Origin of the sequence: Curtobacterium sp. MCPF17_018 (assembly GCF_003234135.1) — a bacterium.
Classification (GTDB): Bacteria; Actinomycetota; Actinomycetes; order Actinomycetales; family Microbacteriaceae; genus Curtobacterium; species Curtobacterium flaccumfaciens.
Map to the genome: position 1 here is coordinate 1 of NZ_QKSJ01000003.1, position 57,671 is coordinate 57,671.

General features: G+C 70.0%; 45 protein-coding genes and 1 tRNA gene (1 of these 46 running past the window's edge). 11 read left to right on the forward strand and 35 right to left on the reverse strand.

Translation table 11 applies throughout. The features are described 5' to 3' along the window. Positions 1 to 28: 28 nt before the first annotated feature. Positions 29 to 1,627: an ABC-F family ATP-binding cassette domain-containing protein gene (locus DEJ27_RS04480; protein ID WP_027465675.1), complete on the reverse strand. Its 1,599-nt coding sequence runs from the start codon at positions 1,625 to 1,627 to the stop codon at positions 29 to 31. A 115-nt stretch (positions 1,628 to 1,742) separates the two neighbouring features. Between DEJ27_RS04480 and DEJ27_RS04485 the strand changes: the two genes are divergently transcribed. After that, positions 1,743 to 2,342 carry a biotin transporter BioY gene (locus DEJ27_RS04485; protein ID WP_110862761.1) on the forward strand — a complete coding sequence of 200 codons (600 nt, stop codon included), beginning with the start codon at positions 1,743 to 1,745 and terminating at the stop codon, positions 2,340 to 2,342. A gap of 320 nt (positions 2,343 to 2,662) precedes the next feature. Here the strand turns inward: DEJ27_RS04485 and DEJ27_RS04490 are convergent, their stop codons facing one another. Genes DEJ27_RS04490 through sufB form a run of 5 tightly spaced genes read right to left on the reverse strand, consistent with a single transcriptional unit; the run spans position 2,663 to position 6,870 of the window. Then, on the reverse strand, positions 2,663 to 2,992 hold the full coding sequence (locus DEJ27_RS04490) for a metal-sulfur cluster assembly factor (protein WP_017887270.1): 330 nt from the start codon (positions 2,990 to 2,992) through the stop codon (positions 2,663 to 2,665). Beyond that, the gene (sufC, locus tag DEJ27_RS04495; RefSeq protein ID WP_110862760.1) at positions 2,992 to 3,765 is read right to left on the reverse strand and encodes a Fe-S cluster assembly ATPase SufC; all 774 of its coding nucleotides are present in this window, start codon (positions 3,763 to 3,765) and stop codon (positions 2,992 to 2,994) included. The genes DEJ27_RS04490 and sufC overlap by 1 nt, the downstream gene beginning before the upstream one ends. A gap of 58 nt (positions 3,766 to 3,823) precedes the next feature. After that, on the reverse strand, positions 3,824 to 4,150 hold the full coding sequence (locus DEJ27_RS04500) for a non-heme iron oxygenase ferredoxin subunit (protein WP_017887268.1): 327 nt from the start codon (positions 4,148 to 4,150) through the stop codon (positions 3,824 to 3,826). Beyond that, complete coding sequence (gene sufD, locus DEJ27_RS04505; protein WP_258370292.1) at positions 4,150 to 5,451, reverse strand: Fe-S cluster assembly protein SufD; 1,302 nt, start codon at positions 5,449 to 5,451, stop codon at positions 4,150 to 4,152. Before sufD ends, DEJ27_RS04500 begins: the two co-directional genes overlap by 1 nt. Further along, a complete protein-coding gene (gene sufB, locus DEJ27_RS04510; RefSeq protein ID WP_027465678.1) occupies positions 5,452 to 6,870 on the reverse strand; it encodes a Fe-S cluster assembly protein SufB in 1,419 nt (472 codons plus the stop codon). A 251-nt stretch (positions 6,871 to 7,121) separates the two neighbouring features. Between sufB and DEJ27_RS04515 the strand changes: the two genes are divergently transcribed. Beyond that, a complete protein-coding gene (locus tag DEJ27_RS04515; protein ID WP_051596734.1) occupies positions 7,122 to 8,096 on the forward strand; it encodes a heme A synthase in 975 nt (324 codons plus the stop codon). A 429-nt stretch (positions 8,097 to 8,525) separates the two neighbouring features. Here DEJ27_RS04515 and DEJ27_RS04520 read toward each other — a convergent pair whose 3' ends face one another. After that, positions 8,526 to 9,452 carry a heme o synthase gene (locus tag DEJ27_RS04520; RefSeq protein WP_110862759.1) on the reverse strand — a complete coding sequence of 309 codons (927 nt, stop codon included), beginning with the start codon at positions 9,450 to 9,452 and terminating at the stop codon, positions 8,526 to 8,528. Positions 9,453 to 9,875: 423 nt separating this feature from the next. Between DEJ27_RS04520 and tkt the strand changes: the two genes are divergently transcribed. The 6 genes from tkt to pgl all read left to right on the forward strand — a co-directional run bounded on the left by tkt (position 9,876) and on the right by pgl (position 18,191). After that, the gene (gene tkt / locus DEJ27_RS04525) at positions 9,876 to 11,969 is read left to right on the forward strand and encodes a transketolase (RefSeq protein WP_110862758.1); all 2,094 of its coding nucleotides are present in this window, start codon (positions 9,876 to 9,878) and stop codon (positions 11,967 to 11,969) included. A 139-nt stretch (positions 11,970 to 12,108) separates the two neighbouring features. After that, complete coding sequence (gene tal, locus DEJ27_RS04530) at positions 12,109 to 13,221, forward strand: transaldolase (protein WP_110862757.1); 1,113 nt, start codon at positions 12,109 to 12,111, stop codon at positions 13,219 to 13,221. Continuing rightward, positions 13,221 to 14,819 (forward strand): glucose-6-phosphate isomerase, encoded by a 1,599-nt coding sequence (locus DEJ27_RS04535; protein WP_111090410.1) that lies wholly within the window; start codon positions 13,221 to 13,223, stop codon positions 14,817 to 14,819. Before tal ends, DEJ27_RS04535 begins: the two co-directional genes overlap by 1 nt. Positions 14,820 to 14,841: 22 nt before the next feature. After that, positions 14,842 to 16,380 carry a glucose-6-phosphate dehydrogenase gene (zwf, locus tag DEJ27_RS04540; protein ID WP_027465683.1) on the forward strand — a complete coding sequence of 513 codons (1,539 nt, stop codon included), beginning with the start codon at positions 14,842 to 14,844 and terminating at the stop codon, positions 16,378 to 16,380. Then, on the forward strand, positions 16,377 to 17,321 hold the full coding sequence (locus DEJ27_RS04545; RefSeq protein ID WP_110862755.1) for a glucose-6-phosphate dehydrogenase assembly protein OpcA: 945 nt from the start codon (positions 16,377 to 16,379) through the stop codon (positions 17,319 to 17,321). The genes zwf and DEJ27_RS04545 overlap by 4 nt, the downstream gene beginning before the upstream one ends. A 99-nt stretch (positions 17,322 to 17,420) precedes the next feature. Then, positions 17,421 to 18,191 carry a 6-phosphogluconolactonase gene (gene pgl / locus DEJ27_RS04550; protein WP_111090411.1) on the forward strand — a complete coding sequence of 257 codons (771 nt, stop codon included), beginning with the start codon at positions 17,421 to 17,423 and terminating at the stop codon, positions 18,189 to 18,191. Between the two features lie 835 nt (positions 18,192 to 19,026). Here the strand turns inward: pgl and DEJ27_RS04555 are convergent. The 11 genes from DEJ27_RS04555 to uvrB all read right to left on the reverse strand — a co-directional run bounded on the left by DEJ27_RS04555 (position 19,027) and on the right by uvrB (position 33,236). Next, positions 19,027 to 19,395 carry an RNA polymerase-binding protein RbpA gene (locus DEJ27_RS04555; protein WP_110862753.1) on the reverse strand — a complete coding sequence of 123 codons (369 nt, stop codon included), beginning with the start codon at positions 19,393 to 19,395 and terminating at the stop codon, positions 19,027 to 19,029. A gap of 3 nt (positions 19,396 to 19,398) precedes the next feature. Next, entirely contained in the window at positions 19,399 to 19,650 is a 252-nt protein-coding gene (gene secG, locus DEJ27_RS04560; protein ID WP_017887256.1) for a preprotein translocase subunit SecG, read from the reverse strand. Positions 19,651 to 19,761: 111 nt separating this feature from the next. Continuing rightward, positions 19,762 to 20,541 carry a triose-phosphate isomerase gene (tpiA, locus tag DEJ27_RS04565; protein WP_111090412.1) on the reverse strand — a complete coding sequence of 260 codons (780 nt, stop codon included), beginning with the start codon at positions 20,539 to 20,541 and terminating at the stop codon, positions 19,762 to 19,764. A gap of 40 nt (positions 20,542 to 20,581) precedes the next feature. Further along, positions 20,582 to 21,799, reverse strand: a complete 1,218-nt coding sequence (locus DEJ27_RS04570; protein WP_071244734.1) for a phosphoglycerate kinase — start codon at positions 21,797 to 21,799, stop codon at positions 20,582 to 20,584. A 3-nt stretch (positions 21,800 to 21,802) separates the two neighbouring features. Continuing rightward, the gene (gene gap / locus DEJ27_RS04575) at positions 21,803 to 22,807 is read right to left on the reverse strand and encodes a type I glyceraldehyde-3-phosphate dehydrogenase (RefSeq protein WP_027465689.1); all 1,005 of its coding nucleotides are present in this window, start codon (positions 22,805 to 22,807) and stop codon (positions 21,803 to 21,805) included. Between the two features lie 269 nt (positions 22,808 to 23,076). After that, a complete protein-coding gene (whiA, locus tag DEJ27_RS04580; RefSeq protein WP_027465690.1) occupies positions 23,077 to 24,057 on the reverse strand; it encodes a DNA-binding protein WhiA in 981 nt (326 codons plus the stop codon). A gap of 75 nt (positions 24,058 to 24,132) precedes the next feature. Next, positions 24,133 to 25,032 (reverse strand): RNase adapter RapZ, encoded by a 900-nt coding sequence (gene rapZ / locus DEJ27_RS04585; protein WP_027465691.1) that lies wholly within the window; start codon positions 25,030 to 25,032, stop codon positions 24,133 to 24,135. A gap of 103 nt (positions 25,033 to 25,135) precedes the next feature. Then, a complete protein-coding gene (gene uvrC / locus DEJ27_RS04590; protein ID WP_110862750.1) occupies positions 25,136 to 27,166 on the reverse strand; it encodes an excinuclease ABC subunit UvrC in 2,031 nt (676 codons plus the stop codon). Then, positions 27,167 to 30,208, reverse strand: a complete 3,042-nt coding sequence (gene uvrA, locus DEJ27_RS04595) for an excinuclease ABC subunit UvrA (RefSeq protein ID WP_258370025.1) — start codon at positions 30,206 to 30,208, stop codon at positions 27,167 to 27,169. 48 nt (positions 30,209 to 30,256) lie between these two features. Beyond that, positions 30,257 to 31,174 (reverse strand): SDR family NAD(P)-dependent oxidoreductase, encoded by a 918-nt coding sequence (locus DEJ27_RS04600; RefSeq protein ID WP_110862749.1) that lies wholly within the window; start codon positions 31,172 to 31,174, stop codon positions 30,257 to 30,259. Beyond that, positions 31,164 to 33,236, reverse strand: coding sequence for an excinuclease ABC subunit UvrB (gene uvrB / locus DEJ27_RS04605; protein WP_110862762.1), 2,073 nt, complete (start codon positions 33,234 to 33,236; stop codon positions 31,164 to 31,166). Before uvrB ends, DEJ27_RS04600 begins: the two co-directional genes overlap by 11 nt. A 170-nt stretch (positions 33,237 to 33,406) precedes the next feature. On the opposite strand from uvrB, the gene DEJ27_RS04610 reads away from it, so the two are divergent. After that, the gene (locus tag DEJ27_RS04610; RefSeq protein WP_110862748.1) at positions 33,407 to 34,735 is read left to right on the forward strand and encodes an MFS transporter; all 1,329 of its coding nucleotides are present in this window, start codon (positions 33,407 to 33,409) and stop codon (positions 34,733 to 34,735) included. Positions 34,736 to 34,940: 205 nt separating this feature from the next. On the opposite strand, the gene DEJ27_RS04615 is transcribed toward DEJ27_RS04610, so the two are convergent. From DEJ27_RS04615 to polA, 7 genes are all read right to left on the reverse strand, one after another. Further along, positions 34,941 to 36,185: an acyltransferase gene (locus tag DEJ27_RS04615; RefSeq protein ID WP_181430088.1), complete on the reverse strand. Its 1,245-nt coding sequence runs from the start codon at positions 36,183 to 36,185 to the stop codon at positions 34,941 to 34,943. A 47-nt stretch (positions 36,186 to 36,232) separates the two neighbouring features. Then, on the reverse strand, positions 36,233 to 37,729 hold the full coding sequence (locus DEJ27_RS04620) for a class I adenylate-forming enzyme family protein (protein ID WP_111090414.1): 1,497 nt from the start codon (positions 37,727 to 37,729) through the stop codon (positions 36,233 to 36,235). A 22-nt stretch (positions 37,730 to 37,751) separates the two neighbouring features. After that, entirely contained in the window at positions 37,752 to 38,795 is a 1,044-nt protein-coding gene (locus tag DEJ27_RS04625; RefSeq protein WP_110862745.1) for a hypothetical protein, read from the reverse strand. Continuing rightward, the gene (gene coaE, locus DEJ27_RS04630; RefSeq protein WP_110862744.1) at positions 38,792 to 39,394 is read right to left on the reverse strand and encodes a dephospho-CoA kinase; all 603 of its coding nucleotides are present in this window, start codon (positions 39,392 to 39,394) and stop codon (positions 38,792 to 38,794) included. Before coaE ends, DEJ27_RS04625 begins: the two co-directional genes overlap by 4 nt. Before the next feature lie 92 nt (positions 39,395 to 39,486). Further along, positions 39,487 to 40,962, reverse strand: a complete 1,476-nt coding sequence (gene rpsA / locus DEJ27_RS04635) for a 30S ribosomal protein S1 (RefSeq protein ID WP_027465699.1) — start codon at positions 40,960 to 40,962, stop codon at positions 39,487 to 39,489. A 158-nt stretch (positions 40,963 to 41,120) separates the two neighbouring features. Further along, positions 41,121 to 42,800, reverse strand: a complete 1,680-nt coding sequence (locus DEJ27_RS04640; protein WP_110862743.1) for a DUF885 domain-containing protein — start codon at positions 42,798 to 42,800, stop codon at positions 41,121 to 41,123. Between the two features lie 49 nt (positions 42,801 to 42,849). Beyond that, a complete protein-coding gene (gene polA, locus DEJ27_RS04645; RefSeq protein WP_110862742.1) occupies positions 42,850 to 45,519 on the reverse strand; it encodes a DNA polymerase I in 2,670 nt (889 codons plus the stop codon). Between the two features lie 101 nt (positions 45,520 to 45,620). Between polA and DEJ27_RS04650 the strand changes: the two genes are divergently transcribed. Next, positions 45,621 to 45,989, forward strand: coding sequence for a PaaI family thioesterase (locus tag DEJ27_RS04650; RefSeq protein WP_051596794.1), 369 nt, complete (start codon positions 45,621 to 45,623; stop codon positions 45,987 to 45,989). 16 nt (positions 45,990 to 46,005) lie between these two features. Here DEJ27_RS04650 and DEJ27_RS04655 read toward each other — a convergent pair whose 3' ends face one another. The 6 genes from DEJ27_RS04655 to DEJ27_RS04680 form a co-directional block, all read right to left on the reverse strand. Then, a complete protein-coding gene (locus tag DEJ27_RS04655) occupies positions 46,006 to 46,476 on the reverse strand; it encodes a GNAT family N-acetyltransferase (RefSeq protein WP_110862741.1) in 471 nt (156 codons plus the stop codon). Between the two features lie 108 nt (positions 46,477 to 46,584). Beyond that, entirely contained in the window at positions 46,585 to 47,190 is a 606-nt protein-coding gene (locus tag DEJ27_RS04660; protein WP_017887240.1) for an ANTAR domain-containing response regulator, read from the reverse strand. A gap of 429 nt (positions 47,191 to 47,619) precedes the next feature. Then, positions 47,620 to 47,704 (reverse strand) — tRNA-Leu (locus DEJ27_RS04665). A gap of 55 nt (positions 47,705 to 47,759) precedes the next feature. Beyond that, entirely contained in the window at positions 47,760 to 48,929 is a 1,170-nt protein-coding gene (locus DEJ27_RS04670; RefSeq protein WP_146244649.1) for a helix-turn-helix domain-containing protein, read from the reverse strand. Positions 48,930 to 48,981: 52 nt separating this feature from the next. Then, positions 48,982 to 49,380: a DUF779 domain-containing protein gene (locus DEJ27_RS04675; RefSeq protein WP_111090416.1), complete on the reverse strand. Its 399-nt coding sequence runs from the start codon at positions 49,378 to 49,380 to the stop codon at positions 48,982 to 48,984. After that, positions 49,380 to 50,921 carry an aldehyde dehydrogenase family protein gene (locus DEJ27_RS04680; protein ID WP_111090417.1) on the reverse strand — a complete coding sequence of 514 codons (1,542 nt, stop codon included), beginning with the start codon at positions 50,919 to 50,921 and terminating at the stop codon, positions 49,380 to 49,382. Before DEJ27_RS04680 ends, DEJ27_RS04675 begins: the two co-directional genes overlap by 1 nt. Positions 50,922 to 51,072: 151 nt before the next feature. Here DEJ27_RS04680 and DEJ27_RS04685 point away from each other — a divergent pair, with 151 nt between their 5' ends. Then, entirely contained in the window at positions 51,073 to 51,612 is a 540-nt protein-coding gene (locus DEJ27_RS04685) for an HdeD family acid-resistance protein (protein WP_181419974.1), read from the forward strand. Between the two features lie 52 nt (positions 51,613 to 51,664). On the opposite strand, the gene DEJ27_RS04690 is transcribed toward DEJ27_RS04685, so the two are convergent. The 4 genes from DEJ27_RS04690 to gltB form a co-directional block, all read right to left on the reverse strand. Then, the gene (locus DEJ27_RS04690; RefSeq protein WP_111090419.1) at positions 51,665 to 52,759 is read right to left on the reverse strand and encodes a VIT1/CCC1 transporter family protein; all 1,095 of its coding nucleotides are present in this window, start codon (positions 52,757 to 52,759) and stop codon (positions 51,665 to 51,667) included. Between the two features lie 130 nt (positions 52,760 to 52,889). Further along, the gene (gene pyk, locus DEJ27_RS04695; protein WP_017887208.1) at positions 52,890 to 54,335 is read right to left on the reverse strand and encodes a pyruvate kinase; all 1,446 of its coding nucleotides are present in this window, start codon (positions 54,333 to 54,335) and stop codon (positions 52,890 to 52,892) included. Positions 54,336 to 54,475: 140 nt separating this feature from the next. Beyond that, complete coding sequence (locus DEJ27_RS04700) at positions 54,476 to 55,933, reverse strand: glutamate synthase subunit beta (RefSeq protein ID WP_110858958.1); 1,458 nt, start codon at positions 55,931 to 55,933, stop codon at positions 54,476 to 54,478. Further along, positions 55,926 to 57,671: the 3' end of a glutamate synthase large subunit gene (gltB, locus tag DEJ27_RS04705; protein ID WP_375231891.1), read on the reverse strand. It continues 2,859 nt past the right edge of the window; the window shows 1,746 of its 4,605 coding nt (coding positions 2,860-4,605); its start codon lies beyond the right edge, outside the window; its stop codon occupies positions 55,926 to 55,928. The genes DEJ27_RS04700 and gltB overlap by 8 nt, the downstream gene beginning before the upstream one ends.

Consider the following 57,671-nt stretch of genomic DNA (forward strand, 5'->3'; position numbering starts at 1 on the left):
CGCCCGCCCGGCCGCCCCGCCGACCCGGCTACGCGAGCTCGATGAGCTCCGCGTAGTCCTTGTTCCAATGGTCCTCGGTGCCGTCCGGCAGCAGCAGCACGCGCTCGGGGTTGAGCGCCTCGACCGCGCCGGCGTCGTGGGACACCAGGACGACCGCGCCCTCGAAGCCGGCGAGGGCGTTGAGGATCTCCTCGCGCGAAGCCGGGTCCAGGTTGTTCGTCGGCTCGTCGAGCAGCAGGACGTTCGCGCCGGAGACCACGATCATCGCGAGCGACAGACGCGTCTTCTCACCACCGGACAGGACTCCGGCCTTCTTGTAGCCGTCGTCGCCGGTGAACAGGAACGACCCGAGCACCCGACGGGCCTCGGTCTCGTTGAGGTCGGTCGACGCCGACACCATGTTCTCGATCACCGTGCGGTTGATGTCGATGTTCTCGTGTTCCTGCGCGTAGTAGCCGATGCGCAGACCGTGGCCGGGCTGGATCTCGCCCGTGTCGGGCTGGTCGGCTCCCGCCAGGATGCGCAGCAGCGTCGTCTTGCCCGCACCGTTGAAGCCGAGGATGACCACGCGCGAACCACGGTCGATCGCCAGGTCGACACCCGCGAAGATCTCGAGCGACCCGTAGGACTTCGACAGCCCCTCGGCCATCAACGGGGTGCGGCCGCACGGGGCCGGGGTGGGGAAGCGGATCTTCGCGACCCGGTCGGCGACGCGCTCGTCCTCGAGGCCGGCGAGCAACTTGTCGGCACGCGCGACCATCTGGTGGGCGGCTGCTGCCTTCGAGGCCTTGGCGCCGAAGCGGGCGGCCTGGTCCTTGAGCGTGGCGGCCTTCTTCTCGGCGCCCGCGCGCTCCTTGCGGCGGCGCTCCTCGTCGGCGACGCGCTGCCGCTGGTACAGCTTCCAACCCATGTTGTAGATGTCGATGGTCTGCCGGTTGGCGTCGAGGTAGAAGACGCGGTTCACGACCTCGTCGACGAGCTCGACGTCGTGGGAGATGATGATGACGCCACCGGGGTAGGTCTTCAGGTGCTCGCGGAGCCACACGACCGAGTCGGCGTCGAGGTGGTTGGTCGGCTCGTCGAGGATCATCGTCTCGGCGTCCGAGAACAGGATCCGGGCGAGCTCGATGCGCCGGCGCTGACCACCGGAGAGCGTCTTGAGCTGCTGGTCGAGGATGCGGTCCGGCAGCTTGAGGTTCGACGCGATCGAGGCAGCCTCGGCCTCGGCCGCGTAGCCACCGAGCGCGTTGAACTGGTCGTCGAGGCGGCTGTAGCGGCGCATCGCCTTCTCGGCCACCGCCGCGTCGTCACTCGCCATGTCGAGGGTCGCGAGCCGGATGCCCTCCACGAGCTCACCGAGCCCACGGGCATCGAGGATGCGCTTCCGCGCGGTCTCCTCCGGGTCGCCCGAGCGGGGGTCCTGCGGCAGGTAGCCGATCTCGCCACCGCGCTCGATCTTGCCGCCGGTGGGCTGCGTCTCGCCCGCGAGGGCCTTGGTCATCGTCGTCTTCCCCGCGCCGTTGCGGCCGACGAGTCCGATCTTGTCGCCCTTCTCGACACGGAAGGACACGTCCTCCATGAGGAGACGAGCTCCGACGCGGATCTCGAGTTCGTGCACGGCAAGCACAGTGGACGTCCAATCAGTTGGTGGGTTTGCACAACGGTGTGTGCGTGAGGTGCACCGCTACGCTGACGGGACCGATGGTTCCGAACGGAACCAGCAGTCCATTCTAGGAGAATCCATGACGAACGCCACCGGGTTCGCTCCCCGCGCAGTCCTCGCCGACCGTCTGCGCACGCACGGTCTGGCCACCGACGCCGCCCTCGTCGCCGGCGGAGCCCTGTTCACCGCCGCGATGGCGCAGCTCCAGGTCCCGATGTGGCCGGTCCCGATCACCGGGCAGACACTCGCCGTCGTGCTCGTCGGCGCGACGCTCGGCGCACGTCGCGGCATGCTCTCGCTGCTCGTCTACGCCGTCGCCGGACTCGCGGGTGCGCCGTTCTTCGCCGACATGCAGGGCGGCCTGCAGGCCCTCGCCCTGCCGAGCTTCGGGTACGTCATCGGCTTCATCCCGGCCGCCGGGCTCGTCGGGTGGCTCGCGCGCCGCAACTGGGACCGCCACGTCGGGCGTGCCGCGGTGGCGATGCTGCTCGCGAGTGCCATCCCGTTCGTGACCGGCCTGCCGTACCTGGCCGTGGCGCTCGGGCAGCTCGGCGCCCCGAACGACGTCAAGTCGGTGCTCGCCGCCGGCCTGTACCCGTTCGTCGTCGGTGGCATCGCCAAGGCCCTCATCGCCGCCGGCATCCTGCCGCTCGCGTGGAAGGCCGTCGGCCGCCGCTGACGCCTGGCACGAGAACGGCCCCGCACCGATCGGTGCGGGGCCGTTCTGCGTCCGGTGCGGTGACGGACTGTCGGTCGGTCACGACTCCCCGCCAACTGGACGCCGAGTGGTCGGTCGGTCACGACTCCCCGCCAACTGGACGCCGAGTGGTCGCGTTCTGTCGCCTGGCGCGCGGTCAGCCGACAGAACGCGACCACCCGGCGAACGTGAGCGGGTGGTCTCGACCGCTCGGCGGCGCGCCCCGCGCGTGGCGCGCGCACAGACGGACGGGAGGCGCGGTGCCAGCTGGCACCGCGCCTCCCGTCCGTGGTGGGTCGCGACTAGATCGCGAACCCGAGGGCGCGCATCATCTCGCGTCCGTCGTCGGTGATCCGTTCCGGACCCCACGGCGGCATCCAGACCCAGTTGATCCGGAAGGCGTCCACGATGCCGTCGAGGGCGTTCGCGGTGTCACCCTCGATGACGTCGGTCAGGGGGCAGCCGGCGCTGGTGAGCGTCATGCTGATGACGAGCGCGTTGGCGTCGTCGTCCCAGGCGAGGTCGTAGATCAGGCCGAGGTCGACGATGTTCACGCCGAGCTCCGGGTCCTGGACCTCCTTCAGGCCCTCGACGACCTCGTCGAACTTGTCGGGAGCGAGTGCGGCGATCATCAGGCCTGCGCCTCGGCGGCAGCGGCCTGCACGTAGCGGTCGTAGCCCTCGTTCTCGAGGCGGTCGGCGAGCTCGGGGCCGCCCTGCTCCGCGACCTTGCCGGCGACGAACACGTGCACGAAGTCCGGCTTGATGTAGCGGAGGATGCGCGTGTAGTGCGTGATGAGCAGCACACCGAGGCCGGTCGCGGCCTTGGCGCGGTTGACGCCCTCGGAGACGATCTTCAGCGCGTCGACGTCGAGGCCGGAGTCGGTCTCGTCGAGGACGGCGAACTTCGGCTTGAGGAGCTCGAGCTGCATGATCTCGTGGCGCTTCTTCTCGCCGCCGGAGAAGCCCTCGTTGACGTTGCGCTCGGCGAACGACGAGTCCATCTTCAGGTCGGCCATCGACTGGCGGAGTTCCTTGATCCAGCCACGCAGCGCCGGAGCCTCACCGTCGATCGCCGTCTTGGCGGTGCGGAGGAAGTTCGACACCGTGACGCCGGGGATCTCGACCGGGTACTGCATCGCCAGGAACATGCCGGCACGGGCGCGCTCGTCGACGCTCATCGCGAGGACGTCCTGACCGTCGAGGGTGATCGTGCCACCGACGACGTTGTACCGGGGGTGCCCGGCGATCGTGTACGCCAGCGTGGACTTGCCGGAGCCGTTCGGCCCCATGATCGCGTGGATCTCGCCCTCGTTGATGGTGAGGTCGACACCCTTCAGGATCTCCTTGGTGCCCTGATCGGTGTCGATCGAGACCTTGAGGTCACGGATTTCCAGAGTGGACATTGCGTTCCTTCGGTTGCAGCTGTGGTGCGGCGTCAGCCGCGGGAAGTGGTGGGGGTGCTCAGTCGACCGGGACGACGTCCTGCACGTCGACGTAGACGTCGCCGTCGCGGACCTCGACCCGGAAGACCGGGACGGGCTCGTAGGCCGGGAAGTTCTGCGGCTTGCCGGTGGTCAGCGAGAAGCGGGACCCGTGGGCCCAGCACTCCAGCGAGTCTCCCTCGACGAAGCCCTCGGCCAGCGAGATGTCGCCGTGCGTGCAGGTGTCGCCGATGGCGTGGACCGTGCCGGACGAGTCCTTCACGATCGCGACCGCCGTGCCGCCGACGACCACGCGCATCGGGCTGTCCACCGCGATGTCGGCTTCGGCGCAGACCTTCTCGGCCATCAGGCGCTGGCCTCCGTGGCGCCGGCCTCGGCCGGTGCGGCGATGGCTTCGGCCGGTGCGGCGATGACCGAACGGCCCTCGGCCAGCTCCTGCTCGACCGCGGCGATGAGGCGTTCCTCGAGCTCGGGCGCACCGATCTTCTGGATGACCTCGACCAGGAAGCCGAGCACGACGAGGCGCCGGGCCTCTTCTTCCGGGACGCCGCGGGACTGCAGGTAGAACAGCTGCTCGTCGTCGAAGCGACCGGTCGCACTCGCGTGCCCGGCGCCCTCGATGTTGCCCGTCTCGATCTCGAGGTTCGGGATGCTGTCGGCACGGGTGCCGTCGGTCAGCACGAGGTTGCGGTTCTGCTCGTACGAGTCGGTGCCGTCGCCGGCGCGGCCGATCAGGACGTCACCGATCCAGACGGTGTGCGCGCCCTGGCCCTGCAGCGCCCCCTTGTAGTTGACCCGACCGCGCGTGTTGGGCGCGTCGTGGTTCACGTAGACCTGCTGCTCGATGTACTGGCCGGCGTCGGCGAAGTACACGCCGTACATCTCCGTGTCGGCGCCCTGCGCACCGAGGTGCGTCGACGGGTTGACCCGGATGACGTCGCCGCCGAGCGAGACCACGACGTGCTTGAGGAACGCGTCGCGACCGACCTCGGCGAAGTGCGTCGCGACGTGCACGGCGTCGTCGTCCCAGTCCTGCAGGCTGACGACGGTCAGTCGCGCGTTCTGCTGCGCGACGATCTCGACGTTCTCGCTGAGCAGGGCGCTGCTGCGGTTGTCGAGCACGACGATGCCCTGCGCGTTCGGCTCGGCCGTGATGACCGTGTGTGCGGCGCGGGGCTGCGACCCGAAGTCGGAGCGGGTCACCGTGATGAACTCGTGTGCCTCGGTGGCCTTGATCGTGATCGCCAGCACGGCGTCACGCGCGGTCCAGGCGGCGGCCGAGGCGCGGTCCTCGGGCAGCCCGGCGGAACCGACCCGCGGGTCGTCGCTCCGACCCCACTCGACGTCGGCACCCTCGGACTGGCGGGCGAGGTACGGGTAGGCGGATCCGTCGAGTCCGCCGTCCAGCAGCGGCTGGAGCTTGGCGAGCGGCGCGAACTTCCAGTTGACCTCTCGGCCGGTGACCTTCGGGAACGCCTCGACGTCGCCGGACTGGAACCGCTCGGAGCGGGTCTGGACCGGCACCTTCTTGTCGGGGGCGTCCCAGCCGCCGTCGGAGTGGGCTCCGGCGCCGTGCTGGGTGCCGCCCTGCGCTGCGGCAGCGGGCTCGATCGGCTGGTCGATGTGGGGAGGGGTGGTGCTGGACATCTAGCCGACGGATCCTTCCATGCTCATCTCGATGAGCTTGTTGAGTTCGAGTGCGTACTCCATCGGGAGCTCGCGGGCGATCGGCTCGATGAAGCCACGGACGATCATCGCCATCGCCTCGTCCTCGGCCATGCCGCGGGACATGAGGTAGAAGAGCTGCTCCTCGCTGACACGCGAGACCGTGGCCTCGTGTCCCAGCTGCACGTCGTCGACACGGATGTCGATCGCCGGGTAGGTGTCGCTCCGGCTGATCGTGTCGACCAGCAGGGCGTCGCAGCGCACGGTGTTGGCGGCGTGGTGCGCGGCCGGGTCGACCCGGACCTCACCGCGGTAGCCCGCACGACCGCCACCACGGGCGATCGACTTCGAGACGATCGACGACGTCGTGTACGGCGCCATGTGGATCATCTTCGCGCCGGCGTCCTGGTGCTGACCGGGGCCCGCGAAGGCGACGGAGAGCGTCTCGCCCTTGGCGTGCTCGCCGGCGAGGTAGATCGACGGGTACTTCATCGTGACCTTGGACCCGATGTTGCCGTCGATCCACTCCATCGTCGCGCCCTCGTGTGCGATCGCACGCTTGGTGACGAGGTTGTAGACGTTGTTCGACCAGTTCTGGATCGTCGTGTACCGAACGCGGGCGTTCTTCTTCACGATGATCTCGACGACGGCCGAGTGCAGCGAGTCGGACTTGTAGATCGGGGCGGTGCAGCCCTCGATGTAGTGGACGTACGAGTCCTCGTCCGCGATGATCAGCGTCCGCTCGAACTGACCCATGTTCTCGGTGTTGATCCGGAAGTAGGCCTGCAGCGGGATCTCGACGTGGACGCCCTTGGGGACGTAGACGAACGAGCCACCGGACCAGACGGCCGTGTTCAGCGCGGCGAACTTGTTGTCGCCGGCCGGGATCACGGTGCCGAAGTACTCCTCGAACAGCTCGGGGTGCTCACGGAGCGCCGTGTCGGTGTCCATGAAGATGACGCCCTGCTGCTCCAGGTCCTCGCGGATCTGGTGGTAGACGACCTCGGACTCGTACTGCGCGGCGACGCCGGCGACGAGGCGCTGGCGCTCGGCCTCGGGGATGCCGAGCTTCTCGTAGGTCGCACGGATGTCCTCGGGGAGGTCTTCCCACGACTGCGCCTGCTTCTCCGTGGAACGCACGAAGTACTTGATGTTGTCGAAGTCGATGCCCGTCAGGTCGGCACCCCACGTCGGCATCGGCTTGCGGCCGAAGAGCGACAGCCCCTTGAGGCGGTTCTTCAGCATCCACTCGGGCTCGTTCTTGAGGTTCGAGATGTCGGTGACGACCTCTTCCGAGATCCCACGACGGGCGGAGGACCCTGCCGAGTCGGAGTCGGACCAGCCGAACTCGTATTGGCCGAGCCCTTCGAGCTCGGGACGGTCGATGAGCACGTCGGACATGGTCTCCTCGTTTCCTTCTCGCGGGACAGCGTTACAGGTGTGAACCCGTGGCGTCTGGACGCCATTCCACCGCGGACCGCTGACATGCGGACCCGGTGCTGCTCCCTCGCAACGACAATGGTTCCACGCAGTCCGTGGAGTGATCGGCGATCTCGGCCCATTCGGAGCCGGCGCCTGCCTAGACTTGACTGCTGCTGAACCCTCGAATCCTACAGGTTCACTGCACGGAACAACAGGAAGGCACCACCCTCGTGACACGCGTCGGATCCCCCGTCGAGCAGGATCTCCGGACCGGACGGTGGTGGTCGCTCCCCCGCGTGGTGGACCGTCGCGTCGTCGCACTGGCCTGGGCGTCCTTCGTGGTCGAGGTCGTGCTGATCGGCACCGGGGGCCTGGTGCGCCTCACCGCCTCGGGCCTCGGATGCCCCACCTGGCCCAAGTGCACGGCGGATTCGCTGGTCTCCACGCCGGAGATGGGCATCCATGGCATCATCGAGTTCGGCAACCGCCTGCTCACCTTCGTGCTCGTGATCGTGGCCGTCGCGATGTTCCTCGCGGTCGTCCGGATGCTCCGCACGCGCCCCGAACTGTTCTGGCTGGCGTTCGCTCAGGGCGTCGCGATCCCGGTGCAGGCCGTCATCGGCGGCATGAGCGTCTGGACGAACCTGAACCCCTTCGTGGTCGGGCTGCACTTCGTCGTCTCCGCCGCCCTCACCTCGGTGACCGCTGCGCTGGTCTACCGGACGACGCACGGCCCGCGGACCGCACAGCGCCTCGTCCCCGGCTGGTACACGGGTGTCGTCCGCGGCACCGTCGCCGCCGTCGTCGTGACCGTGCTCGTCGGCATCCTCACCACCGGCAGCGGCCCGCACGCCGGAGCCGACGCCGCGGTCGACGGTGGGCGTCTGCACCGCACCGGGTTCGACCCCGCGGTCATGGAGCACGTGCACGCCTGGCCCGCGTACGCCCTCTTCGCGCTGACCCTGGTGCTCGTCATCGGAGCCGTCCGCCTGGGTCGTCCGAGCAAGTGGCCCCTGCTGCTGCTCGTCGTCGAGTTCTTGCAGATCGCCGTCGGCCTCACGCAGGCGCGCACGGGTCTGCCCGTCGGGCTCGTCGGCACGCACATGGTGCTCGCCGGACTGCTCGTCGGTGCGGTGACCGCCGTGGTGCTGTCGACGCGGGCCTCGGCCGGTAGAGACGCCGTCCGGGAACCCATCGACGCCTGACGCCCGGGCGCGTCGCGCGCTCGGCACCCGTTCTCCGACACCCCACGAGTCGTTCGACTCGTGGGGTGTCGCGTTGACGGTGGGCATGGCCAATGGGCGCACCACGCGCGGTCCGCAGCTGCGCGCGTCCGCCCCGCGGCCGACGCCGGCAGCGCCGGCATGGAGGCCCGCGGCGGGCCCGCACCGTGCCTCCAGGCCGCCCGTGCCCAGCACAGAGCGCCGGCGTCGTCCGGAGACACCGCGGAGCGCGCGAGACGCCGCCGGATTCGGCGGCGTCTCGGCGGATGGGTGGGCGTCGTGCCGACACGACGGCGTCGTACGAACAGGACCGCATCGCGTCGACACGACGGCGTCAGCCGCACACGACGGCGTCAGCCGGACACGACGGCGTCCTGCGGACCGAGCGCGCGCGGGCGCCCGCTCGACCGCCTAGAAGGTGAAGACCTGCGGCAGCAGCGGGTCGATGCCCACGGCGATGAAGAGCAGCGTCAGGTACGTGATCGAGCTGTGGAAGACGCGCATCGGCTGCACGTGCTCGACGTGCTGGATCGCCCGCGAGTACAGGCGGTGCGACTCGAGGACGAACCAGACACCGCCGGCCAGCGCGACGACCGTGTAGAGCGGCCCCATGTGCCCGACCGGGATGAGCAGGAGCGAGCAGACGAGCGTCGCCCAGGCGTACAGCACGACCTGCAGGCCGACGACGGTTCGGCCGCGAACCACGGCGAGCATCGGCACGTCGGCCGCGTCGTAGTCGTCGCGGTACTTCATCGACAGCGGCCAGTAGTGCGGCGGCGTCCAGAGGAAGATCACCATGAACAGGATGACCGGGGTCCAGGTCAGCGACCCGGTGACGCCCGCCCAGCCGATGAGCACCGGCATGCAGCCGGCCGAGCCGCCCCAGACGATGTTCTGCGGGGTGCGGCGCTTGAGCCACAGCGTGTAGACGAACACGTAGATGAGGATCGCGATGACGCTCAGCGCCGCGGCGAGCCAGTTCACCAGGAACCCGAGCACCGCGGTCGACAGGATGCCGAGCACCCACGAGAACACGAGCGCTTCGCGGTCGGACAGCTCACCGGTGACGAGCGGGCGGGTGCTGGTCCGCTTCATCAGCCGGTCGATGTCGCGGTCGATGTAGCAGTTGAACGCCGACGCCGAACCGGCCGACATCGCTCCGCCGAGCATCGTCCAGAAGACGAGCCACAGGTCGGGGACGCCGCGTTCGGCGAGGAACATCGTCGGCGCCGTGGTGACGAGCAGCAGCTCCATCACGCGCGGCTTCGTCAACGAGACGTACGCACGGACCTTGCGGGACAGCGGCGATCGGGGTCGATCGGTGTCGGGCCGGGTCACGGTGGCAGTCGGCAAGAGAACCTCAGTCTGTTCGCATCAGCTCGCACACTCGGTGGACGACTGCGACGGCGTCCGGGCATGCGCTGACCCGGAATGTCCACGGGTCCCGACCAGTTTACGTGATCGAAGCGCCGCGACGGTGCCCCGCTCCGACATCCCGGCGTGATTCGGAGCGCTCGACACGCCCGGATCGACCGTCGTCGGCCACCCCGGTGTGAACATCGGGGGTCACCTGAACCCCTTCTGAGTACCGGGTCACTATGCTGGACACGCCCTCCCGCAGTGCGCGCCCCGATGACGTCGGCCGCGATGAGCCGGTCGGCCGCCGCTAGACGGCGACACGACTCGGCCCCGGGATGGCCACATGTCCGTGCGATGGCACGAGCCCTCGCACATGTCGCATCAAGAAGGGTCAACATCCAAGTGGCTGAATTCACCTGGGACGCCATCGACCGGAAGGCCGTCGACACGGCCCGCGTTCTCGCCGCCGACTCGGTCGAGGCCGCCGGCAACGGTCACCCCGGCACCGCGATGAGCCTCGCTCCGCTCGCCCACCTGCTCTTCCAGAAGGTGATGCGTCGCGACCCGAGCGACTCCACCTGGATCGGCCGCGACCGCTTCATCCTCTCCGCCGGTCACGCCTCGATCCTGCAGTACGTGCAGTTCTACCTGCACGGCTACGGGCTCGAGATCGAGGACCTGCAGCACCTGCGCAAGTGGGGCTCGAAGACCCCGGGTCACCCGGAGTACGGCCACACCGACGGCGTCGAGATCACCACGGGCCCGCTCGGCCAGGGCCTCGCGTCCTCGGTCGGCTTCGCCTACGCCCAGCGCTTCGAGCGCGGCCTGTTCGACCCGGAGACCCCGGCCGGCCAGTCGCCGTTCGACCACTACACCTACGTGATCGCCGGCGACGGCGACATGCAGGAAGGCGTGACGAACGAGTCCGGCTCGCTCGCCGGCCGTCAGCAGCTCGGCAACCTCATCGCGTTCTACGACTCGAACCAGATCTCGATCGAGGACAACACCGACATCGCGTTCTCCGAGAGCGTCGCCGACCGCTACGAGGCGCTCGGCTGGCACGTCCAGGTCGTCGACTGGAAGAAGACCGGCGAGTACTCCGAGGACGTCGAGGAGCTCCACGCCGCGATCGAGGCCGCCAAGCAGGTCACCGACAAGCCGTCGCTCATCGTCCTCAAGACGATCATCGGCTGGCCGTCGCCGACCAAGCAGAACTCGGGCAAGATCCACGGTTCGGCGCTCGGCGCCGACGAGATCAAGGGCCTCAAGGAGGTCCTCGGCTTCGACACCGACAAGACCTTCGAGGTCGCCCCCGAGGTCCTCGAGTACACCCGCGGCGCCGTCGCCAAGGGCCAGGCCGAGCACGCCGAGTGGCAGAAGACCTTCGACGCGTGGGCCGCGGCCAATGCCGACAAGAAGGCGCTGTTCGACCGTGTCCAGTCGAAGGAGCTCCCGGAGGGCCTCGAGGCAGCGCTCCCGGTGTTCCCGACCGACAAGGCCGTCTCGACCCGTGCCGCCTCCGGCAAGGTCATCAACGCCATCGCGCCGCTGATGCCCGAGTTCTGGGGCGGTTCGGCCGACCTCGCCGAGTCGAACCTCACCACGATCGAGGGCGCCAAGTCCTTCGGTCCGGCCGAGGCCTCGACCTCGACGTGGAGCACCGACCCGTACGGCCGCGTGCTGCACTTCGGCATCCGCGAGCACGCGATGGGCTCGATCCTCAACGGCATCGTCCTGCACGGGAACACCCGCCCCTTCGGTGGCACGTTCCTCATCTTCAGCGACTACATGCGTCCGGCTGTCCGTCTCGCCGCGCTCATGCAGGCGCCGGCGATCTACGTCTGGACCCACGATTCCATCGCCCTCGGCGAGGACGGCCCGACGCACCAGCCGATCGAGCAGGTCTCGTCGCTCCGCGCGATCCCCGGTCTCGACGTCGTCCGCCCGGCCGACGCCAACGAGGTCGCGTACGCGTGGCTCGAGATGCTCAAGCACACCGACCGCCCGGCCGGCATCGCGCTGAGCCGTCAGAACCTCCCCGTGTTCGAGCGTGGCGAGGGTGACGCCTCCGGTGAGGTCTTCGCCTCGGCGAAGAACGTCGCCAAGGGTGCGTACATCCTGGCCGAGGCGCCCAACGGCACCCCGGACGTCATCCTCATCGCGACTGGTTCCGAGGTCCAGATCGCGGTCGAGGCACGCGAGCAGCTCAAGGCCGAGGGCATCAACGCCCGCGTCGTGAGCGCCCCGTCGATCGAGTGGTTCCGCGCCCAGTCCGAGAACTACCAGGACCAGGTGCTCCCGAAGAACGTCACCGCTCGCGTGTCGGTCGAGGCCGGCATCGCCATGAGCTGGCGCGACATCGTCGGCGACAAGGGCCGCAGCGTCTCGATCGAGCACTTCGGTGCATCGGCCGACTACCAGACGCTCTTCAAGGAGTTCGGCTTCACGACGGAGCACGTCGTGGCCGCCGCGAAGGAATCGATCGCAGCTTCCTGACCTGCAAGGGCCGGGTCCGGTTTGCCGGATCCGGCCCTTCTTCCGGGAGGCCCGGCTCGGTTCCGCCACGGGCCTCCCGTCCCCGAAACCCCGACTCACGGTCCTCACGGACCCGTCGATGAAAGAAGAAGAGAAACACATGGCTGAGAACACCCCCACCGCCGCCCTCTCCGCGGTCGGCGTGAGCATCTGGCTCGACGACCTCTCCCGCGAGCTCCTCGAGACCGGCAAGCTCACCGAGCTCATCGAGCAGAAGAACGTCGTCGGCGTGACGACCAACCCGACGATCTTCGCGTCGGCCCTCGCCAAGGGCGAGCGCTACGACTCGCAGGTCAAGGAGCTCGCCGCTGCGGGCACCGACGTCACCGACGCGATCTTCGAGATCACCACGCAGGACGTCGCGAACGCCTCCGACGTCTTCAAGCCGATCTACGACGAGACCAAGGGCTTCGACGGCCGCGTTTCGATCGAGGTCGAGCCGGGCCTCGCGCACGACACCGCCAAGACCATCGAGCAGGCCAAGTTCCTGTTCGAGAAGGTCGGCAAGGAGAACGTCCTCATCAAGATCCCGGCGACGCTCGAGGGCCTCGAGGCGATCACCGAGGTCATCGGCGCCGGCATCTCCGTCAACGTCACCCTGATCTTCTCGCTCGAGCGCTACCGCGCCGTCATCGACGCCTACCTCGGTGGGCTCGAGAAGGCCAAGGCCGCCGGCCACGACCTCTCCAAGATCCACTCGGTCGCGTCCTTCTTCGTGTCGCGCGTCGACTCCGAGATCGACAAGCGCCTGGACGCCGTCGGCACCGACGAGGCCAAGGCCCTCAAGTCGAAGGCCGGCATCGCCAACGCGCAGCTCGCCTACCAGGTCTGGACCGAGGCGTTCGCCTCGGAGCGTGCCCTCGGCCTGCTCGAGTCCGGCGCCAACACGCAGCGTCCGCTCTGGGCCTCGACCGGTGTCAAGGACCCGTCGCTCCCCGACACGCTCTACGTGACCGAGCTCGCCGCCCCGAACACCGTCAACACGATGCCGGGCAAGACGCTCGACGCCACGTTCGACCACGCTGAGATCCACGGCGACGCCATCGCCGGCACGTTCGACCAGGCACAGCAGGTCCTCGACCAGCTCGCCGCACAGGGCGTCGACTACGACGAGGTCGTCGCACTGCTCGAGAAGGAGGGCGTGGACAAGTTCAACGTCTCCTGGGGCGAGCTCGTCGACACCGTCAAGAACGCGCTCGAGGGCGCCAAGTAGTGACGGTTTCCATCGCAGCCAGCGGCGACGCCGCGCGGGCCATCGAACAGGTGGTCCCGCGGCTCGTCGCTGACCTGGTGGCCTCGGGCATCACCGCCCAGGACGCCGATCTGTGGGGAACCGCCGCCGAGGCCGAGGCGTCGAAGCGCCTCGGCTGGGTGGAGGCCGTCTCGGTCTCCCGCCCGCTCGTCGCCGAGGTGACCGCGCTGCGCGAGTCGCTCCGTGCCGAAGGGGTCGACCACGTCGTCCTCGCCGGCATGGGCGGCTCGTCCCTCGCACCCGAGGTCATCACGCGCACCGCTGGCGTGCCCCTCACGGTCCTCGACTCGACCGAACCCGCACAGGTCCGCGCAGCCGTGACGACCGACCTCGAGCGCACCGTGCTCGTGGTCTCGTCGAAGTCCGGTTCGACGCTCGAGACCGATTCGCAGCGTCGTGTCTACGAGCAGGCCTTCCGCGACGCCGGAATCGACCCGGCCCGCCGCATCGTCGTCGTCACCGACCCGGGCTCCGCGCTCGAGGCCGCTGCGATCGACGCCGGCTACCGCGTCTTCACCGCCGACCCCACGGTCGGCGGCCGCTACTCCGCGCTCACCGCCTTCGGCCTCGTGCCGTCCGGGCTCGCGGGAGCGGACATCGCCGAACTCCTCGACGAGGCCGACGCGATCTCCGCGCTGCTCTCGGTCGACCTGGACGAGAACCCCGGGCTCGTGCTCGGTGCGGTCCTCGCCGGAACCGAGCCGCTGCGCGACAAGATCGCCATCGTGCCCGACGGCACGCACATCGTCGGTTTCGGCGACTGGGTCGAACAGCTGATCGCGGAGTCGACCGGCAAGGACGGCCGCGGCCTGCTGCCCGTCGTGCTGCACGCGGACTCCCCCGAGGTCACCGCCGGCCTGCCCGACGTCCAGGTCATCCGCCTGGTCGGTTCGCGCGAGGACGAGCGTCACGTGGCCGAGGGCGAGGTCGAGATCACCGGCACGCTCGGCGGCCAGATCCTCGTCTGGGAGTACGCCGTCGCGGTCGCCGGTCGCCTGCTCGGCATCAACCCGTTCGACCAGCCCGACGTCGAGGCCGCCAAGGTCGCGACCCGCGCGCTGCTCGACGACCGCCCCGCTCCGGCGGAGCCGGCGTTCTCCGAGGACGGCATCGCCGTCCGCGCGACGCCCGGACTCGCGGTCGGTGCGACGCTCTCGGAAGCCGTGTCGGGCCTCCTGTCCGCACTCGACCCGACCGGCTACGTGTCGGTGCAGGCGTACGTCGACCGCACCACGAACAGCGGCCTCGAGTCGCTGCGCGACGCGATCGCGGCGCGTACCGGACGCCCCGTCACCTTCGGGTACGGACCTCGGTTCCTGCACTCGACCGGCCAGTACCACAAGGGCGGCCCCGCCACAGGAGTGTTCCTGCAGATCGTGGCCGACGAAGCGGACGACCTGGCGATCCCGGGTCGGCCGTTCACGTTCGGGCAGCTCCTCCGGGCCCAGGCAGCCGGCGACGCGAGTGTCCTCGCCGAGCACGGCCGGCCGGTCCTCACCCTCACGACGTCGGACGTCCACGCCGCCACCGCGGCGATCGCGTCCGCCGTCTCCCACTGACTCGTAAGGAGTTCACCGACTCATGTCACCGGTGGCAATCACCCCGGAGCACAACCCGCTCCGGCTGCCGACGGATCGTCGACTGAACCGGATCGCGGGACCGAGCACGCTCATCATCTTCGGCGTGACGGGCGACCTGTCACGCAAGAAGCTGATGCCCGCGGTCTACGACCTGGCCAACCGGGGGCTCCTGCCCCCGGGGTTCGCGCTCGTCGGGTTCGCTCGTCGCGACTGGGAGGACCAAGACTTCTCCCAGCTCGTCCACGACGCCGTCAAGGAGCACTCCCGCACCCCGTTCGACGAGGACGTCTGGCGTCAGCTCGAACAGGGCATCCGCTTCGTGCAGGGCTCGTTCGACGACCCCGAGGCGTTCCGCGAGCTCAAGCGCACCGTCGACGACCTCGACGCCGAGCGCGGGACGCTGGGCAACCACGCGTTCTACCTGTCGATCCCGCCGAAGATGTTCCCGGTCGTCACCGAGCAGCTGAAGCTGTCCGGGCTGACCGAGAAGCGCGAGGGCTCCTGGAGCCGCGTGGTCGTCGAGAAGCCGTTCGGCTCCGACCTCCGCACGGCACGCGAGCTCAACGCGATCGTCGAGAGCGTCTTCGCGCCCGACGACGTGTTCCGCATCGACCACTACCTCGGCAAGGAGACCGTCCAGAACCTCCTGACGCTCCGGTTCGCGAACCAGATGTACGAACCCATCTGGAACTCGAACTACGTCGACCACGTGCAGATCACGATGGCCGAGGACATCGGCGTCGCCGGGCGTGCCGCGTACTACGACGGCATCGGCGCAGCGCGCGACGTCATCCAGAACCACCTGCTGCAGCTCCTCGCACTCACCGCGATGGAGGAGCCCGTCTCGTTCAAGGCCGCCGACCTGCGTGCCGAGAAGGAGAAGGTGCTCTCCGCCGTACGTCTGCCCGAGGACCTGTCGACCGCCACCGCCCGCGGGCAGTACGACGGCGGCTGGCAGGGCGGCGAGAAGGTGCTCGGCTTCCTCGAGGAGGCCGGGATGAACCCCGAGTCCGGCACCGAGACGTACGCGGCGATCAAGCTCGACATCGCGACGCGCCGCTGGCAGGGCGTCCCGTTCTACCTGCGCGCCGGCAAGCGCCTGGGCCGTCGTGTGACCGAGATCGCGATCGTGTTCAAGCGTGTCCCCGAGGACGTCTACGGCAACACGCAGTCCCCGCTCGGTCAGAACGCGCTCGTCATCCGTGTCCAGCCGGACGAGGGCGTCACGCTCCGCTTCGGTTCGAAGGTCCCCGGCGTCGGCACCCAGGTGCGCGACGTGACGATGGACTTCGGCTACGGCCACGCGTTCACCGAAGCATCCCCCGAGGCGTACGAGCGACTCATCCTCGACGTGCTCCTCGGTGACCCGCCGCTGTTCCCGCGGCACCAGGAGGTCGAGCTGTCCTGGAAGATCCTCGACCCCATCGAGGAGTTCTGGGCCACGCAGGGCCAGCCCGAGCAGTACCGTCCCGGCACGTGGGGCCCGGCATCCGCCGACGCGCTGCTCGCCCGCGATGGTCGGACCTGGAGGCGTCCGTGAAGATCGACATGCCCGACACCACGGTGTCGAAGATCCAGAAGAAGCTCGTCCGCATCCGCGAGGAGGGCGGCGCCGTCGCCCTCGGTCGCGTGCTGACCCTCATCGTCTCGACGGCCCTCGGCCACGAGGAAGAGGCGATCGAGGCGGCGAACGAGGCGTCCCGCGAGCACCCGATGCGCGTGATCATCGTCTCGAAGAACAGCGGTGACACGAAGTCCCCCGGTCGTCTCGACGCGCAGATCCGTGTCGGCAGCGACGCGGGTGCGAGCGAGGTCATCGTCCTGCGCGCGTACGGTGAGACCGCGACCGACGAGGAGAGCCTGGTCACCGGCCTCCTGCTGCCGGACGCACCCGTCGTGGCCTGGTGGCCGCAGACCGCTCCCGAGCAGCCCGCGGCGTCGGCCCTCGGCCGCATCGCGCAGCGACGGATCACCGACGCGGCCGCGCAGAAGGACCCGAACGGCGCGATCGAGGCCCTCGGGGCGTCCTACGTGCCGGGTGACACCGACTTCGCCTGGACCCGTCTGACCCTGTGGCGCAACCAGCTCGCCGCGGCGCTCGACCAGCCGCCGTACGAGCCGATCACCGCGGTGGAGGTCTCCGGAGCGTCCGACAGCCCGTCGACGATCCTGCTCGCCGCCTGGCTGCAGCTGCAGCTCCGGGTGCCGGTGTCCGTCGTCACGTCACCGCGCGCGACGGGGTCCAGCGGCATCCACGGTGTGAAGCTCGTGCGTGAGTCCGGCACCATCGAGCTCGAGCGGTCCCTGGTCGACGTCGCGACGCTGTCGATGCCCGGGCAGCCGACGCACGACCTGTCGCTGCCACGCCGCAACCTGCGCGACTGCCTGGCCGAGGAACTCCGTAGACTCGACCCGGACGTCCTCTTCGGAGACGTCGTCAAGCACGGGGTGCCCCAGCTGCGCGAGACCATCGCCCGCTGATCCACACCCACACGGTCGGGCCGCCTGTCTGGTGCAGGCGGCCCGACCGGACCGAAGGCGGTCGGACGACCGGTCAGCCGCCACGAACACGGGAGTCACGTGACCAACGAACGGCGGGTGCTCGTGCACCCGGACAAGCAGGCCCTCGGCGCTTCGGTCGCCGCACGCTTCATCACCAAGATCATCGACGTGCTCGACGAGCAGGAGCGTGCCGACATCGCGATCAGCGGTGGCTCGGTGTCCTCCCTGGTCCTCGCCGCGATCGGCCAGTCGCCGGCGCGCGAGAGCGTCGACTGGTCGAAGGTGCACGTCTGGTGGGTCGACGAGCGCTGGGTTCCGGCGGACGACGCCGACCGCAACACGACCGGCACGCAGAGCGACTTCTTCGACCACGTCGACATCCCCTCGTCGAACATCCACCCGATGCCGGCGTCGGACGGCGGGCTCGACATCGAGGCCGCTGCGACCCAGTACGAGCGCGAGCTGCAGGACGCCGCACCCGAGGGTGCCGTCGCTCCGCGCTTCGACATCACGCTGCTCGGCGTCGGTCCCGACGGACACACCGCCTCGCTCTTCCCGGAGTTCCCGCAGCTCACCGTCACCGACCGCGCCGTCGTGTCGGTCGACGACTCCCCCAAGCCGCCGCCGCAGCGTCTGACCGTCACCTTCCCGGTGATCAACGCCTCGCAGCGCGTCTGGGTGATCCTCTCCGGTGCCGAGAAGGCCTCGGTCCTCGGGCTGGCCCTCGCCGGTGCGTCGATCGAAGACGTCCCCGTGGGTGGCGTGCAGGGTCGCAAGCGCACGGTCTTCTTCGTGGACCAGGACGCCGCGCGCGACGTCCCCGAGAATCTGATCGCGTCGACGTACTAGACGCGCGTTCCTGACGGACAGGAGGCCCGGAGCCAGCTGGCACCGGGCCTCCTGTCCGTCTGCGGTCGCGCCCATCGCGTGCGTCGAGCGGTCGCGACACCCCGCCGGCGCGGCACCGAGGGGTCTGGAACCGTCGTCTGCGGGCACCGCAGGCGACACAACGCGCCACCACGGCGCACCGCACGCGGCGTGTCCTGACCACTCGGCGAACCGGAGCTCGGCGCGGCACCCGGCACGTCGAGCGGTCGCGACACCCCGCCGGCGCGGCACCGAGAGGTCAGGAACCGTCGTCTGCGGGCGCCGCAGGAGACACAACGCGCCACAACGGCGCACCGCAGGCGGCGTGTCCTGACCACTCGGCGAACCGGCGCTCGGCGCGGCACTCAGCACTCCACCCCGCGCGGCACACCTGTGCCGAGCGGTCGCGACACCCCGCCGGCCCGGCACCGACGGGTCTGGAACCGTCGTCTGCGGCCGCCGCAGGCGACACAACGCGCCACCTCGGCGCACCGCACGCGGCGTGTCCTGACCACTCGGCAAACCGGTTCTCGGCGCGGCACCCAGCACTCCACCCCGCACTCCACCCCGCACTCCACCCCGCGCGGCACACCTGTGCCGAGCGGTCGCGACACCCCGCCGGCACGGCACCGAGGGGTCTGGAACCGTCGTCTGCGGCCGCCGCAGGTGACACAACGCGCCACCTCGGCGCACCGCACGCGGCGTGTCCTGACCACTCGGCGAACCGGCTACCCGCGCGCCGAGCACTGCCGGCAGTCCCCCGGACGCACGAAGGCCCCCGCACCATCGGTGCAAGGGCCTTCGTCAGCGTTGAGCGCTAGCTCTTCTTCGCCGCGGTGCCGCGACGCTCTCGGAGCTGCTGGAGCGCGTCCTCGAGGAGCTGCGCTGCCTCTTCCTCGGTGCGGCGTTCCTTCACGTACGCGAGGTGGGTCTTGTAGGGCTCCGTCTTGGAGACCACGGGAGGGTTCTCCTTGTCGCGCCCGGCCGGCAGACCACTCGACGGCGAGTCCACCGTCTCGGGGATCTCTTCGTCGGGCAGGTTCGCGGCGAAGTACCGCACGACCTCGTTGCCCAGGGCGTCCCAGTACGAGATCGCCACGCGCTCGGCCTGGACCCCGCGGTCCTGTTCGCCCATCGGGCCCGCGCCGACGCGGGACCCTCGGATTGCACTGCCTCCGCTTGCCATGGATCAGACCCCCGCCGTGAACTTGTTGATGAGACCGAGCACGATGATGGAGACGATCCAGACCAGACCGAGGATCACCGTGATGCGGTTGAGGTTGCGCTCGGCCACGCCGGACGCACCGAGGTTGCTCGTGACCCCACCGCCGAACATGTCGGAGAGGCCACCACCGCGGCCCTTGTGCAGCAGGATGAGGAGCGTGAGCAGGAGGCTCGTGATTGCGAGCAGGACCTGCAGCACGACGGAGAGTATCGCCACGACGTACCTTTCGTGTCAGTCAGCCGTACCAGTGTACCGGCCACGCGGAGCACGGACGGTACCTGGACGGGAGTGGTGCGGACGACTGCCCGCGACGACGTCGCCCGTGGACTACAGCCCGACGTGCTGACGGAACCGCGCGATGGCCGCGAACTCCTGCACGTCGAGCGAAGCGCCACCGACGAGCGCGCCGTCGATGTCGGGCTCGCGGAGGAACCCCGCGATGTTGCCCGACTTGACCGAGCCGCCGTAGAGCACCCGGGTGTCGGCAGCAGCCTGGTCGCCCCAGGCTGCGGCGATGCCACGACGGATGGCCGCGCACTCGTCCTGCGCCTGCTCGGCCGTGGCCGCCTGGCCGGAGCCGATGGCCCAGACGGGCTCGTACGCCACGACGATGTCGGCGGGCTTCACCGCGTCGAGCACGACACGGAGCTGCTCGACCGGCACGACGCCGGCGCCGCGCTCTTCGCGCTGCTCGCCGGTCTCGCCGACGCACACCACGGGGACGAGACCGTGCTTCACAGCCGCTGCGGTCTTCGCCGCGACGACCTCGTCGGTCTCACCGTGCAGCGTGCGCCGCTCGGAGTGGCCGACGATGACGTACTGGGCGTCGAGTGCAGCGAGGAACGCGCCGGAGACGTCACCGGTGTAGGCGCCGGAGTCGAACTGCGACAGGTCCTGCGCACCGAAGTGGATGGGCAGCTTGTCGGCCGAGATGAGCGTCTGCACGCTCCGCAGGTCGGTGAACGGCGGGAACACCGCGACCTCGACGTCGTCGAAGTCGTGCCGGGCGTCCTTGAGCGTCCACGCGAGCTTCTGCACGGTGGCGATGGCCTGGAGGTGGTCCAGGTTCATCTTCCAGTTACCCGCGATCAGCGGAACCCGGCTCATGCTGCGCCTCCCGAGAGCACGGAACGGAGTGACATCCGGGTCATGCGGTCCACCCCAGTGCTTCGAGACCGGGCAGCGACTTGCCCTCGAGGAACTCGAGGCTCGCACCGCCGCCGGTCGAGATGTGGCCGAACTGGTCGTCCGAGAAGCCGAGCGAGCGCACGGCGGCAGCGGAGTCGCCACCACCGACGACGCCGAGGCCGTCGACCTCGGTCAGCGCCTGTGCGACGGTCTTCGTGCCGGCGGCGAAGGCCGGGAACTCGAACACGCCCATCGGGCCGTTCCAGAACACGGTCTTCGAACCCGAGACGGCCGAGGCGAACCGCGCTGCGGTCTCAGGGCCGATGTCGAGGCCGATGCCGTCCGTGCCGAACGACGAGGACTCGATGGCGTCGGCCGCCACGGTCTCGTGGTCGGCGTCGGCCGCGAAGCCGGAGGCCACCACGACGTCGGTCGGCAGGTCGATGGTGACACCGAGCTCCTTCGCCCGCGAGAGGTACTCGCGGACGACGTCGAGCTGGTCGGCCTCGAGCAGCGACTTCGCGACCCCGTGGCCCTGGGCCGCGAGGAACGTGAAGAGCATGCCGCCACCGATGCAGAGGGTGTCGACCTTCGGCAGGATGTGGTCGATGACACCGAGCTTGTCGCTGACCTTCGAACCGCCGAGCACCACGGTGTAGGGGCGCTCCGGGTCCTTGGTCAGTCGCTCGAGCACGCGGAGCTCGGTCTCGATCAGCGAACCGGCTGCGCTGGGCAGTGCGGACGCGAGCTCGTAGACCGAGGCCTGCTTGCGGTGCACGACACCGAAGCCGTCGGAGACGAAGGCGTCACCGAGGGCGGCGATGCGGTCCGCGAAGGCACCGCGCGTGGCGGCGTCCTTCGAGGTCTCCTCCGGGTTGAAGCGGAGGTTCTCGAGCAGCAGGACGTCGCCGTCCTCGAGGGCCTCGGCCGCGGCGGTCGCTTCGTCGCCGACGGTCTCGCCGACGAACGTGACCTCTTTGCCGAGCAGCTCCGAGAGCCGCTGGGCCACGGGTGCGAGCGAGAACTCGGGCTTGGGCTCCCCGTCGGGGCGGCCCAGGTGCGAGATCACGATGACGCGTGCGCCGGCGTTGACGAGGGTGTTCAGCGTGGTCAGCGACGCGCGGACGCGGCCGTCGTCCGTGATGGTGCCGTCCTTGAGCGGGACGTTCAGGTCACAACGGACGACGACGCGCTTGCCGGCGAGGTCGCCGAGGTCCTCGAGGGTGCGGAGGGCCATGTGTTACAGACGCTCGCCGACGTACTCGGTGAGGTCGACGAGGCGGTTCGAGTAGCCCCACTCGTTGTCGTACCACGAGGTGATCTTCACGAGGCCGCCGATGACCTTGGTCAGGCCGGAGTCGTAGATCGAGGAGTGCGGGTCCGTGGTGATGTCGGTCGACACCAGCGGGTCCTCGCTGTAGAGCAGGATGCCCTTGAGGGGGCCTTCTGCGGCCTCCTTGTAGGCGGCGTTGATCTCGTCGACGGTGACCTCGGACTTGGTCTCGAGGGTGAGGTCGGTGATCGACCCGGTGGGGACCGGGACACGCAGCGCGAAGCCGTCCAGCTTGCCGGCGAGCTCGGGGAGCACGAGGCCGATGGCCTTCGCCGCACCGGTCGAGGTCGGCACGATGTTCAGCGCGGCGGCACGGGCACGACGGGGGTCCTTGTGCGGGCCGTCCTGCAGGTTCTGGTCGGCGGTGTAGGCGTGCACCGTCGTCATGAGCCCACGCTCGATGCCGAACTTGTCGTGGAACACCTTGGCGAGCGGCGCGAGGCTGTTCGTGGTGCAGGACGCGTTCGAGATGATGTGGTGGTTCGCGGGGTCGTACTGACCCTCGTTCACGCCGAGCACGATGGTGACGTCGTCACCCGAGGCCGGAGCGGAGATGATGACCTTCTTGGCACCGGCGTCGATGTGCTTCTGCGCATCGGCGGCCTTGGTGAAGAAACCGGTCGACTCGATGACGATGTCGACACCCAGCTCGCCCCAGGGGAGGTTGGCGGGGTCGCGCTCGGCGAGGACCTTGATGGCCTTGCCGTCGACGACGATGTTGTCGCCGTCGAGCTCGACGGTCGCGGGGAGCTTGCCCGTGATGGAGTCGAACTTCAGCAGGTTGGCGAGCGACGCGTTGTCGGTGAGGTCGTTCACCGCCACGATCTCGAGGTCGGAGCCCTTCGCGAGGGCGGCCCGGAAGAAGTTACGGCCGATGCGGCCGAAGCCGTTGATACCGATCTTGACGGTCAATGGATCTCCTGGTGAGTGTGGAGCGCCCAGGGGGCGCTGCTTTCGGGAGTCGCGCACCCTGGCGGGCCCGCGTGTGGTGGACGATACGCCCCGTAACGTCGCCGTAACGACCCTAGCAGTCGGACACTGCGTGCCCGAGCGTGATGACGGTCCGTCCGGACGGTCGCCGACCAGGCCGGGAACGGGTCCGAGAACGGGCCGTGAAACGGACGGGAGGCGCGGTGCCAGCTGGCACCGCGCCTCCCGTCCGCAGGGTCGACAGACCCGTGTCAGGCCCCTTCGAGCTCCTCGGGAACGCTCGCTTCGGTGCCCGGGATGCCGAGGTCGGAGGCCCGCTTGTCGGCCATCGCCAGCAGGCGACGGATGCGGCCGGCGATGGCGTCCTTGGTCATGGGCGGGTCCGCGTGCTGGCCGAGCTCGTCGAGCGAGGCGTCGCGGTGCTGCAGGCGCAGTGTGCCGGCGTACTGCAGGTGGTCAGGGACCTCGTCGCCGAGGATCTCGAGCGCACGCTCGACCCGGGCGCAGGCGGCCACGGCGGCCTGCGCGGAACGGCGGAGGTTCGCGTCGTCGAAGTTGACCAGGCGGTTCGCGGTCGCACGGACCTCGCGGCGCTGGCGCATCTCCTCCCAGTCGGCGGTGGTGCGCGCGGCCCCCATGACGGTCAGCATCTGACCGATGGCCTCGCCGTCGCGGATGACGACGCGGTGCACCCCGCGGACCTCGCGGCCCTTGGCGGCGACCCCGAGACGCGACGCGGCACCGACGAGGGCCATCGCGGCCTCGTTGCCGGGGCACGTGACCTCGAGCGCTGCAGCCCGACCCGGGTCGGTCAGGGTGCCGGAGGCGAGGAAGGCGCCGCGCCAGATGGCGGCCAGGTCCTCGCGGTTGCCCGTGGTCAGGCGGTTCGGCAGCCCGCGGACGGGGCGACGACGGGCGTCCATCAAGCCGGTCTGGCGGGCGAGGGTCTCCCCCGCCTCGAGCACGCGGACCAGGTAGCGGGTGCCACGGCGGGCGGACGCGGACGACCCCACCGACGCCTCGCTGCGCACGCCGTAGAGCTCGGCGAGGTCCTTGCGGACCCGGTGCACGATGATCCGGGTGTCGAGCTCGACCTCGACCGCGATGCGGCCCGAGATGACGTGCAGACCACCTGCGAACCGGAGGATCGTGGCCAGTTCGGCGGCGCGGACCGTGTTGCGGTTCACGGCGACCCTGGCCAGTTCGTCCTTGACCTCGGCAGTCAACGGCACAGCATCATTCCTAACGTTCGTTCAGTGGTTCCCGCAGATCCGGCGGCACGGGCGTGGGAGCGGCCGGAGGGACGGTCACTCCCGGCCGAGATCTCGGTTCTTCACACGCACGGCGACGCCTGGCATCCCGCGGAGGAGGTTCGCCAACTCGGCGACGATGGCGACCGAGCGGTGCTTCCCGCCGGTACAGCCGATGGCGATCGTAGCGTGTCTTTTGTTCTCGCGCTGGTACCCCTCGAACACCGGCTCGAGGACGGAGGCGTAGCGATCGACGAACGGACGGGCTCCGGCCTGGGCCAGCACGTAGTCCGAGACCGGCTGGTCGAGCCCGGTGTGGGGCCGCAGTTCCGGCACCCAGTAGGGGTTCGGGAGGAACCGCACGTCGGCCACCATGTCGGCGTCGGCGGGCAGTCCGTACTTGAACCCGAAGCTCATCAGCGTGACCTGGACACCCACGAAGTGCTCGTCGGCGAAGTGCTCGATCACGGTGTTCGCGAGCTGGTGGATGTTGAGGTCGGAGGTGTCGATCACCACGTCGGACGCCTCGCGCAGGCCGGCGAGACGCGCCCGCTCGCGGGCGATGCCGTCGAGCAGGGTGTCCTCGCCCTGGAGCGGATGGGGTCGACGGACCTGCTCGAAGCGCCGGACCAGCACGGCGTCGGTGGCCTCGAGGAACAGCACCCGGACCCGCGCGGACGTGCTCGAGCGGACCTGCTCGACCGCGTGCTCGGGGTCGGTGAAGAACCGCCCGCCACGGACGTCGACCACCGTGGCGATCTTCGGGATCTTCTCCCCCGCGCGGTCGGCCAGCTCGGTCAGCGGGGCCAGCATCTGCGTGGGCAGGTTGTCGACGACGTACCAGCCCAGGTCTTCGAGGGCCTTGCCGACGGTGGACCGCCCGGCCCCGGACATGCCGGTGACGATGAGGATGTCGTGCTGCGACGCGTGGGTGGTCGCGGTGGCGCTGTCGGTCATCTGGGAGTGGGCTCCGTCGTGGCGGCCCGGGCGCGTCGCCCGGGGAGGTCTCGGCTGCCGGATCAGGCTACCGCCCGGTGACGGCCGGGAGGCGCGGGGTTCGTCACGACGGTCGCTGCGGACCGTCGTCGGTCACCTCGGGGACCCGCACCGGGCCTCCGGGATCGGTTCCGGTTCCGGTGTCCGTGATCGCGTCGGCGTCCGGTTCGGGGGCGCTCGACGCGCTCGTGGCGGGTGCGCTCGTCGGCGTCTGGGCCAGCTTCGAGACCACCGCGGCAGCGGTCGCCGGGCCGATCCCGTTCACCTCGCCGATGTCCTCGGCCGTGGCCTCGCGCAGCCGGGCGACCGAGCCGAAGTGCTTCAGCAGGGCGTTGACGCGGCTCGGACCGAGACCGGGGATCTCGGACAGCCGCGACCGGACGTCACGCTTCCGCTTGCTGCGCTGGTGGGTGATCGCGAACCGGTGCGCCTCGTCACGGATGCGCTGGATGAGGAAGAGCGCCTCGGAGTTGCGGGGCAGGATGACCGGGAAGTCGTCGTCGGGCAGCCAGAGCTCCTCGAGCCGCTTCGCGATGCCGACCAGGGCGATGTCGTGCACACCGGCTTCGTCCATCGCGCGCTTCGCTGCCTGCACCTGGGGCTGGCCACCGTCGACGATGAGCAGCTGCGGGCGGTACGCGAACCGCTTCGTCGGCTTCGACCCCTCGACGACCTCGTCGGTCGTGACGTCCGGGACGTCCGGCAGCTCGGCGTCCTCGTCCAGCCGCGCCAGGCGCCGCGAGAGCACCTGGTACATGCTGTCGGTGTCGTCGGTGGTCTCGGCGATCGAGTACCGGCGGTACTGGTCCTTGCGCGGCAGACCGTCCTCGAACACCACCATCGACGCGACGACGTTGGTGCCCTGCAGGTGCGAGATGTCGTAGCACTCCATGCGGAGCGGCGCCTCGGTCATGCCGAGGGCGTCCTGGATGTCGGCCAGTGCCGCGGCCCGCGTCGTGTAGTCGGCCGAACGCTTGGTCTTGTAGAGCATGAGCGCCTGCCCGGCGTTCTGCGCGGCCGTACGCGCGAGACCGGCACGATCGCCGCGCTGTGCCGTGCTGAGCTTCGTACCGCGCCCGTTCCGGCGCTTGCTGAGCCACTCCTGGAGCGCGTCCGCGTCCTCCGGCAGCTCGGGGACGACGACCTCGCGCGGGGGCTCGTCGGTGACGTAGACACCCTGCACGATCTGCTCGACGAGATCGCCCGTGGCGATGTCGAGCTCCTTGTCGACCACCCAGCCGCGGACACCGCGGATGCGACCACCACGGACCGAGAACAGCTGCACGGCCGCGGCGAGCTCGTCCTCCGCGATGCCGAACAGGTCGAGGTCGACCGAGTCGCGGAGCACCACGGCGGACTTCTCGAGCACGGCTTCGAGCGCCTCGACCTGGTCGCGGTACTTCGCGGCCTGCTCGTACTGCATCGCGTCCGCCGAGGCCCCCATGCGCTGCCGGAGCTCGGTGATGACCCGACGGTCGTACGAGTTCATGAAGCGTACGAACTCCTCGACGAGGGCACGGTGCTCCTCGATCGTGACCTTCTGCGAGCAGGGGCCGCCGCACTTGCCGATCTGCCCCGGGAAGCACGGGCGGCCGGTCTGCATCGCCTTCTTGTACGACGAGTCCGAACACGTGCGGATCGGGAACACCTTGATCATCAGGTCGATGGTGTCGTGCACCGCCCAGATCTTCGGGTACGGACCGAAGTACTTCGCACCTTTGATCTTGCGGTTGCGCGTCACCATCACCCGCGGCGCTTCGTCACCCAGGGTGACCGCCATGTACGGGTACGACTTGTCGTCGCGGAACTTGACGTTGAACGGCGGGTCGAACTCCTTGATCCAGGTGTACTCCAGCTGGAGCGCCTCGATCTCGGAGCCGACCGTCGTCCACTCGACACTGCGCGCCGTCAGGACCATGCGCCGGGTGCGCTCGTGCAGCGTCGGCAACGGTGCGAAGTAGTTGCTCAGCCGGGCGCGAAGGTTCTTCGCCTTGCCGACGTAGAGCACCCGACCGGCTTCGTCACGCCAGCGGTAGACGCCCGGGTCGGTCGGGATCTCCCCCGCCTTCGGACGCCACGGGACGGTGTCCGCCACCTACCGAGCACCCGCCTTCTGCTTGCTCGCCTGCTTGGTCGTGCCCTGCTGCTTCTGGGTGGCCTGGCGTGCGCCGACCGCCTGCTGCTTGCCGACCCGGGCGTCCTGCGCGTCGAAGATCTCGCGCAGGAAGACACCGGTGTGGCTCTCCGGCACGGTCGCCACGTGTTCCGGGGTGCCCGTCGCCAGGACCGTGCCACCACCGGAACCGCCCTCGGGTCCCATGTCGATCAGCCAGTCGGCGGACTTGATGACGTCGAGGTTGTGCTCGATCGTGATGACGGTGTTGCCCTTGTCGACCAGGCTCTGCAGCACGAGGAGCAGCTTGCGGACGTCCTCGAAGTGCAGACCGGTGGTCGGCTCGTCGAGCACGTAGACCGTGCGGCCGTTCGAGCGGCGCTGCAACTCGGTGGCGAGCTTGACGCGCTGCGCCTCGCCGCCGGAGAGCGTGGTCGCGCTCTGGCCCAGGCGCACGTAGCCGAGGCCCACGTCGACGAGGGTCGCCATGTACCGGTGGATCGCCGAGATCGGCTCGAAGAACTCGGCCGCCTCACTGATCGGCATGTCGAGGACCTCGGAGATGTTCTTGCCCTTGTAGTGCACCTGGAGCGTCTCGCGGTTGTAGCGCGCACCACCGCAGACCTCGCACGCGACGTAGACGTCGGGCAGGAAGTTCATCTCGATCTTGATCGTGCCGTCGCCCGCGCAGTTCTCGCAGCGGCCGCCCTTGACGTTGAAGCTGAAGCGGCCGGGCTGGTAGCCACGGGTCTTGGCCTCCTGCGTCTCGGCGAACAGCTGACGGATGCGGTCGAACACGCCCGTGTAGGTCGCGGGGTTCGACCGTGGCGTGCGGCCGATCGGTGCCTGGTCGACGTGCACGACCTTGTCGAGCTGGTCGAGGCCCTTCACCCGGGTGTGCTTTCCCGCGATGTGCCGTGCGCCGTTGAGCTGGTTGGCGAGCACCTTGTACAGGATGTCGTTCACCAGCGTCGACTTGCCGGAACCACTCACGCCCGTGACCGCGGTGAACACACCGAGGGGGAAGTCCGCGTCGATCGACTTGAGGTTGTTCGCGCGGGCGCCCTGCACGGTGATGGCGCGCTTCAGGTTGACCTTGCGGCGCTCGGCTGGCACCTCGATCGCTCGTCGGCCGGCGAGGTAGTCACCGGTGATCGACTCACGGTTCTCGATGATGCCCTCGTACGAGCCGGAGTGCACCACGTTGCCGCCGTTCACACCGGCGCCGGGGCCGATGTCGACGACCCAGTCGGCCGTGCGGATCGTGTCCTCGTCGTGCTCGACGACGATGAGCGTGTTGCCGAGGTCCTTGAGCTTGACCAGGGTGTCGATGAGTCGACGGTTGTCGCGCTGGTGCAGGCCGATGCTCGGCTCGTCGAGCACGTACAGCACGCCGGTCAGCCCGGAGCCGATCTGCGTCGCCAAGCGGATGCGCTGCGCCTCGCCGCCGGACAGACCACCGGCACCACGTGCCAGCGTGAGGTAGTTCAGACCGACCTCGAGCAGGAACTCGAGGCGTGCGCGGATCTCGCGAAGGACCGCGGCGGCGATGTGCGCTTCACGGTCGGTCAGCGTCAGCTCGTCCATGAACGCGTACGCGTTGTCGAGCGACATGTCGGTGACGTCCGCGATGCTGCGGTCGTTGACCGTCACCGCGAGCACCTCGGGCTTGAGACGGGTTCCCTCGCACACCGGGCACGGGACCTCGCGCAGGTAGCCCTGGAAGCGCTGCCGCTGCGAGTCCGACTCGGCTTCGGCGAACTTGCGCTCGATGTAGGGCATGACGCCCTCGAACCCGCTCGTGTACCGCATCTCGCGGCCGAACCGGTTGCGCCAGGAGACCGACACCTGGAAGTCCTTGCCGGTCAGGATCGACGCCTGCACCGCGGGGTCGAGCTGGTTCCACGGGGTGTCGAGCGAGAAGCCGAGCTCCTTGCCGAGGCCGCCGAGCAGCTTGTCGAAGTAGGAGTACAGCCCGCTCGTCCCGGTCCAGGGCAGCAGGACGCCGTCGCGCAACGAGGCCTCGGGGTCGCCGAGCACCAGGTCGGGGTCGACCGACATGCGCGTGCCGAGGCCGGAGCACTCGGGGCACGCACCGAACGGCGCGTTGAACGAGAACGTGCGCGGCTCGATCTCGGTGAGCGCGAGCGGGTGGTTGTTCGGGCACGAGAGGTTCTCGGAGTAGGTCCGGACCGCTCCAGGCCCCTCGTGATCCACCAGGTCGATGCCGACGGTGCCGTCGGTCAACCGCAGGGCGGTCTCGAGCGAGTCGGTGAGACGACCGAGGATGTCGTCGCTCGCCACCAGGCGGTCGACGATGACCGAGATGTCGTGCTTGACCTGCTTCTTGAGCTTGGGCGGGTCGCTGAGCTGGATGCGCTCCCCGTCCACGATCGCACGGGCGTAGCCGGACGCCGCGAGTTCTTGGAAGAGGTCGACGAACTCGCCCTTCTTCTTGGAGATGACGGGCGCGAGGACCTGGAACCGGGTGCCGGTCTCGAACTGCATGAGCTGGTCGGCGATCTGCTGCACGGTCTGCTTGCTGATCACCTCGCCACACGTCGGGCAGTGCGGGACGCCGATGCGCGCCCAGAGCAGACGCATGTAGTCGTAGACCTCGGTGATCGTGCCGACCGTCGACCGGGGGTTGCGGTTCGTCGACTTCTGGTCGATCGAGACCGCCGGCGAGAGCCCCTCGATGAAGTCGACGTCGGGACGGTCGACCTGGCCGAGGAACTGGCGCGCATAGGCGGACAGCGACTCGACGTACCGGCGCTGTCCCTCGGCGAAGATCGTGTCGAACGCCAGCGAGGACTTGCCCGACCCGGACAGGCCGGTGAAGACGACGAGCGAGTCGCGCGGGATCTCGAGGTCGACGTCACGGAGGTTGTGCACGCGGGCGCCGCGCACGCTGAGCGTGGAGGTGCTGTGCGGTGCGGTCCCGCCGGGGAGGTGGAGGTCAGCGGGCTCGCCGAAGGCGTTCCGGCCCGACGTCGAGGTACCGGGGTCAGAGGTGATGGTCATCGTCGTCGATTCTACGAAGCGGCACCGACATTCGGCCGGGATGGAGGGTCAGACGAGTGCGTCGAGAGCGAACGCGACACCGGATGCGCGCTCGCTCGCCGCCCAGAGCTGTGCTGCGACCGTACGGTCGTGCGCCCGTGGTTCGGCCGCGACCACCGTGGCCGGACCACGGAGCTGCATCCAGCCTGCCGGGCCCCAGTACTCCCCCGAGCGCACGTCGGCACCGACGGCCGCGTGCACGAGCGGCTGGGCGCCGACGTCCTTGCCCTGGGCGACGATGCGCTGCGCCGGGCGGATCCACTCGGGTTCAGGTCGTGTCGGGCTGACGTCCGGGCGGGCCGGTGACAGTCGGTCGAGCGACAGGCCGGGGTGCGCGACGACGCTCGAGACGGACGACCCCGAGTCGGCCAGTCGTTCGGCGAGCTCGAAGCCGAACAGCATCACCGCGAGCTTGCTCCTGGCGTACTGGCGGTGGCTCGAGTACCGACCGACCCCGAGTGGATCGGTCGTGTCGAGCTGTGCGAACCGGTGGGCGATCGACCCGAGGTGCACGACCCGGCCGGCTCGTCGTTCGAGCAGGGGCAGGACCAGGGCGGTCCACGCGAAGTGTCCCAGGTGGTTCGTGCCGATCTGCAGTTCGGTGCCCTGCGCCGTGCTCCCCGGCGTGGACGCCCCGACGACCCCGGCGTTGTTCACGACCGCGTCGACGCCGTCGGGTTCCAGCGCGGCGAGTTCGTCGGCGGCGGCGTTGACCGAGTCGAGGTCGGCGAGGTCGAGGTGGACGTGGGCGAGCGAGGCTCCGTCGACGTGCCGTCGGATGCTGCGCTCGGCGGCGTCCGCCCGGTCACGGTCGCGCGTGGCCAGCACCACGCGGTGCCCCGCCGCGGCGAGCTGCTCGGCGGCGTGGTACCCGAGCCCGGCACTCGCGCCGGTGACGACGACCGTGCGGGCGCCGTCAGCTGACATGCCCGGCCGACTCCATCTGGCGCAGGGCCTTCTTCAGGTCCTGCACCTCGTCGCGCAGTCGCGCCGCGAGCTCGAACTTCAGCTCGGCCGCAGCCTGCAGCATCTGGTCGTTCAGGTCGGCGATGGTGGCACCGAGCTGCGTCGCGCCCTCGCCCGCGATGCCGCCGCGCTTGAGGTTCGGCGTGGGCGACCGACGGCCGTCGGTGCCGGGGCGACCCTGCAGGAGCGCCTTCGTGTCGTCGTTCTCGCGCTGCAGGACCTCGGTGATGTCCGCGATCTTCTTGCGCAGCGGCTGGGGGTCGATGCCGCGCTCCAGGTTGTAGGCGACCTGCTTCTCACGACGGCGATCGGTCTCCTCGATCGCGGTCTTCATCGAGTCGGTCATCTTGTCGGCGTACATGAGCACCTGGCCCGACACGTTGCGGGCAGCGCGACCGATCGTCTGGATGAGCGACGTCGACGAGCGGAGGAAGCCTTCCTTGTCGGCGTCGAGGATCGCCACGAGCGACACCTCGGGCAGGTCGAGCCCCTCGCGCAGCAGGTTGATGCCGACGAGCACGTCGTAGACACCCTGCCGCAGCTCGGTCAGCAGCTCGACGCGCTTGAGGGTGTCGACGTCGGAGTGCAGGTACCGGACGCGGACTCCGGCGTTCCCGAGGAAGTCGGTGAGTTCCTCGGCCATGCGCTTGGTCAGCGTGGTGACGAGGACGCGCTCGTCCTTCTCGACCCGCTGCTTGATCTCCTCGAGCAGGTCGTCGATCTGGCCGTCGCTCGGCTTGACCACGATTTCGGGGTCGATCAGACCCGTCGGGCGGATGATCTGCTCGACCACGCTGTCCGTGATCCCGAGCTCGTACTTGCCGGGCGTCGCCGACAGGAAGACCTTCTGGCCGACGCGGTCGAGGAACTCCTCCCACTTGAGCGGACGGTTGTCCATCGCGCTCGGCAGACGGAAGCCGTGCTCGACGAGCGTGCGCTTGCGCGAGGCGTCGCCTTCGTACATCGCGCCGATCTGCGGCACGGTGACGTGCGACTCGTCGATGACCAGGAGGAAGTCGTCGGGGAAGTAGTCGATGAGGCAGTGCGGTGCCTCGCCCGGACCACGGCCGTCCATGTGCCGCGAGTAGTTCTCGATGCCGGAGCAGAACCCGATCTGCTCCATCATCTCGATGTCGAACGTGGTGCGCATGCGGAGTCGCTGGGCCTCGAGCAGCTTGCCCTGGCCCTCGAGCTCGGCGAGCCGTTCCGCGAGTTCTTCCTTGATGGAGGCGATCGCGCGGTGCATCACGTCGGTGTCGGCGACGTAGTGCGAAGCCGGGAAGATCGACACGGCAGGCAGGTCGTCGATGACGTTGCCGGTGAGGGGGTGCAGCGACGAGAGCGCCTCGACCTCGTCGCCGAACATCTCGATGCGGATGGCGTGCTCTTCGTACATCGGGATGATCTCGATGGTGTCGCCGCGGACCCGGAACGTGCCGCGTGCGAAGTCGACGTCGTTGCGCTGGTACTGCATCGCGACGAACTTGCGCACCAGCTGGTCGCGGGAGATCGTCTGACCCACGTGGAGTGCGACCGACGCGTTCATGTACTGCTCGGGCGTCCCCAGGCCGTAGATGCAGGAGACCGTCGACACCACGACGCTGTCGCGGCGGCTGAGCAGCGAGTTCGTCGTCGAGTGCCGGAGCCGTTCGACCTCGGCGTTGACCGACGAGTCCTTCTCGATGAAGGTGTCGGTCTGCGGGACGTACGCCTCGGGCTGGTAGTAGTCGTAGTACGAGACGAAGTACTCGACCGCGTTGTTCGGCATCAGGCTGCGGAACTCGTTGGCGAGCTGGGCCGCGAGGGTCTTGTTGTGCGCGAGCACGAGCGTCGGCCGCTGCACCTGCTCGATGAGCCACGCGGTCGTCGCCGACTTGCCGGTACCGGTCGCACCCAGCAGCACGACGTCGGTCTCACCAGCGTTGATCCGTCCGGCGAGTTCCGCGATGGCCGCGGGCTGGTCGCCACTCGGCGAGTACTCGCTGATGACCTCGAACGGACGTACCGCTCGGGTCGGTTCGATCGCAACACCCATGGGGACAACGGTAGTCGGCACCCCTGACATCGAGGACCCCTGCTCGCCCTCGGCGTATTGTCCGCTGCAAGCGGGCTCCAAGTCGACTGATGGCCACCGGGCATACCGTTCGATCCGATCAGCCACCCGACTCCTTCCCACTCCCCCGAAGAGGCCTCATGACCACGGCGACCCCGGCCGCACCGATCAAGGGCACCCCGTTCCGCGGACGCATCCGCGGGCGTGTGCTCGTCCTGCTCTGCTGCATGTACGCGATCTCGTACATCGACCGGACGAACATCTCGACGGCGCTGCCGCACATCACCGAGGAGTTCGGGTTCAACGAGGCGACCGCCGGCCTCATCGTCTCCGCCTTCTCGTTGCCGTACGCCCTGCTGCAGGTGTTCGGCGGCACGATCAGCGAGAAGTTCGGCCCGCGCCGGGCACTCTTCGTCATCACGGTGATCTGGGGCGTCGCGACGCTCTGGACCGGCTTCGCCGTCGGCTTCTGGACCCTGTTCGCTGCTCGTGCGCTGCTCGGCCTGAGCGAGGCCGCCGCGTTCCCGACCGCCACCCAGGCGATGAGCCGCTGGATCCCCCGCGACCGGAACGGCTTCGCCCAGGGCGTGGTCCACTCGGCCGCCCGGCTCGGCAACGCCCTGGCCCCGCTCATCGTCGCGTGGGTGATCGGCGCGACGGGAAGCTGGCGCTGGGCGTTCTTCGCCACCGCGGTGCTGTCCCTGGCGTGGGCCGTCGTCTGGTTCGTCTGGTTCCGCGACAAGCCCGAGTCCGCGAAGGGCATCACGCAGGTCGAGCTCGCCGAGCTCCCGCCGGTCGAGACCCGTGCGACCCGTCCCCCGGTGCCGTGGCGGCAGATGGCGAAGCAGATCCTGCCGGTCACCTTCGTCGACTTCGGGTACGGCTGGACCCTCTGGGTGTTCCTCACGTGGCTCCCGACGTTCCTCAGCTCCACCTACGGCCTGGAGATCGGCGACTTCGCCCTGTTCACCACCCTCATCCTGCTGGCCGGTGTCGTCGGGGACACGGTCGGCGGGATGCTCAGTGACCGCATCATCCACCGCGGCGGGAACACCCGGAACGCCCGCCGGATCATCCTGGTGATCGGACTCGGCGGCTCGCTCCTCTGCCTCATCCCGCTCGTGATCGGGCAGGGCCTGCTCGTCGCGACGATCTCGCTGGCCCTGTCGTTCTTCTTCCTCGAACTCTGCAACGCCAACCTCTGGGCGATCCCGATGGACGTCGCGCCGCAGTGGTCCGGCACGGCCTCGGGCTTCATGAACACCGGGTTCGGCATCGCCGGGGTGGTCTCGCCCATCGTGTTCGGCCTGCTCATCGACGCCTCGGGCTGGCAGGTGCCCTTCGCGCTCTCCTGCGCCCTGCTCGGAGCCGCGGCCGTCGTCGCCTGGTTCATGAAGCCGCAGCGGCTGACCTCCACCGACGGCGTGCTCGAGATCGGCACCCCGAAGGCCGAGCAGCGCCCGGCCTGACGGGCGACGCGCGGAACGTGCGCCGGCCCTGGTGGTCCGCGCGCGACGGCCGGGAGGCACGCGTCGGGCCCGCCCCGCGCCTCCCGGCCGCCCGCCACGCGTCCACCGCCCCGCACGGCTGGTGCGGGGTTCCGGACTCGGTGCGATGGCGCCGCCGTCGCACCACGGACGGGACCTCCCAGAGCTGCGCCGGGCGCGCGGGCGCTCAGCGCGCCGCGCGCCGCCCGACGTCGTCGGTCTCGCCGACGAGGGCGTCGTCCGGCTCCACCGGTTCCGGCGACCGCCGGGGCGCCGCCGCGCCTGCGGAACGACGCGCCCGCGCCGCTCGCGACGCCCGAGAGGACAACGACGGCCGGCCGGTCAGCGGCACGCTGAGCGGCGTCCACCGGAACAGCTCGGTCACCGCGACGGACAGGACCAACACGAGCACGTACGTGACGAGGGTGAGCCACGGCCGTGGCACGGCGGCCTCGAGCCAGCTGTCGCCGAAGAGCAGGATCCAGATGACGAACGGGTGGCTCAGGAAGATGCCGAACGAGCGATCGGACGCGTAGTCGACGAAACGGGCGGCCCGGCTGCCGGGTCGCCGGCGGTCCGCCCACGCGGCGCCGATCGCCAGGAACCCGACGAACACCGCGGTGCTCCAGACCGCCTGGATCGGCTGCAGCGGTGTCCCCGCGGCGTAGAGGGACTGCCCGAGGCCGACCTGCAGCGCCCACACGCCCAGGGTGAGCCCCCCGACACCGGCGAAGGCCCACAGGACCGAACGGCGGTGGAGCCGGATGAACCGCAGGAAGGCGTCCGCGTGGTCGGCGGCGATCGCCCCCGAGACGATGAAGAAGACGTACGAGAAGAAGAACTGCTTCTGGTACCCGTGCATCCACGCGTCGCTCGCCGGGAAGTACTTGTACCCGGCGAACACCACCAGCTGGACCAGGAAAGCCACGACCAGCACGGTCACGTGGTGCCCGCGGGTCCGGCGCACCAGCCAGACGATCACCGGCAGGAGCAGGTACACCTGCATCGTCACGAGCAGGAAGTACAGGTGGTACCACGAGGTGCCGGTGACGATGCCCTCGGCCGCGGTGCGCACCAGGTCCGGGACGTCGCCCCGGCGGGTCGGACTCAGCAGCCACGCCGCCGCGACGTAGAGGAACGACCACGCCAGGTACGGCACGCCCACGAGCAGGAACCGCTTCGGCCAGAACTGCGCCATCGGACGCGGGCGCAACGTGTAGCTGTACACGAGCACGAACGCGGTCAGCGAGAAGAAGACCAGCCGGGTGAAGTGCAGCAGGGCGAGCAGCGCGTTCAGCCCGACGTCGTCGGCGGCGGCGGTGTGGCTCGTGGTGTGCACCCCGATCACACACGCGAACGTGAGGATGCGGAGCACGTCGACCTCGTACAGGTGCCGGGGCTTGCCCGCGGCCGTGCGCGTCGGTGTCTGCACCCCCGGCTCAGCGCCGGTCGACGCCGGCGACACGCGTGATGGTCCGTTCACGAGGGTCGGGCCATGGTCCGGACCTTCGCGCGCTGCACCTTGCCGGTGGGCGCACGCGGCAGGTCGGGCACGACGATGACCTCGACAGGTCGGCGGAACCGCGTCAGGTGCGCCTCGGCCCGGGCCACGAGGTCGGCCACGAGGGCTGCGTGGTCGACAAGTTCGTCGGGCTGCGGGATCACGTAGGCGATCGGGACGGCACCGAGCACGTCGTCGGGGCGGCCGACGACGACCGCCTCGAGCACACGTGGGTCGCCGAGCAGGACGTCCTCGACCTCGGACGGGTAGACCTTCTCGCCACCGCGGTTGATGACGTCGTCGGAGCGCCCGGCCAGGGACACCCAGCCGTCGGCGCTGACGGACCCGACGTCACCGGTGTGGAGCCAGCCGTCGGCGTCGAATCGCTCGGACGCACGGCCCCCGAGGTACCCGCGGACGATCCCCGCACCACGCACCCACAGGGCGCCGATCTCGTCGGCGGGCAGGAGTGAGCCGTCCTCGCCTCGGACCTGCACCTCGGACCCGACCGGCACCCCGACGGTACCCGGCCGGGCCGGTTCGTCCAGCGGGGTCGCCGTGATCTGCGAGGCGCCCTCGGTCATGCCCCAGCTCACGACGAGCGGCACGTCGCCGAGGGCGGCGCGCACGGGATCGGGCAGCGGCGCCGACGCGCTGCGCACGAACCGCAGGCCCGACGGGAACTCGAGCGGCCCGGTCTTCGCCAGCACGGCCAGGACGGCCGGGACGGCGTTCAGCCAGGTGATCCGTCGTTCCGCGAGCAGGTCCCAGAACCCGGTGCGACGGAAGCGCCGGTCGAGCACCAGGGTCGCGCCGGCGACGAGCGTCGCGAGCAGCCCGACCACCTCGGCGTTGACGTGGAACAGCGGCAACGAGTTGAACCCGCGGTCGTCGGGCACGAGCCGGTTGTGCCGCGCGACGGCCCGGGCGACGAACAGCAGCTGCGTCTCGGGCAGCTCGACGCCCTTCGGTGTGCCGGTCGACCCGGAGGTGAACAGCACGACGGAACCCTGACCCGGCGCGTGCGGGCTGTCGGCGGGCAGGTCGCCGTCACGGACGGCGGTCGGGAGGAACGTGGCGGGGTCGATCCCGCTGGCCGGCGCCCCGGGCACGGTCGCGTCCACCGCGCGGTCGGACACGACGATGGACGCACCGCCGATCAGGTCGGCGAGACGGCCGGGCTCGGTGGCCGGCTGCCCGGTGTCGACGGGGATCGCCCTGAGACCTGCGGCGACGGCGCTCAGGTGCACGACCGCGAACGCGAGCGGGTCGCCCACGTCGACCAGGACGGCACCCGACGGGGCGATGCCGATCGCGTCGAAGGTCCGCGACCACGCGGTGACCGCGTCGTCGAGCGCACGGTACGTCAGGACGCGCTCGGAGCGAGCATCCTCGAGGAAGTGGCGCTCGCCCCCGCCGGCCGCACGGGCACGGATGAGCGAGCGCAGGTCGGGTTCATCGCGAACGGGCTGCACGCAAGAAGGCTATTGCCCGACCCTATGAGCGGTCGGAGGGAACAGCGGGATCTGTGGAGAACCGGTGCAGCATCCACTGCCAGAGCGGGAGCATCCGGGGCACGCCGTCACGGGTGAGCGGTGTCGAGTCCTTGATGATCAGGGAGTGCGCCTTGCCGTCGCCGCGGAGGTCGGTGAGGATCGCGTGCGGGTCCGCGCCGGCGACGGGCGGGGTGGTGTCCGTCTCGAACGGCCCGGACACGCCACTCAGCCCGAGGACGTCCCACGAACCGGTGATGCGGGGGCCGAACGCGTCACGGACGTCGTCGATGGCGTACATCCGGTCGACCGGTGTCCGGCCCGGGCGGTCCATCCACGCTGCGTGCGACGGCCCGCGGGACTCGACGGGCGAGGAGAACATCAACGCACCGTGGACGCTGCGGATGTGTGCGATGTACGCCGCCTCTCCGCCGCCCTGCGAGTGCCCGGCCACGACGACGTCGTTCCAGACGATGCGGTCGTCGCCCTGGACGAACCGCCCCCAGCCGCCCTCGGGGTCGTGGTCGTCGAGGTACGCGACGGCGTCACGGAAGCGCGAGACGATGGACCCGGCCGGACTGACCGCGCTGAACTCCGACGGCCGGGTGCCGTCGAAGCGGTTCCGCTGGACCAGGCCGTAGCAGCGCGCGTCCGCCTCGCACGTGCCGGACAGGGTGCGACCGAGGTTCCAGTAGTCGAGGCCGAGCACGTGGTAGCCGTCCGCCAGCGCGGCCCCGAGGAACCGCTGGTACTCGGCCGGACGGGACCGGGTCGCGGGCAGGAACAACAGGAGCGGACCGTCGGCCGACGTGCGCGCGGCGAAGTCGTCACGGTTCGGGGTGAGCCGCTCACCGTTCACCGTTCCGAGCCGGAACCGGTGGAACTCCCCGTGAGGCCCGCGTTCGTCACCCGACGGCCGCTCGTGCACCGCGACCCGGCCGTTGTCCGCCACTCGCTGGGCACCGAGGACGTTCGCGGCGACGAGCGAGCCGGCCCCGATCGCCACGAGGACGATCGCGGCGAGGACCAGCAGCAGACGGTGGCTCATGCCGTGATCCGTGCCCACACCTCGTCAGCGGAGCGGATCGTCTGCTCGAGCGTCCCGGTGGCGTCGACGACGTGGTCGGCGAGGGCGAGACGGTCTGCGTCGCTCGCCTGGGCGGCGACACGACGCTCGGCCTCGTCACGGGGCATCCCGCGGTGCTCGACGAGCCGTTCGATGCGCTGCGCAGCGGGGGCGTCGACCACCACGACCGCGTCGAACCGGAGCGGGCGCGAGCCGCGGGCCTCGGCGAGCAACGGCACGTCGTAGACCACCACGGCGTCGGGGTCGGCGGCCTCGGCGGCGTCGAACGCCTGCTGCGCGAGCCGCCAGACCTCGGGGTGCGTGATGGCTTCGAGGTCCTTCCGCGCCGCGGGGTCCGCGAACACGATCGACCCGAGCGCCGGCCGGTCGAGGGCACCGTCGGCGGCGATCACCGACGGTCCGAACCGCTCGGCGACCTGCGCCAGGCCCGGGCTGCCCGGTGCCACGGCGTCCCGCGCCAGTCGGTCGGCGTCGACGACGACTGCCCCGTGCTCGGTCCAGCGTCGGGAGACGGTCGACTTGCCCGCGGCGATGCCGCCCGTGAGTCCGATGATGTGCACGGCAACAGGGTAACGACCCCGATGCCCGGAAACGCCGGAAGCCCGGCACCCTGTCAGGGGTGCCGGGCTTCCGGTCGGGACGAACCGCTCGATCAGTTGTTGGTCGAGCTGAGCTTCTCGCGGAGTGCAGCGAGCGACGCGTCGTCGGCCAGGGGGCTTGCGCCACCCGTCTCGCCGGCGAACGACGAGGTCGACGACGATGAGGAAGCCGTGGCCGGGAGGTCGAAGCCACCCTGCGCCTCGTCGGCGATGGTCTTCGCGACCTGCGCCTTGTGGGCTTCCCAACGCGCCTGGGCGGCCGCGTACTGGCCCTCCCACTCGGTGCGCTGCGTGTCGTAGCCCTCGAGCCACTCGTTGGTCTCCGGGTCGAAGCCCTCGGGGTACTTGTAGTCACCCTTGTCGTCGTACTCGGTCGGCATGCCGTAGAGCGCCGGGTCGAACTCGTCGCTCTCCGGGTCGACGCCCTCGTTCGCCTGCTTGAGGCTCAGCGAGATGCGGCGACGGTCGAGGTCGATGTCGATGATCTTGACGAAGACCTCGTCGTTGACCGACACGACCTGCTCGGCGAGCTCGACGTGCTTGTTCGAGAGCTCCGAGATGTGCACCAGGCCCTCGATGCCGTCGGCAACGCGGACGAAGGCACCGAACGGGACGAGCTTCGTGACCTTGCCCGGTGCGATCTGACCGATCGCGTGGGTGCGGGCGAAGACCTGCCACGGGTCCTCCTGCGTCGCCTTGAGCGAGAGCGACACGCGCTCGCGGTCCAGGTCGACCTCGAGGATCTCGACGGTGACTTCCTGACCGACCTCGACGACCTCGCTGGCGTGCTCGATGTGCTTCCAGCTGAGCTCGGAGACGTGGACGAGACCGTCGACGCCGCCGAGGTCCACGAACGCACCGAAGTTGACGATCGAGGACACGATGCCCTTGCGGACCTGGCCCTTGTGGAGGTTGTTGAGGAACGTCGTCCGGGACTCGGACTGCGTCTGCTCGAGGAGCGCACGGCGCGACAGGACCACGTTGTTGCGGTTCTTGTCGAGCTCGAGGATCTTGGCCTCGATCTCCTGGCCGAGGTACGGCGTGAGGTCGCGGACACGACGGAGCTCGATGAGCGAGGCGGGGAGGAAGCCACGGAGGCCGATGTCGACGATGAGACCGCCCTTGACGACCTCGATGACCGTCCCGGTCACGACGCCGTCGGACTCCTTGATCTTCTCGACGTCGCCCCACGCACGCTCGTACTGCGCGCGCTTCTTCGACAGGATGAGGCGGCCTTCCTTGTCCTCCTTCTGGAGAACCAGGGCCTCGACCTCGTCGCCGACCTCGACGACCTCGTTGGGGTCGACGTCGTGCTTGATCGAGAGCTCGCGCGAGGGGATGACGCCCTCGGTCTTGTAACCGACGTCGAGGAGGACCTCGTCGCGGTCGATCTTCACGACGGTGCCGGAGATGAGATCACCGTCGTTGAAGAACTTCAGGGTCTTCTCGACCTCGGCCAGGAAGTCATCAGCCGAACCGATGTCGTTGATGGCGACCTGCTTAGGAGCCTTGGTCGTAGTGGTTGTCATGTAGAGATTGCTCCGAACGGACATGAGTCGGGCCATGGCGTGCGGGGACTCGGCCCCCGTGGTGCACCGCCGTGGCGATTGATTGAGTGGCGCGGATTGCGCCGCACAAGTCTAACCGCACCGGCGGAGGCCCCACAACCGGGCGTGTCGACGGCGCGTCACCCGACCAGCGCGGTCCGGAGGGTGTCGAGGCCGATGCTGCCGAGCGAGAGCGCACGGTGGTGGAACGCCTTCAGGTCGAAGTCAGCTCCCTCGCGCGCGGCGACCTCGTCGCGGATGGACTCCCAGACGCGCTGACCCACCTTGTACGAGGGTGCCTGCCCCGGCCACCCGAAGTACCGGGCGACCTCGAACCGGACGAACGCCGGGTCCATGTTGACGTTCTGCCCCATGAAGTCGAGCGCGTACTCCCACGTCCAGCCGCCGCCGTCGGGGTTCGTCTTCTGCAGGTGCACGCCGATGTCGAGCACGACGCGGGCCGCACGCATCCGCTGCCCGTCGAGCATGCCGAGCCGGTCGCCGTCGTCGTCGAGGAACCCGAGCTGCTCCATCAGCCGCTCGGCGTACAGCGCCCAGCCCTCGACGTGCCCGGAGGCCCCGGACAGCTGCCGGCGCCAGGTGTTCAGCTCGCCACGGTTGTAGACGCCCTGGCTGATCTGCAGGTGGTGTCCGGGGACGCCCTCGTGGTAGACCGTCGTCTTCTCGCGCCAGGTGCCGAACTCGGTGACGCCCTCGGGCACCGACCACCACATGCGGCCGGCACGGGAGAAGTCGTCGGAGGGGCCGCTGTAGTAGATGCCGCCCTCTTGCGTGGGGGCGATCCGGCACTCCAGGCGACGGATCGGGTCCGGGATGTCGAAGTAGGTCCCGGCCATCGCGGCGATCGACGCGTCACTCGTCTCCTGCATCCACCGCTGCAGCGCGTCGGTTCCGTGCAGGATCCGGGACGGGTCGGTGTCGAGCACCTCGATCGCCCGGGCGACGCTCGCGCCGGACTCGATGCGGTCGGCGATGCGCTCCTGCTCGTCCCGCATGCGCGCGAGTTCCTCGAGGCCCCACTCGTACGTCTCGTCGAGGTCGACGACCGCCCCGAGGAACCGGCGCGAGTGGAGCTCGTAGGCTTCGCGACCGACGGCGTCCACGGGGGTGGCGAGCGGCAGCAGCTCGTGCTCCAGGAACTGCCCGAGCGAGCGGTACGCGGCCGAGGCGACCTGGGCTCCGCGGGTGAGCTCGGCGCGGAGCGTGTCCGGCACCGGCGAACCGTCGTCGAACGCGGCGCCTTCGGCGAGGCGCGCGAAGAAGCCGTCCTCGGCGCCGTTCCGGGCTGCCTGCTCGGCGACCAGGGCGACCTGGCGCTTGGCCGGGGTGACGTCTTCGCGGGTGCCCTCGAGCAGGGTCTCACGGATGCCCTCGAGGGCGTCCGGCAGCGCGTGCAGCCGGCTCGCGATGTCCTGCCAGTCGCCCTCGGTCGCGGTCGGCATCAGGTCGATGATCTCGCGGACCGACTGCGCCGGGCTCGCGATGACGTTGAGGTCGCGGAGGTGCAGCTTGCGCTCGTACGACTCCTGCACCAGGTCCAGCTCGGCGCCGAGGTCGGCCTTCGTCACCTGGTCCACGGAGTCGACGGCGGGAGCGGCGTCGAGCGCACGCTTCGCACCGCGCGCGGCCTCGGCCATCGCGGCGGCACCGGCGGGCGAGGTGTCGCCGTACTCCCCCGTGCGCCCCGGGACGCCGATGTACGTGGCGGTCGTCGGGTCGAGGTCGACGAGGGTGGTGACCCAGTCCTCGGCGACGCGGTCGACGGCGGACGGCTGGCGGACAGGACGCTCTTCGCTCATGCCCCGACCCTACCGACCCGTGGGTCGGCAGGACCCCGAGCAGCCCGGGTCAGTGGGCGGCGCTCTCCCAGTTCGGCCCCACGCCGACCGAGACGTCGAGCGGGACGCTCAGCTCGGCAGCGCTGCCCATCCGGGTGCGGAGGATCTCCTCCACACGCTCCTGCTCACCGGGCGCGACCTCGAGGATGAGCTCGTCGTGCACCTGGAGCAGCAGGTGGGACTGCAGCTCGCCCTCGCGCAGGTCGTCGGCGACCCCGAGCATCGCGATCTTGATGATGTCGGCGGCCGAACCCTGGATCGGGGCGTTCAGCGCGGCGCGTTCGGCGTTCTCACGCAGGACCCGGTTCGGGCTCTTCAGGTCGGGGAACGGGCGACGGCGACCGAAGATCGTCTCGGTGTAGCCGTCCTCGCGTGCCTGCTCGACGACGTTGCGCAGGTAGTCGCGCACCGCACCGAAGCGGGCGAAGTACTCGGTCATCAGGGTGCGGGCCTCGGACTGCTCGATGCGCAGCTGCTTCGACAGACCGAAGGCACTCAACCCGTAGGCCAGGCCGTAGGACATCGCCTTGACCTTCGTGCGCATCTCGTTGGAGACCTCGGACGGGTCGACGCCGAACACCCGGGCGCCGACGAAGCGGTGCAGGTCCTCGCCCTCGTTGAAGGCCTGGATGAGCCCCGGGTCGCCGGAGAGGTGCGCCATGATCCGCATCTCGATCTGCGAGTAGTCGGCGGTCACGAGCGTCGTGTACGGCTCAGCGACCGCGAACGCCGACCGGATCCGGCGACCGACGGCCGTCTTCACCGGGATGTTCTGCAGGTTCGGGTCGGTCGACGAGACCCGGCCCGTGCTCGTACCGGTCTGCTCGTAGCGGGTGTGGATGCGCCCGTCGACCACGGCGGCGTCGAGCGTGTCGACGATCTGCCGGAGCTTCGTGGCGTCGCGGTGCTGCAGCAGGAGCCCGAGGAACGGGTGCGGGTGCTGTTCCTGCAGGTCGGCCAGGCTTGCGGCGTCGGTCGAGAACCCGGTCTTGGTCTTGCGGGTCTTCGGCATCGCGAGCTCGGTGAACAGGACTTCCTGCAGCTGCTTCGGCGACCCGAGGTTGACCTCGTGCCCGATCTCGGCGAAGGCCTGCTGCGCGAGCTCGGCGGCGCGCTCCCCCAGTTCCTTCGACAGGCCGGTGAGCACCGGGCGGTCGATGCCGACACCGATGGTCTCCATGCCGGCCAGCACCGACACGAGCGGCAGCTCGATGTCGTCGAGGACCCGCAGCGAGGATGCGTCGATCCGGGCGCGCAGGGCCGTGGTGACGCGGAGCACGAACCACGCGTGCACCCCGACGTTGACCGGGTCGGTCTCGGGGACCAGCTGGTTGGGGTCAGCCGTCGGCAGTTCTTCGCCGAGCTCCTGGTAGACGAGGTCCGACAGTGGCTGCCCCTGCTTGCCGGGCTGCGCGAGCCACCCCATGATCCGGGCGTCGCCGGCGATGCCGTTCACGACGAAGCCGGCGGTGCCGAGCGCCTTGATCGCGGCCTTGGCGTCGTGGAAGTGCTTCGGGGCGTCGGAGGCGAACCAGGCCGAGAGCTGCTCGTAGTCCTTCGCGCCGCTGCCGCCCGGCACCAGCACGGCGTCGTCGTGCGTCGCGATGCCGATGGCGCTGAGGCGTCCGTCGATGACCTCGACCGCGACGCCGTAGCCGTTCGCCGCCTCGGTCGCGTTGCGGCGCTCGAGCCAGTAGCCGAGCTCTTCGTCGATCAGGGTCTTGACGGGCGGCGGGGTCGGCGCGCCGTCGGTGACGGTGCCCTCGGCCGCCGGCTCGACAGGGTCGCCCGACCCGGCCACCTTGAAGACGCGGTCGAGCAGCGTGCGGAACTGCAGCTTCGCGAAGAGCTCGCGCACCGCGGTCTCGTCGACCGGGCGGAGCGCGACGTCGGCGGGACCGACGGGCAGCTCGACGTCGGTGACCAGGCGGTTGAGCCGGCGGTTCCGGATCGCCCGGTCCTGCTGCTCGCGCAGGTTGTTGCCGACGACGCCCTTGATCTCGCCGGCGTGCTCGAGGACGCCGTCGAGCGACCCGTACTGGGTCACCCACTTGACCGCGGTCTTCTCGCCGACCTTGTCGATGCCGATCAGGTTGTCGCTGGTCTCGCCGACGAGGGCGGCGATGTCCGGGTACTGGTGGGGCTCGATGCCGTACCGCTCGTAAACCTTGTCGCGGTCGTAGCGGGTGAGTTCGGAGACACCGCGGACCGACGGGTAGAGCAGGGTGACGTCGTCGTTGACGAGCTGGATCGAGTCGCGGTCGCCGGAGACCACGTAGACCTTGAAGCCCTGGTCGGCACCCTGCTTGGAGAGGGTCGCGAGGATGTCGTCGGCCTCGTAGTCCTCTTTCGTGACGGTGGTGATGCCCATCGCCTCGAGCGCCTGCTGCAGGAGCGGGATCTGTCCCTTGAACTCGGCCGGGGTCTCGGAGCGGGTGCCCTTGTACTCGGCGTACTCACGCGTGCGGAACGAGAACCGGGAGATGTCGAACGCCACCGCCAGGTGGGTGGGCTTCTCGCGCTGCAGGAGCATCAGCAGCATCGAGATGAAGCCGTGGATCGCGTTGGTGTGCTGCCCCTCGCGGTTCACGAAGCTGTCGACCGGCAGCGCGTAGAAGGCCCGGAAGGCGAGCGAGTGGCCGTCGATGACCATGAGGGTAGGCTTTGCGGAGTCCGACACCCGGACAGCCTACCGACGCCCGCTGACACGGAAGGTCGACGCAGACCGTGACCGACGACACCACATCGACCACGATCGATCCCCGCCTCGACGAACGCGGCATGGGCGAGCTGGCCGAGAAGATGGGCATGGTCATCACCGAGCTCTCGGCCGAGCGGGCGGTCGGTTCGATCCCCGTCGAGGGCAACCGCCAGCCGGTCGGCCTGCTGCACGGCGGCGCCTACGTCGTCCTCGCGGAGAGCCTCGGTTCGATGGCCGCCAACGTGCACGCCGGGCCTGGCCGCTACGCCGTCGGCATCGAGCTCAGCGCCTCGCACTCCCGCAGCGCCACGAGCGGCATCGTCACGGGCACGTGCACCGCCATCCACCTGGGCGGCACGCTCACCACCCACGAGATCGTCCTGACCGACGACCAGGGTCGCCGGTGCTCCACCGTCCGGATCACGAACATGATCCGCGAGCGTCGCTGACCGACGGACCGACGGCTCAGTCCTCCGGCGGCCGCTGCAGCAGCAGGCGGGCGTCGCCGAACCCGAGCCGCCGGTAGAGCCGCTCGCCGTCCACGCTCGAGTGCACCGACGTCCGCTCCACGCCGAGTTCGTCGGCGACCTGGAGCAGGGCCGTGACGAGCCGTCCGGCGACGCCGGAACCGCGCAGCTCCGGGTGCACGTAGACCGTCTGCACGTCGGCGGTCAGCCGGCGCCCCGGCCGGTCCGGCAGCGGCGGTCGCGCGACGAGCCCGAGCCACGCCATGCCGAGCACGACACCGTCCCGCTCCGCGACGACGCACCGGTGCGACTCCGCGTGGTCGGCGGCGAACGCCGTCATGGCATCGCGGTACGCCTCCACGCTCGCCACCGGATGAGCGCCGCCCTCGTCCACGCTCCACCGCCACCGCAGGTCGGCCACCGCCGGCATGTCGTCAGGCCGGGAGGCCCGGATCACCACGTCGTCCATGGCTCCAGCCTGCCAGGTGGTCGCGACACACGCCCCGCCCTCGGACGCAGGAACGCCGCCGACCCCAGGGGGCCGGCGGCGTTCCGTGAGCGACGGTGGAGCGCTGGACTACTTCTTGGCGCTGAGCTGCTCGATGATCGCCTTCGCCACGTCGTGCATGGTCAGGCGGCGGTCCATCGAGGCCTTCTGGATCCAGCGGAACGCCTCGGGCTCGGTGAGGCCCATCTTCTCGTTCAGCAGGCCCTTGGCGCGGTCGACGAGCTTGCGGGTCTCGAAGCGCTCGACGAGGTCGGCGACCTCGGCCTCGAGCGTGATGATCTGCTGGTACCGCGAGAGGGCGATCTCGATCGCGGGGAGCAGGTCGTTCGGGGTGAAGGGCTTGACCACGTAGGCCAGCGCACCGGCCTCGGTGGCACGCTCGACGAGGTCCTTCTGGCTGAACGCGGTCAGCAGGACGACGGGCGCGATGTGGTTCTTGGACAGCTTCTCGGCTGCGGAGATGCCGTCGAGCTGGGGCATCTTGACGTCCATCACGACGAGGTCGGGGCGGAGGTCGGTCGCGAGCTGGACGGCGGTCTCACCGTCACCGGCTTCACCGACCACGTCGAACCCGTTGTCGCGGAGGATCTCCACGATGTCGAGGCGGATGAGCGACTCGTCCTCGGCGACGACGACGCGACGGGGTGCTGGTGCTGTTGCTTCTGTGTCACTCACGGGCGAAAGCCTACTAGACGACGGAAGTGCCGTATCCCAGACCACGCAGAACGATGCTTGGTACGAGTGGCGGGACGCGGATCGGTACTGCCCCGCACGCCGTGAGCATCTTGGTACGAGTGGCGGGACGCGGATCGGTGCTGCCCCGCACGCCGTGAGCATCTTGGTACGAGTGGCGGGACGCGGATCGGTGCTGCCCCGCACGCCGTGAGCATCTTGGTACGAGTGGCGGGACGCGGATCGGTGCTGCCCCGCACGCCGTGAGCATCTTGGTACGAGTGGCGGGACGCGGATCGGTGCTGCCCCGCACGCCGTGAGCATCTTGGTACGAGTGGCGGGACGCGGATCGGTGCTGCCCCGCACGCCGTGAGCATCTTGGTACGAGTGGCGGGACGCGGATCGGTGCTGCCCCGCACGCCGTGAGCATCTTGGTACGAGTGGCGGGACTTGAACCCGCACGCCGTGAGGCAGAGCATTTTGAGTGCCCCGTGTCTGCCGATTCCACCACACTCGCGAGGAGGCCAACACTACCAGCCCGACCCGCGCCTCCCGGCCCGTCGTCGACCGTCTCAGGAGCCCTCGAGCGCCTCGATCGCCGCCACCAGACCAGCCCGTCGCGGCGACCGCCGCGGCAGCACCGCGAGCAGCGCGCGGAGCACGAGCGCGTCGGTCGCACCGTCCGGGGTGCGCGCCCACGCGAGCAGGGCGTCGACGCCGCCGTCGGCGACGACCGACTCGCGGAACCGCAGCCGCACCAGGTCACGGACAGCGTCGACGCCGGGTGCGGCGGAGCCCGGCAGGACCGGTCCGGCGTACCGGTCGACGGCCTGGAGGCGCGCCCCGCGTTCGAGCGCGGACAGCACGCCGTCGACGTCGGTCCGGACCCCGGTCACCCGGTACGGCCGCGACGTCACGGTCACGTCCGGGGCGTGCTGCGCGAGGACCCGGCGCAGCCGGACGACCTCGGCGCGCAGGGTGACGACCGAGCCCGGGTCTCCGTAGACGGCGGCGGCGAGGTCGGTCGCCGCGAGGCCGGCGGGGTGCGCGGCGAGCACGACGAGCAGTTCGGAGTGCCGGGCGGACAGCTCGACCCGGCGGTCGGCGATCCGGAGCACGGCGGTGTCGGTACCGAGCACGGTCAGCTCGGCCGACGGCACGCCGGGTGTCCGCACCGGTGGGCGGACCGCGGCCAGGGCGAGCTGGGCCTCGGCTGCGGCGACCGTGGCGGCGAGCAGCGACAGCGTGTGCCGTTCGACTGCGCGGTCGTCGCCCGTCAGGTCGAGCACCCCGACGGTGGCGCCGCTCGCGTCGTGCACCGGGACGGCGGTGCACGAGAAGGGCTTGACGGCGTTCGCGTAGTGCTCATCGGAGCGGATCTGTACCGGACGGTCCAGGCGCAGTGCCGTGCCGGGCGCACTGGTGCCGATGCGGTCCTCCGACCAGTCGGCTCCGGGGACGAAGCCCATGTCCTCGGCGGCGCGACGCGTGGAGCGGGCACCGTCGACCCAGACGAGACGACCCGCGGCGTCCGCGACGGCGACGACGCACCCGGCCGAGCGGGAGTCGTCGAGCAGCAGCCGACGGACCACCGGCAGCAGGGTGGCGAGGGGGCCGTCGTGCCGGACGGCATCGAGTTCCTCGTCGCCGAGGGCGAGGACCGGGGCGGCGTCGGGGTCGACCCGGGCGGACCGCTGCCACGACGCGGCGACGAGCGGGCGGAGCCGACCGGGTGCGCGCATGCGTCCTCCGATCGACCCCACCCGCCGCTCCGTCGCGACGCGTGCGGTCAGCCTACGTCCGGGCCACCCGCGGGACCAGGCCGAGATCGGCGAGCTCGGCGTCGTCGAACATCCGCGACCGGGTGAGGAACCGTTTGCCCTCGGGGACCTCGACCGAGAACCCGCCGCCCCGGCCGTCGACGACGTCGATCGTCAGGTGCGTGTACTTCCAGTACTCGAACTGCGACACCGACATGTAGACCTCGACCGGGTCCAGCCCGTCGACCTGCAACGCGCCGAGCAGGACGTCCCCCGGGCCGGTCCGGAACATGCCGACGGGGTAGCACATCGGGCTCGAGCCGTCGCAGCAGCCGCCGGACTGGTGGAACATCAGCGGGCCGTGCCGGGTGGTGAGGGTGCGCAGGAGCTCCCCCGCCGCCGGGGTCGCCGCGACGCGTGCCGTGTCGGGCATCAGAAGAAGCCCATCGGCCCGTCGGCGTAGGAAACGAGCAGGTTCTTCGTCTGCTGGTAGTGGTCGAGCATCATCTTGTGGTTCTCGCGCCCGATGCCGGACTGCTTGTAGCCGCCGAAGGCCGCACCCGCCGGGTACTGGTGGTAGGTGTTCGACCACACCCGCCCGGCCTGGATGTCACGTCCGGCGCGGTACAGGGTCGTGACGTCACGGCTCCACACCCCGGCGCCGAGCCCGTACAGGGTGTCGTTGGCCGTGGCGATCGCGTCGTCGTAGCCGCTGAAGGACGTCAGGGCGAGCACGGGCCCGAAGATCTCCTCCTGGAAGATCCGCATCGAGTTGTCGCCCTCGAACACCGTCGGGGTGACGTAGTAGCCGCCCGAGAGTTCACCGCCCAGGTCCGCGCGTTCACCCCCGGTCAGGAGCGTCGCACCCTCCTGCTTGCCGATGTCGATGTAGCTCAGGATCTTCTCGAGCTGGTCGTTCGACGCCTGGGCGCCGATCATCGTGGACAGGTCGAGGGGGTGCCCCTGCTTGACGGCACGGACGCGTTCCAGGCCGTCGGCGACGAACCCGTCGTAGATCTCCTCCGCCACCAGTGCCCGGGACGGACACGTGCAGACCTCGCCCTGGTTCAGGTTGAAGAACGTGAAGCCCTCGAGCGCCTTGTCGTAGAAGGAGTCCTTCTCGGCCGCCACGTCGGGGAAGAACACGTTCGGGCTCTTGCCGCCGAGCTCGAGCGTCACCGGGATGAGGCTCTGCGAGGCGTACTGCATGATCAGCCGCCCGGTGGTGGTCTCCCCCGTGAAGGCGATCTTCCGGATGTCCGGGTGCTGCGCGAGCGGTGCGCCGACCTCGATGCCGAAGCCGTTGACGACGTTGAGCACCCCGGCGGGCAGCAGGTCGCGGATGAGCTCGACGAGCACGTGGATGGACGCCGGGGTCTGCTCGGCGGGCTTCAGCACGACGCAGTTGCCGGCGGCGAGGGCCGGGGCGAGCTTCCACACCGCCATCAAGATCGGGAAGTTCCACGGGATGATCTGCCCGACGACGCCGAGCGGTTCGTGGAAGTGGTAGGCCACGGTGTCGTGGTCGATCTCGCCGGCGGACCCCTCCTGCGCACGGATCGCCCCGGCGAAGTACCGGAAGTGGTCGATCGCGAGCGGGATGTCCGCGCCGAGGGTCTCGCGGATCGGCTTGCCGTTCTCCCACGTCTCGGCGACGGCGAGCACCTCGAGGTGCTCCTCCATGCGGTCCGCGATCTTGTTGAGGATGACAGCGCGCTCGGCCGCGCTCGTCCGGCCCCAGGCCGGGAACGCCTTCCAGGCGGCGGCGACGGCGCGGTCGACGTCCGTCGAGTCGCCGCGGGCCACCTCGGTGAACACCTTGCCCGTGACGGGCGTCGGGTTCTCGAAGTACTGCCCGCTGGCGGACGGCACGTACTCGCCGCCGATGAAGTGGTCGTACCGGGATCGGTACTCGACCAGGGAGCCGGGCTCGCCGGGTGCGGCGGAGCTGGTGGGCGAGGGTGCGATGGTCATGGTGGTGCCCTTTCGACGACGCTGTCGGGGCGCACGGGTCGCGCGCCTGCTCCGCACGGTACGACCGCGGGGGTTGCAGGTCGTTGCACGGCCCGGGGCTCGGACGGGTAGCGTTCTGGACACCAGCGCTGGCGATCAGGGAGGAGCGCTCGTGGATTCTCGTGCAGTCAGGACGTTCCGGGTGTTCGTCGTCGTCACCGCGGTCGTCGCCATCGCACTGGGCATCGTGGCCATCGTCTGGCCCCGCCCGTCGCTCGTGCTCGTGGCGCTGCTGTTCGGCGTGTACCTCGTCGTGGCCGGGGCACTGCGCGTCTTCGCCGCGGTGCGGGGCCACGGCACCCGGCCGGTGTGGCGGTGGACGTCCGGCATCGTCGGCGGTCTGGTCGCGGTCGCGGGGCTCGTGACGCTGCTCGACCCGGCGATCCCGCTCGTCGTCTACGCCGTGCTCGCCGGGGTCGGGTTCCTGATCGAGGGGGTCGCCGCGATCGTCGGCGGCTTCGTCGGCCACCCGGGATCGTCACGCGTCCCGACGATCGTCAGCGGCGTGCTGTCCATCATCGGGGGCATCGTCGTGCTCGTCGCGCCCGGACTCGCGCTGACCGTCTTCATGGTCTTCGCCGGCATCGCGCTCATCGTCGTCGGGGCCGCGGCCCTGCTGCTCCTGCCGCCGCGCGCTGCCGTTCGCCGCTAGCCGCCGAGCGCCGCCGTCCGCTGCTCGACCGCGGCGCCCCTGCCGTCCGCCGCTAGGCCGACCCGGTGCCGAAGAGCAGCCCGAGTGCGTAGGTGACGATCGCCGCACCGAACCCGATGGCGAGCTGCCGGAAGGCCCGCTTGCCGGGAGACGCTCCGCTCAGCACGCCGACGACGGCACCGGTGCCGAGCAGGGCGATGCCCACCAGCCCGCCGGCCACCGCGATGGCCGGCCACCCCTGCATGCCGAACAGGAACGGCAGCACCGGGATGATCGCGCCCGAGGCGAAGAAGCAGAAGCTCGACACCGCGGCGCTCAGCCCGGTGCCGACCGCCTCGTGGTCGTCGGCGACCGCGGTGGAACCGGTCGCCGGCCGCCGCTCACCGATGCCGGACAGCACCTGCGCGGCGTGCTCGGACGCCTCGGCCTCGGACATCCCGCGCGCCCGGTAGACCAGGGCGAGCTCGTTCGCGTCGACGTCGAGGTCCGACACCGCCCTGCCGGCCTCGGGATGGGGCGCGGACGCCTCGAGCAGTTCGCGCTGCGACCGGACGGAGACGTACTCCCCCGCCCCCATCGACAACGCACCGGCCAGCAGGCCGGCGATGCCGCTCAGCAGCACGAAGTGCCGGTCGGCCCCCGAAGCGCTGATGCCGATGATGAGCGCCAGGTTGGACACCAGGCCGTCGTTCGCGCCGAACACCGCCGCCCGGAACGTGCCGGACAGCCGCATCCGGCCACGGTTCGCGAGCCCGCGCACGACCTCGCCGTGGATCCGCTCGTCGGCGGCCATCCGCGCGGTCGCGTCCGAGTCGTCGGCGTACGGCGAGCGGTCCTCGGCGCGCTGCATGAGCGCGAGGACGAAGACCGACCCGAACCGCTTGGCCAGCACGGCGAGCACCCGGGTGCGCAGGCTCCCCCGCTGCGGGCGTCCGACGTCGTCGCCGAGCAGGTCGAGCCAGTGGTCGGCGTGCCGTCCCTCGGCCTCGGCCAGCGCGGCGAGGATCTCGCGCTCCTCGCCGGAACGGCGGGCAGCGAGGTTGCGGTACACGGCCGCCTCGGCACGCTCGTCGGCCAGGTAGCGACGCCAGCGGCGGACGTCGGCGCGCGGCGCCGGGGTGTCGGATCGGAGGCTCACAGCGACCATCCTGCCGCCTGCGGCCGACGTCCGGTCACCGCCAGGGCCGTGGAGACGCGGCAGGGCGCGGCCCGGAAGCGGTCGGCGCTGCTCGCACCGGGCCTCCAGTCCGCGCCCTGGTGGCGACGGAGCCTCGGGATCAGTCCCGGACGTACGCCGGCGCGGCCTCGGCGTGGGCGTCGCCCACCCGGTGCACGCGCAGGTCGTTCGTCGAGCCCTCGATGCCGGGAGGGGACCCGGCCGTCACGATGACGCGGTCGCCGGGGGCGGCCAGGCCGTTCTCGAGCAGGACGTCGTCCACCTGCGAGAAGAGCTCGTCGGTGTGGGTCTTCCGCTCCACCAGGAACGAACGAACACCCCACGTGAGGGCCATCCGGCGGCGCGTGGCCTCGTTCGGGGTGAAGGCGATGATCGGCAGACCGTGGCGCAGGCGCGACATGCGGCGGGCCGAGTCGCCGGACTCCGTGAAGACGCAGAGGTACGACGCCTCGGTGAACTCGGCGATCTCGACGGCGGCGAGGGTGATCGCTCCGCCGAGGGTGCGCGGTTTGGTGCCGAGCGGGGCGATGCGCTCGAGACCGTGGTCCTCGGTGGACTCGACGATGCGGGCCATGGTGCGGACGGTCTGCACCGGGTACTCACCGACGCTCGTCTCACCGGACAGCATGACCGCGTCGGCACCGTCGAGGACGGCGTTGGCGACGTCGGACGTCTCGGCGCGGGTGGGGATCGGCGACGAGATCATCGACTCGAGCATCTGCGTCGCGACGATGACCGGCTTCGCCATGCGGCGGGACAGCTCGACGGCGCGCTTCTGCACGATCGGGACGGCCTCGAGCGGGAGCTCGACGCCGAGGTCACCGCGGGCGACCATGATGCTGTCGAAGGCGTCGATGATCTCCTCGAGCGCGTCGACGGCCTGGGGCTTCTCGACCTTGGCGATGACCGGCAGGCGCTTGCCCTCTTCGTCCATGATCTCGTGGGCACGCACGACGTCGCTCGCGTTGCGCACGAACGACAGCGCGATGAGGTCGGCGCCCTGGCGGATCGCCCAGCGCAGGTCGGCCTCGTCCTTCTCGCTCAGCGCGGGGACGTTGACGGCGACACCGGGCAGGTTGATGCCCTTGTTGTTGGACACCGTGCCGGGGACGACGACCTCGGTGCGGACCCGCACGCCGTCGGTGTCGAGGACACGGAGGCGGACACGGCCGTCGTCGATGAGGAGCGGGTCACCGGGCTTGACGTCCTGCGGCAGGCCCTTGAACGTCGTACCGCAGATCTCCTTCGAGCCGGGGACGTCCTCGGTCGTGATGGTGAAGATGTCACCGACCGCCAGGTCGTGCGGACCGTCGGCGAAGCGTGCCAGACGGATCTTCGGACCCTGCAGGTCGACGAGGATCGCAACGGGCTTGCCGAGTTCTTCGGCGGCACGACGGACGTTGACGTAGTTGGCCTCGTGGACGCTGTAGTCACCGTGGCTGAGGTTGAGGCGGGCGACGTCGACGCCCGCTTCGATGATCTCCTTGACGGTCTCGTAGTCCGACGTTGCCGGTCCGAGCGTCGAAACGATCTTTGCGCGTCTCAATGGATTCCTTCGTGGTGGTGGATGGAGCTTGGGTTTCCGCGCTGTGGGGCCGCGCGGAACGAAGCGAGGCCACCAGCACCCTACCGAGTGCTGGTGGCCTCGCGCTCACGGGAGCGTGAGCATCTGGTGGATCGCCGACATCAGACGGAGATCGCCCGGTCGGTCGCCTTGACCGGTGCCGGCAGGATCGTGGAGCCCTCGAGGTACTCGTCGACCTGGGCGGCCGCGGCACGGCCCTCGGCGATCGCCCACACGATGAGCGACTGCCCACGACCCGCGTCGCCGGCGACGAACACGCCGGCCTCGTTGGTCGCGTAGTCGGCACGGCGGTCGAGCGCCCCGGAGACCGTGGTCGGCAGACCGAGCTGCGGCTCGATCGTGTCCGACTCGGGGCCGGTGAAGCCCATCGCGATGAGGACGAGGTCGGCCGGGATCTCCCGCTCGCTGCCCGCCTTCGGGACCCGTCGGCCGTCGAGGTACTCGGTCTCGGCGACCCGCAGCGCGCGGACCTCGCCGGCGTCGTTCGACAGGAACTCGACGGTGGAGGCGAGGAAGTGCCGCTCGCCGCCCTCTTCGTGGGCGCTCGTGATCTCGAACACGGTCGGGAACATCGGCCACGGCTGGTCGGACGGACGCTCGAGCGGCGGCTGCTTGCCGATCGCCAGGTTCGTCACGCTCAACGCGCCCTGGCGGTGGGCGGTGCCGATGCAGTCCGCGCCGGTGTCGCCGCCGCCGATGACGACGACGTGCTTGCCCTCGGCCGTGATCTGGTTGTCGACCGTCGTACCCGCGTTCGCCTTGTTCTGCTGGACCAGGTAGTCCATGGCGAAGTGCACGCCCTCGAGGTCGCGCCCCGGGATCGGCAGGTCGCGCGGCACCGTGGCACCGGTGGCGACGACGACCGCGTCGTAGCGTGACTTCAGGTCGTCCCAGGTGATGTCCCTACCGATCTCGACCCCGGCACGGAACCGGGTGCCCTCGGCCTGCATCTGAGCGAGACGCGCGTCGATCTGGCGCTTCTCCATCTTGAAGTCCGGGATGCCGTAACGGAGCAGGCCGCCGATGCGGTCGTCCCGCTCGTAGACGGCGACCGTGTGGCCGGCACGCGTGAGCTGCTGCGCGGCGGCGAGCCCGGCGGGGCCGGAGCCCACGACGGCGACGGTCTTGCCCGTCAGGCGCTCCGGCGGGTGGGGCGTGACCCAACCGTTCTGGAACGCCTGGTCGATGATCGAGACCTCGACCTGCTTGATCGTCACCGGGGGCTGGTTGATGCCGAGTACGCACGACGACTCGCACGGCGCGGGGCAGAGCCGACCCGTGAACTCCGGGAAGTTGTTCGTCTCGTGCAGGCGCTCGATCGCCTGCCGGCCCTCACCGCGCCACGTCAGGTCGTTCCACTCCGGGATCAGGTTGCCGAGCGGGCAGCCCTGGTGGCAGAACGGCACGCCGCAGTCCATGCAGCGGCCGGCCTGGCGCTTCAGGACACCGGACTCCTGCTGCTCGTAGACCTCTTTCCAGTCCATGAGCCGCACGGGCACGGGTCGCCGGGGCGGGAGTTCGCGTTCCTGGACCTTCAGGAATCCCTTGGGGTCAGCCACCGGTCACCTCCATGATCCTGTTCCAAACGATGTCACCGTCGGGGTCGAGCCCCTCGTCGACGGCCTGTCTGCGCGTCTCGAGCACCGCCGCGTAGTCGCGCGGCAGCACCTTGACGAAGTCGCTCAGGTCTCCGGACGCCAGCAGGTCGGACGCGAGCGTCGACCCCGTCTCGTCGGCGTGCCGGGTGAGCAGGTCGGTGACGATCTCGACGTCGGCGCTGTCGAGCGCCTCGAGCCGGAGTTCGCCGGACGCCAGGGCGTCGGTGTTCACGTGCTCCTCGCGGAGCCCACGGACGTACGCCGTGCCACCGGACATGCCGGCACCGAGGTTCCGGCCGGTCTCGCCGAGGATGAGCGCGAGCCCGCCCGTCATGTACTCAAGCGCGTGGTCGCCCACGCCCTCGACGACGGCCGTGGCACCGGAGTTCCGCACCAGGAACCGCTCGCCCACGATGCCGCGGATGAACATGCTGCCCTGGGTGGCGCCGTACCCGATGACGTTGCCGGCGATGACGTTCTCGGCGGGGTCGAAGCCCGAGCCGGCGTCGGGGCGGACGACGATCTGGCCGCCGGAGAGCCCCTTGCCGACGTAGTCGTTGCTGTCGCCGATCAGCCGCAGCGTGATGCCCGCCGGCAGGAACGCGCCGAGCGACTGCCCGGCGGAACCGCGCAGCGTCACGTCGATCGAACCGTTCGGCAGACCGTGTTCGCCGTGTCGCAGGGTCACCTGGTGGCCGAGCATGGTGCCGACGGCGCGCTCGGTGTTGCGGATGGGCAGGTCGAGCGCGATCGAACCGCCGTGGTCGAGCACGTCCGCGGTCTGCTGGATGAGCTGCACGTCGAAGTGCTGGTCCAGCTCGTGGTCCTGCTCGCGGTGGTGGCGGCGCGGTTCGGCGTCGTCGAAGTGCGGTCCCTTGAGCACCGGCGCGAGGTCGAGCCCTGAGGCCTTCCAGTGCTCGACGGCACGGTCGACGTCGAGCACGTCGGTCTGCCCGATGGCCTCGTCGAGGCTGCGGAAGCCGAGCTCGGCGAGGAGCTCGCGCACCTCTTGCGCGATGAACTCGAAGAAGTTCACGACGAACTCGGGCTTGCCGGAGAACCGCTTGCGGAGCTCGGGGTTCTGCGTGGCGACGCCGACCGGGCAGGTGTCCAGGTGACAGACCCGCATCAGGATGCAGCCCTCGACCACGAGCGGGGCGGTCGCGAAGCCGTACTCCTCGGCACCGAGCAACGCGGCCACGACGACGTCGCGCCCGGTCTTCATCTGCCCGTCCACCTGCACGACGACGCGGTCGCGCATGCCGTTCAGCATGAGCGTCTGCTGGGTCTCGGCCAGGCCGATCTCCCACGGGGTGCCGGCGTGCTTGAGCGAGTTCAGCGGGCTCGCGCCGGTGCCGCCGTCGTGGCCGGACACGAGCACGACGTCGGCCAGGGCCTTCGTCACGCCGGCCGCGACGGCACCGATGCCGGACTGGCTCACGAGCTTCACGTGGACGCGGGCGGCCGGGTTGGCCCGCTTGACGTCGAAGATCAGCTGCTTGAGGTCCTCGATGGAGTAGATGTCGTGGTGCGGCGGCGGCGAGATGAGGCCGACGCCCGCGGTGGCGTGCCGGGTGCGTGCCACCCACGGGTAGACCTTCGCCGGGGGCAGCTGACCGCCCTCGCCGGGCTTCGCACCCTGCGCCATCTTGAGCTGGATGTCGGTGGCGTGCGTGAGGTACATGCTCGTCACGCCGAA

Excerpts from the sequence above, each read along its gene's own strand:
- DEJ27_RS04485 (WP_110862761.1), top strand. The coding sequence starts at position 1,743 with ATGACGAACGCCACCGGGTTCGCTCCCCGCGCAGTCCTCGCCGACCGT.
- DEJ27_RS04490 (WP_017887270.1), bottom strand. The coding sequence starts at position 2,992 with ATGATCGCCGCACTCGCTCCCGACAAGTTCGACGAGGTCGTCGAGGGC.
- sufC (WP_110862760.1), bottom strand. The coding sequence starts at position 3,765 with ATGTCCACTCTGGAAATCCGTGACCTCAAGGTCTCGATCGACACCGAT.
- DEJ27_RS04500 (WP_017887268.1), bottom strand. The coding sequence starts at position 4,150 with ATGGCCGAGAAGGTCTGCGCCGAAGCCGACATCGCGGTGGACAGCCCG.
- sufD (WP_258370292.1), bottom strand. The coding sequence starts at position 5,451 with ATGTCCAGCACCACCCCTCCCCACATCGACCAGCCGATCGAGCCCGCT.
- sufB (WP_027465678.1), bottom strand. The coding sequence starts at position 6,870 with ATGTCCGACGTGCTCATCGACCGTCCCGAGCTCGAAGGGCTCGGCCAA.
- tal (WP_110862757.1), top strand. The coding sequence starts at position 12,109 with ATGGCTGAGAACACCCCCACCGCCGCCCTCTCCGCGGTCGGCGTGAGC.
- zwf (WP_027465683.1), top strand. The coding sequence starts at position 14,842 with ATGTCACCGGTGGCAATCACCCCGGAGCACAACCCGCTCCGGCTGCCG.
- DEJ27_RS04555 (WP_110862753.1), bottom strand. The coding sequence starts at position 19,395 with ATGGCAAGCGGAGGCAGTGCAATCCGAGGGTCCCGCGTCGGCGCGGGC.
- tpiA (WP_111090412.1), bottom strand. The coding sequence starts at position 20,541 with ATGAGCCGGGTTCCGCTGATCGCGGGTAACTGGAAGATGAACCTGGAC.
- DEJ27_RS04570 (WP_071244734.1), bottom strand. The coding sequence starts at position 21,799 with ATGGCCCTCCGCACCCTCGAGGACCTCGGCGACCTCGCCGGCAAGCGC.
- rapZ (WP_027465691.1), bottom strand. The coding sequence starts at position 25,032 with ATGACCGACAGCGCCACCGCGACCACCCACGCGTCGCAGCACGACATC.
- uvrA (WP_258370025.1), bottom strand. The coding sequence starts at position 30,208 with ATGACCATCACCTCTGACCCCGGTACCTCGACGTCGGGCCGGAACGCC.
- DEJ27_RS04600 (WP_110862749.1), bottom strand. The coding sequence starts at position 31,174 with ATGTCAGCTGACGGCGCCCGCACGGTCGTCGTCACCGGCGCGAGTGCC.
- DEJ27_RS04610 (WP_110862748.1), top strand. The coding sequence starts at position 33,407 with ATGACCACGGCGACCCCGGCCGCACCGATCAAGGGCACCCCGTTCCGC.
- DEJ27_RS04625 (WP_110862745.1), bottom strand. The coding sequence starts at position 38,795 with ATGAGCCACCGTCTGCTGCTGGTCCTCGCCGCGATCGTCCTCGTGGCG.
- rpsA (WP_027465699.1), bottom strand. The coding sequence starts at position 40,962 with ATGACAACCACTACGACCAAGGCTCCTAAGCAGGTCGCCATCAACGAC.
- DEJ27_RS04640 (WP_110862743.1), bottom strand. The coding sequence starts at position 42,800 with ATGAGCGAAGAGCGTCCTGTCCGCCAGCCGTCCGCCGTCGACCGCGTC.
- DEJ27_RS04650 (WP_051596794.1), top strand. The coding sequence starts at position 45,621 with ATGGGCGAGCTGGCCGAGAAGATGGGCATGGTCATCACCGAGCTCTCG.
- DEJ27_RS04655 (WP_110862741.1), bottom strand. The coding sequence starts at position 46,476 with ATGGACGACGTGGTGATCCGGGCCTCCCGGCCTGACGACATGCCGGCG.
- DEJ27_RS04670 (WP_146244649.1), bottom strand. The coding sequence starts at position 48,929 with ATGCGCGCACCCGGTCGGCTCCGCCCGCTCGTCGCCGCGTCGTGGCAG.
- DEJ27_RS04675 (WP_111090416.1), bottom strand. The coding sequence starts at position 49,380 with ATGCCCGACACGGCACGCGTCGCGGCGACCCCGGCGGCGGGGGAGCTC.
- DEJ27_RS04680 (WP_111090417.1), bottom strand. The coding sequence starts at position 50,921 with ATGACCATCGCACCCTCGCCCACCAGCTCCGCCGCACCCGGCGAGCCC.
- DEJ27_RS04690 (WP_111090419.1), bottom strand. The coding sequence starts at position 52,759 with ATGGTCGCTGTGAGCCTCCGATCCGACACCCCGGCGCCGCGCGCCGAC.